At 66.6% G+C, this 55,298-nt stretch carries 54 protein-coding genes and 1 tRNA gene (2 of these 55 only partly in view); 31 read left to right on the top strand and 24 right to left on the bottom strand.

The features are described from left to right. The 3 genes from WDC82_RS10680 to WDC82_RS10670 all read left to right on the top strand — a co-directional run. Positions 1-214, top strand: partial view of a penicillin-binding protein 1A gene (locus WDC82_RS10680; RefSeq protein WP_340117772.1) — the end only. 2,180 nt of this gene lie to the left of the window's left edge; the window shows 214 of its 2,394 coding nt (coding positions 2,181-2,394); its start codon lies off the left edge, out of view; the stop codon is at positions 212-214. Positions 215-354: 140 nt separating this feature from the next. Further along, a protein-coding gene (prfB, locus tag WDC82_RS10675) for a peptide chain release factor 2 (RefSeq protein WP_340117287.1) occupies positions 355-1,480 on the top strand; the annotation gives its coding sequence in 2 pieces (ribosomal slippage) (positions 355-423 and positions 425-1,480; 1,125 coding nt in all). Between the two features lie 57 nt (positions 1,481-1,537). Further along, positions 1,538-2,914 carry a hypothetical protein gene (locus tag WDC82_RS10670; RefSeq protein WP_340117286.1) on the top strand — a complete coding sequence of 459 codons (1,377 nt, stop codon included), beginning with the start codon at positions 1,538-1,540 and terminating at the stop codon, positions 2,912-2,914. Between the two features lie 15 nt (positions 2,915-2,929). Here WDC82_RS10670 and WDC82_RS10665 read toward each other — a convergent pair whose 3' ends face one another. The 4 genes from WDC82_RS10665 to WDC82_RS10650 all read right to left on the bottom strand — a co-directional run bounded on the left by WDC82_RS10665 (position 2,930) and on the right by WDC82_RS10650 (position 8,286). After that, positions 2,930-3,874 (bottom strand): DMT family transporter, encoded by a 945-nt coding sequence (locus WDC82_RS10665; RefSeq protein WP_340117285.1) that lies wholly within the window; start codon positions 3,872-3,874, stop codon positions 2,930-2,932. A 143-nt stretch (positions 3,875-4,017) separates the two neighbouring features. Next, entirely contained in the window at positions 4,018-4,815 is a 798-nt protein-coding gene (locus WDC82_RS10660; protein ID WP_340117284.1) for a ferritin-like domain-containing protein, read from the bottom strand. A gap of 4 nt (positions 4,816-4,819) precedes the next feature. Further along, on the bottom strand, positions 4,820-5,281 hold the full coding sequence (gene bcp / locus WDC82_RS10655; protein WP_340117283.1) for a thioredoxin-dependent thiol peroxidase: 462 nt from the start codon (positions 5,279-5,281) through the stop codon (positions 4,820-4,822). Positions 5,282-5,349: 68 nt separating this feature from the next. Then, positions 5,350-8,286 (bottom strand): bifunctional [glutamine synthetase] adenylyltransferase/[glutamine synthetase]-adenylyl-L-tyrosine phosphorylase, encoded by a 2,937-nt coding sequence (locus WDC82_RS10650; RefSeq protein WP_370661546.1) that lies wholly within the window; start codon positions 8,284-8,286, stop codon positions 5,350-5,352. Between the two features lie 223 nt (positions 8,287-8,509). On the opposite strand from WDC82_RS10650, the gene WDC82_RS10645 reads away from it, so the two are divergent. Then, entirely contained in the window at positions 8,510-11,866 is a 3,357-nt protein-coding gene (locus WDC82_RS10645; RefSeq protein ID WP_340117281.1) for an AsmA-like C-terminal domain-containing protein, read from the top strand. A gap of 307 nt (positions 11,867-12,173) precedes the next feature. Here the strand turns inward: WDC82_RS10645 and tyrS are convergent, their stop codons facing one another. After that, on the bottom strand, positions 12,174-13,424 hold the full coding sequence (gene tyrS / locus WDC82_RS10640) for a tyrosine--tRNA ligase (RefSeq protein WP_340117280.1): 1,251 nt from the start codon (positions 13,422-13,424) through the stop codon (positions 12,174-12,176). 294 nt (positions 13,425-13,718) lie between these two features. Here tyrS and WDC82_RS10635 point away from each other — a divergent pair, with 294 nt between their 5' ends. Continuing rightward, positions 13,719-14,810 (top strand): anhydro-N-acetylmuramic acid kinase, encoded by a 1,092-nt coding sequence (locus WDC82_RS10635; protein WP_340117771.1) that lies wholly within the window; start codon positions 13,719-13,721, stop codon positions 14,808-14,810. Between the two features lie 67 nt (positions 14,811-14,877). On the opposite strand, the gene WDC82_RS10630 is transcribed toward WDC82_RS10635, so the two are convergent. Then, positions 14,878-15,543: an alpha/beta hydrolase gene (locus WDC82_RS10630; protein ID WP_340117279.1), complete on the bottom strand. Its 666-nt coding sequence runs from the start codon at positions 15,541-15,543 to the stop codon at positions 14,878-14,880. Positions 15,544-15,922: 379 nt separating this feature from the next. Here WDC82_RS10630 and cysE point away from each other — a divergent pair, with 379 nt between their 5' ends. The 5 genes from cysE to WDC82_RS10605 are packed head-to-tail and all read left to right on the top strand — an operon-like array spanning position 15,923 to position 19,998. Then, the gene (gene cysE, locus WDC82_RS10625) at positions 15,923-16,699 is read left to right on the top strand and encodes a serine O-acetyltransferase (RefSeq protein ID WP_340117278.1); all 777 of its coding nucleotides are present in this window, start codon (positions 15,923-15,925) and stop codon (positions 16,697-16,699) included. 55 nt (positions 16,700-16,754) lie between these two features. After that, the gene (locus WDC82_RS10620; RefSeq protein ID WP_340117277.1) at positions 16,755-17,270 is read left to right on the top strand and encodes an Rrf2 family transcriptional regulator; all 516 of its coding nucleotides are present in this window, start codon (positions 16,755-16,757) and stop codon (positions 17,268-17,270) included. A gap of 29 nt (positions 17,271-17,299) precedes the next feature. Further along, positions 17,300-18,400, top strand: a complete 1,101-nt coding sequence (locus WDC82_RS10615) for a cysteine desulfurase family protein (protein WP_340117276.1) — start codon at positions 17,300-17,302, stop codon at positions 18,398-18,400. A gap of 24 nt (positions 18,401-18,424) precedes the next feature. After that, on the top strand, positions 18,425-19,624 hold the full coding sequence (locus WDC82_RS10610) for an IscS subfamily cysteine desulfurase (RefSeq protein WP_340117275.1): 1,200 nt from the start codon (positions 18,425-18,427) through the stop codon (positions 19,622-19,624). Between the two features lie 44 nt (positions 19,625-19,668). Further along, on the top strand, positions 19,669-19,998 hold the full coding sequence (locus tag WDC82_RS10605; protein WP_340117274.1) for a ferredoxin family 2Fe-2S iron-sulfur cluster binding protein: 330 nt from the start codon (positions 19,669-19,671) through the stop codon (positions 19,996-19,998). 41 nt (positions 19,999-20,039) lie between these two features. On the opposite strand, the gene WDC82_RS10600 is transcribed toward WDC82_RS10605, so the two are convergent. Next, a complete protein-coding gene (locus tag WDC82_RS10600) occupies positions 20,040-21,506 on the bottom strand; it encodes a HAMP domain-containing sensor histidine kinase (protein ID WP_340117273.1) in 1,467 nt (488 codons plus the stop codon). Further along, entirely contained in the window at positions 21,503-22,264 is a 762-nt protein-coding gene (locus WDC82_RS10595; RefSeq protein ID WP_340117272.1) for a response regulator, read from the bottom strand. Before WDC82_RS10595 ends, WDC82_RS10600 begins: the two co-directional genes overlap by 4 nt. Positions 22,265-22,529: 265 nt before the next feature. Between WDC82_RS10595 and WDC82_RS10590 the strand changes: the two genes are divergently transcribed. Beyond that, positions 22,530-23,384, top strand: coding sequence for a MipA/OmpV family protein (locus WDC82_RS10590; RefSeq protein WP_340117271.1), 855 nt, complete (start codon positions 22,530-22,532; stop codon positions 23,382-23,384). Beyond that, complete coding sequence (locus tag WDC82_RS10585; RefSeq protein WP_340117270.1) at positions 23,384-23,881, top strand: MarR family winged helix-turn-helix transcriptional regulator; 498 nt, start codon at positions 23,384-23,386, stop codon at positions 23,879-23,881. The genes WDC82_RS10590 and WDC82_RS10585 overlap by 1 nt, the downstream gene beginning before the upstream one ends. Before the next feature lie 51 nt (positions 23,882-23,932). Here the strand turns inward: WDC82_RS10585 and WDC82_RS10580 are convergent, their stop codons facing one another. From WDC82_RS10580 to WDC82_RS10565, 4 genes are read right to left on the bottom strand one after another with little or no spacing between them, the layout of a single operon-like run. After that, on the bottom strand, positions 23,933-24,304 hold the full coding sequence (locus WDC82_RS10580) for a DUF1428 domain-containing protein (RefSeq protein ID WP_340117269.1): 372 nt from the start codon (positions 24,302-24,304) through the stop codon (positions 23,933-23,935). 4 nt (positions 24,305-24,308) lie between these two features. Then, positions 24,309-24,824, bottom strand: coding sequence for a VOC family protein (locus WDC82_RS10575; protein WP_340117267.1), 516 nt, complete (start codon positions 24,822-24,824; stop codon positions 24,309-24,311). 11 nt (positions 24,825-24,835) lie between these two features. Next, positions 24,836-25,336, bottom strand: a complete 501-nt coding sequence (locus WDC82_RS10570; RefSeq protein WP_340117266.1) for a VOC family protein — start codon at positions 25,334-25,336, stop codon at positions 24,836-24,838. Then, on the bottom strand, positions 25,333-25,749 hold the full coding sequence (locus WDC82_RS10565) for a VOC family protein (RefSeq protein WP_340117265.1): 417 nt from the start codon (positions 25,747-25,749) through the stop codon (positions 25,333-25,335). The genes WDC82_RS10570 and WDC82_RS10565 overlap by 4 nt, the downstream gene beginning before the upstream one ends. A gap of 132 nt (positions 25,750-25,881) precedes the next feature. On the opposite strand from WDC82_RS10565, the gene WDC82_RS10560 reads away from it, so the two are divergent. Then, complete coding sequence (locus WDC82_RS10560) at positions 25,882-26,334, top strand: MarR family transcriptional regulator (RefSeq protein WP_340117264.1); 453 nt, start codon at positions 25,882-25,884, stop codon at positions 26,332-26,334. Positions 26,335-26,345: 11 nt separating this feature from the next. On the opposite strand, the gene WDC82_RS10555 is transcribed toward WDC82_RS10560, so the two are convergent. Next, positions 26,346-26,843: a DUF302 domain-containing protein gene (locus WDC82_RS10555; RefSeq protein ID WP_340117263.1), complete on the bottom strand. Its 498-nt coding sequence runs from the start codon at positions 26,841-26,843 to the stop codon at positions 26,346-26,348. A 150-nt stretch (positions 26,844-26,993) separates the two neighbouring features. On the opposite strand from WDC82_RS10555, the gene WDC82_RS10550 reads away from it, so the two are divergent. After that, complete coding sequence (locus WDC82_RS10550) at positions 26,994-28,418, top strand: hypothetical protein (RefSeq protein WP_340117262.1); 1,425 nt, start codon at positions 26,994-26,996, stop codon at positions 28,416-28,418. 22 nt (positions 28,419-28,440) lie between these two features. Here the strand turns inward: WDC82_RS10550 and WDC82_RS10545 are convergent, their stop codons facing one another. Next, a complete protein-coding gene (locus WDC82_RS10545; RefSeq protein ID WP_340117261.1) occupies positions 28,441-29,316 on the bottom strand; it encodes a LysR family transcriptional regulator in 876 nt (291 codons plus the stop codon). Positions 29,317-29,451: 135 nt separating this feature from the next. Between WDC82_RS10545 and WDC82_RS10540 the strand changes: the two genes are divergently transcribed. From WDC82_RS10540 to WDC82_RS10530, 3 genes are all read left to right on the top strand, one after another. Continuing rightward, positions 29,452-30,174, top strand: a complete 723-nt coding sequence (locus tag WDC82_RS10540; protein WP_340117260.1) for an SDR family oxidoreductase — start codon at positions 29,452-29,454, stop codon at positions 30,172-30,174. 77 nt (positions 30,175-30,251) lie between these two features. After that, on the top strand, positions 30,252-30,782 hold the full coding sequence (locus WDC82_RS10535) for a nuclear transport factor 2 family protein (protein WP_340117259.1): 531 nt from the start codon (positions 30,252-30,254) through the stop codon (positions 30,780-30,782). A gap of 95 nt (positions 30,783-30,877) precedes the next feature. Further along, complete coding sequence (locus tag WDC82_RS10530; RefSeq protein ID WP_340117258.1) at positions 30,878-31,213, top strand: Atu4866 domain-containing protein; 336 nt, start codon at positions 30,878-30,880, stop codon at positions 31,211-31,213. Here the strand turns inward: WDC82_RS10530 and WDC82_RS10525 are convergent. Continuing rightward, positions 31,207-31,818 (bottom strand): TetR family transcriptional regulator, encoded by a 612-nt coding sequence (locus tag WDC82_RS10525; protein WP_340117257.1) that lies wholly within the window; start codon positions 31,816-31,818, stop codon positions 31,207-31,209. The two genes, WDC82_RS10530 and WDC82_RS10525, sit on opposite strands and share 7 nt — an antisense overlap. A gap of 18 nt (positions 31,819-31,836) precedes the next feature. Next, on the bottom strand, positions 31,837-32,841 hold the full coding sequence (locus WDC82_RS10520) for an aldo/keto reductase (protein WP_340117256.1): 1,005 nt from the start codon (positions 32,839-32,841) through the stop codon (positions 31,837-31,839). Positions 32,842-33,045: 204 nt separating this feature from the next. Here WDC82_RS10520 and mnmA point away from each other — a divergent pair, with 204 nt between their 5' ends. Continuing rightward, positions 33,046-34,170, top strand: coding sequence for a tRNA 2-thiouridine(34) synthase MnmA (gene mnmA, locus WDC82_RS10515; RefSeq protein WP_340117255.1), 1,125 nt, complete (start codon positions 33,046-33,048; stop codon positions 34,168-34,170). A gap of 4 nt (positions 34,171-34,174) precedes the next feature. Here mnmA and WDC82_RS10510 read toward each other — a convergent pair whose 3' ends face one another. Further along, a complete protein-coding gene (locus tag WDC82_RS10510) occupies positions 34,175-35,071 on the bottom strand; it encodes a LysR family transcriptional regulator (protein ID WP_340117254.1) in 897 nt (298 codons plus the stop codon). 146 nt (positions 35,072-35,217) lie between these two features. Here WDC82_RS10510 and WDC82_RS10505 point away from each other — a divergent pair, with 146 nt between their 5' ends. The 3 genes from WDC82_RS10505 (at position 35,218) to WDC82_RS10495 (ending at position 39,099) form a co-directional block, all read left to right on the top strand. Further along, complete coding sequence (locus WDC82_RS10505) at positions 35,218-36,177, top strand: TAXI family TRAP transporter solute-binding subunit (protein ID WP_340117253.1); 960 nt, start codon at positions 35,218-35,220, stop codon at positions 36,175-36,177. Positions 36,178-36,318: 141 nt separating this feature from the next. Beyond that, positions 36,319-38,226 carry a TRAP transporter fused permease subunit gene (locus WDC82_RS10500; protein WP_340117252.1) on the top strand — a complete coding sequence of 636 codons (1,908 nt, stop codon included), beginning with the start codon at positions 36,319-36,321 and terminating at the stop codon, positions 38,224-38,226. A gap of 48 nt (positions 38,227-38,274) precedes the next feature. Next, the gene (locus WDC82_RS10495) at positions 38,275-39,099 is read left to right on the top strand and encodes an alpha/beta hydrolase (protein WP_340117251.1); all 825 of its coding nucleotides are present in this window, start codon (positions 38,275-38,277) and stop codon (positions 39,097-39,099) included. A gap of 68 nt (positions 39,100-39,167) precedes the next feature. On the opposite strand, the gene WDC82_RS10490 is transcribed toward WDC82_RS10495, so the two are convergent. After that, positions 39,168-41,501, bottom strand: a complete 2,334-nt coding sequence (locus tag WDC82_RS10490) for a molybdopterin cofactor-binding domain-containing protein (protein ID WP_340117250.1) — start codon at positions 41,499-41,501, stop codon at positions 39,168-39,170. Between the two features lie 4 nt (positions 41,502-41,505). Next, positions 41,506-41,958 carry a (2Fe-2S)-binding protein gene (locus WDC82_RS10485; protein ID WP_340117249.1) on the bottom strand — a complete coding sequence of 151 codons (453 nt, stop codon included), beginning with the start codon at positions 41,956-41,958 and terminating at the stop codon, positions 41,506-41,508. Positions 41,959-42,331: 373 nt separating this feature from the next. Between WDC82_RS10485 and WDC82_RS10480 the strand changes: the two genes are divergently transcribed. The 4 genes from WDC82_RS10480 to WDC82_RS10465 all read left to right on the top strand — a co-directional run bounded on the left by WDC82_RS10480 (position 42,332) and on the right by WDC82_RS10465 (position 44,648). After that, the gene (locus WDC82_RS10480) at positions 42,332-42,658 is read left to right on the top strand and encodes an SCP2 sterol-binding domain-containing protein (protein ID WP_340117248.1); all 327 of its coding nucleotides are present in this window, start codon (positions 42,332-42,334) and stop codon (positions 42,656-42,658) included. Positions 42,659-42,974: 316 nt separating this feature from the next. Continuing rightward, on the top strand, positions 42,975-43,556 hold the full coding sequence (locus WDC82_RS10475; protein ID WP_340117247.1) for a PAS domain-containing protein: 582 nt from the start codon (positions 42,975-42,977) through the stop codon (positions 43,554-43,556). 108 nt (positions 43,557-43,664) lie between these two features. After that, a tRNA-Met gene (locus tag WDC82_RS10470) sits at positions 43,665-43,741 on the top strand. A gap of 679 nt (positions 43,742-44,420) precedes the next feature. Next, positions 44,421-44,648: a hypothetical protein gene (locus WDC82_RS10465; RefSeq protein WP_340115226.1), complete on the top strand. Its 228-nt coding sequence runs from the start codon at positions 44,421-44,423 to the stop codon at positions 44,646-44,648. 173 nt (positions 44,649-44,821) lie between these two features. Here WDC82_RS10465 and WDC82_RS10460 read toward each other — a convergent pair whose 3' ends face one another. The 3 genes from WDC82_RS10460 to WDC82_RS10450 form a co-directional block, all read right to left on the bottom strand. Next, entirely contained in the window at positions 44,822-45,088 is a 267-nt protein-coding gene (locus WDC82_RS10460; RefSeq protein WP_340117246.1) for a hypothetical protein, read from the bottom strand. A gap of 10 nt (positions 45,089-45,098) precedes the next feature. Next, a complete protein-coding gene (locus WDC82_RS10455) occupies positions 45,099-46,016 on the bottom strand; it encodes an NmrA family NAD(P)-binding protein (protein ID WP_340117245.1) in 918 nt (305 codons plus the stop codon). A gap of 291 nt (positions 46,017-46,307) precedes the next feature. Continuing rightward, complete coding sequence (locus WDC82_RS10450) at positions 46,308-47,261, bottom strand: AraC family transcriptional regulator (RefSeq protein ID WP_340117244.1); 954 nt, start codon at positions 47,259-47,261, stop codon at positions 46,308-46,310. Positions 47,262-47,398: 137 nt separating this feature from the next. Here WDC82_RS10450 and WDC82_RS10445 point away from each other — a divergent pair, with 137 nt between their 5' ends. Together WDC82_RS10445 and WDC82_RS10440 are read left to right on the top strand one after the other, a co-directional pair. Next, positions 47,399-47,866, top strand: a complete 468-nt coding sequence (locus WDC82_RS10445; protein WP_340117243.1) for a hypothetical protein — start codon at positions 47,399-47,401, stop codon at positions 47,864-47,866. Next, complete coding sequence (locus WDC82_RS10440; RefSeq protein WP_340117242.1) at positions 47,866-48,330, top strand: DUF2214 domain-containing protein; 465 nt, start codon at positions 47,866-47,868, stop codon at positions 48,328-48,330. The genes WDC82_RS10445 and WDC82_RS10440 overlap by 1 nt, the downstream gene beginning before the upstream one ends. Positions 48,331-48,664: 334 nt before the next feature. On the opposite strand, the gene WDC82_RS10435 is transcribed toward WDC82_RS10440, so the two are convergent. Continuing rightward, complete coding sequence (locus WDC82_RS10435) at positions 48,665-49,102, bottom strand: DoxX family protein (RefSeq protein WP_340117241.1); 438 nt, start codon at positions 49,100-49,102, stop codon at positions 48,665-48,667. A 164-nt stretch (positions 49,103-49,266) separates the two neighbouring features. Then, a complete protein-coding gene (locus WDC82_RS10430) occupies positions 49,267-49,827 on the bottom strand; it encodes a GNAT family N-acetyltransferase (protein ID WP_340117240.1) in 561 nt (186 codons plus the stop codon). A gap of 1,259 nt (positions 49,828-51,086) precedes the next feature. Between WDC82_RS10430 and WDC82_RS10425 the strand changes: the two genes are divergently transcribed. The 4 genes from WDC82_RS10425 to WDC82_RS10410 all read left to right on the top strand — a co-directional run. Further along, positions 51,087-51,539 (top strand): (2Fe-2S)-binding protein, encoded by a 453-nt coding sequence (locus tag WDC82_RS10425; protein WP_340117239.1) that lies wholly within the window; start codon positions 51,087-51,089, stop codon positions 51,537-51,539. A gap of 3 nt (positions 51,540-51,542) precedes the next feature. Further along, on the top strand, positions 51,543-53,762 hold the full coding sequence (locus WDC82_RS10420; protein ID WP_340117237.1) for a molybdopterin cofactor-binding domain-containing protein: 2,220 nt from the start codon (positions 51,543-51,545) through the stop codon (positions 53,760-53,762). A gap of 435 nt (positions 53,763-54,197) precedes the next feature. Further along, positions 54,198-54,911, top strand: a complete 714-nt coding sequence (locus WDC82_RS10415) for a PEP-CTERM sorting domain-containing protein (RefSeq protein ID WP_340117236.1) — start codon at positions 54,198-54,200, stop codon at positions 54,909-54,911. Between the two features lie 146 nt (positions 54,912-55,057). Then, positions 55,058-55,298 carry the 5' portion of a cation:proton antiporter gene (locus tag WDC82_RS10410; RefSeq protein ID WP_340117235.1) on the top strand. 1,010 nt of this gene lie beyond the right edge of the window, so only the first 241 of its 1,251 coding nucleotides appear in the window; the start codon lies at positions 55,058-55,060; its stop codon lies beyond the right edge, outside the window.

Genomic DNA, 55,298 nt, shown 5'->3' with positions numbered 1-55,298 from the left:
GGAGGACGCCGTGCCGTTCCGTATCCCGCCGGGCATCCGCATGGTGCGGATCAACGCGGAGACCGGCCAGCTCGCCCGCCCGGGCGACAGCAACGTCGTGCTGGAGGCTTTCAAGCCCGGCACCGAGCCGACCGGGCGCGAGGTGGTGATCGACGGCGGCTACAACCCCTCGACCGGCAGCACCGCGGCCAGCGGCACCGGCGGCCTCTACTGACCGCTCCCGCGCGGCCGGCGGCGGCCCGGCGTTTCTAGCTCTGTACGGCTGCCCCCCAAATCCGATACAAAAGCCTGCAGCAACCGGCCGCCTTCGCCTAACGCGGGTGCGCGCCTCAGTCTTTGTCCCAAGGAGTGCCCATGCGCGCCGAAATTCAAGCGGTGGCCGACGAGATTCGTCAGTCGTTGACCCTGCTGAGGAGGCATCTTTGACGTCGATGCCGCCACCCTGCGTCTCGACGAGCTGAACGCCGAAGCCGAGAATCCCGACCTGTGGAACGATACCGAGCGGGCCCAGAAGGTGATGCGCGAGCGCACCCATCTGGAGCATTCGCTGAAGGAGTACCACGGCATCGAGCACGAGCTGGAGGACGCCCTGACGCTGGCCGAGCTCGGCGAGGCCGAGGATGACGAGGCCAGCATCGACGAGGCGCAGAGCCAGCTCGACGCCCTTCAGGCGCGCGTCGCCAAGCGCCAGCTGGAAAGCCTGCTGTCCGGCGAGGCCGACGGCAACGACGCCTACCTGGAAGTGAACGCCGGCGCCGGCGGCACCGAGGCGCAGGACTGGGCGCAGATGCTGCTGCGCATGTACGTGCGCTGGGCCGAGCAGCACGGCTACAAGGTGGAATGGCTGGAAGAGAGCGCGGGCGAGGAAGCCGGCATCAAGTCGGCCTCGGTGAAGGTGATCGGGCCGAACGCCTACGGCTGGCTGAAGACCGAGTCGGGCGTCCACCGCCTGGTGCGCATCTCGCCCTTCGACTCCCAGGCGCGCCGCCACACCTCCTTTGCCTCGGTCTGGGTCTATCCGGTGGTCGACGACACCATCGAGATCGAGGTGCTGGACAAGGACGTGCGCATCGACACCTACCGCGCCTCCGGTGCCGGCGGCCAGCATATCAACAAGACCGATTCCGCGATCCGCATCACCCATATGCCGACCGGCATCGTGGTGCAGTGCCAGAGCGACCGATCGCAGCACAAGAACCGCGCCCAGGCGTGGAACATGCTGCGCGCGCGCCTCTACGAGCACGAGCTGCAGAAGCGCGAGGAAGCGGCGCAGGCCGAGGCGGACTCCAAGACCGACATCGGGTGGGGCCACCAGATCCGCTCCTACGTGCTGCAGCCCTACCAGATGGTCAAGGACCTGCGCACGGCGGTGGAAAAGGGCAATGCCCAGGGCGTGCTGGACGGCGACATCGACGATTTCCTCGAGGCCTCGCTGGCCTCGCGGCTGGATGGGGGCAGCGGCTCGGGCGCCGACGCCTAGAGGAGAGGGGCTGCCGGAGCGGTAACGCGGCGCTGAACCGGCATGGGGGACTGAGACTTGCGCATTCCACGTTCGGGGGTCAGCGGCATCGTCAATCCGGCCTTCCCGGGGCGCATGGCCTCGCTGATGATGTCGCTGCTCTACCAGTTCGACCAGACCCAGTGGCTGACGCCCGACGAGCTGTTCTTCCACCAGGCCCGCCAGCTGCGCCTGCTGTTCCAGCATGCCGCGGCGACGGTGCCGTTCTATCAGCAGCGCTTCGCTGCCGCCGGCGTCGATCCGCAGGCCCCGGTGACGCGCGAGACCCTCGCGCGCCTGCCGGTCCTGCAGCGCACCGAGCTGCAGGGCGCAGGCGATGCGATGAACACCACGGCGCTGCCGCAGTCGCACGGCAAGCGCCATGCGATCGAGACTTCCGGCTCCACCGGCCGTCCGCTGCGCCTCTTCGGAACCGAAGTCACCGGCATCTTCTGGCGCGCCTGCGTGATGCGCGAGCACCTCTGGCAGGAACGCGATTTCAGCCGCAAGCTGGCGGCGATCCGCTGGGTGCGCCAGGGAGCGGCGATGCCGCCGGCCGGCGTCCGCAGCGAGAGTTGGGGGCCCGCCTCGGGCTCGATCTACCCGACCGGGCCGGCGGTGCTGCTCAACATCGGCAGCGAGCCGCGCGAGCAGGTCGCCTGGCTGCAGCGGGAGACCCCGGACTACCTCATCTCCTTCCCGTCGAACCTCGCCGCGCTCGCCAGCTACTGCCTGGCGCACGGCATCGCGCTCTCCAACCTGAAACAGGTGATGACGGTCGGCGAGACGGTGACGGGCAAGGTCCGCAGGATCGTGGACGAGGCCTGGGGCGTGCCGCTGAAGGACTCCTACAGCTGCGAGGAAGCCGGCTATCTCGCCATCCAGTGCCCGCAACACGACGTCTACCACGTGCAGTCGGAAAGCGTCCTGCTGGAGATCGTCGACGAGGCGGGGCGCGCCTGCCAGCCCGGCGAGGTCGGCCGCGTGCTGGTCACCAGCCTGCATAACTTCGCGACGCCGCTGATCCGCTACGAGCTGGGCGACTACGCCGAGGCTGGCGGCGCCTGCGCCTGCGGGCGCGGCCTGCCGGTGGTGACGCGCGTGCCGGGGCGCAAACGCAACCGGCTGATCCTGCCGGACGGCCGATCGGGGTTTCCCGACCCGGGCGCGCAGGCGGACTTTCGCGGCCTCGGCACCAAGGTGCGCGAATACCAGTATATCCAGCGCAGCGTCGCCCTGATCGAGAAGCTGATGGTGGTGTCGCAGCCGCTGACGCCGCAGGAGGAGGCCGCCGAGAAGGCCCTCGTCGCGAAGATCTTCGGCGACATCTTCGAGGTGAAGCTGACCTACCTGGACGCGCTTCCCAAACGCGGTGCGGGCAAGTTCGAGGCGTTCATCTCCGAAGTCGAAGCCTAGCTCGGCTAGAGCGCCTCAGGCGGCTTTGCGCGTCGCCAGGAAGATGCCCGGCAGCACCAGAGCGGCCCCCAGCAGGTGATAGCTGTGCAGTTCCTCGCCCAGCAGCAGGTAGGCCAGCACGCCGTTGTAGACGGGGATCAGGTACATCAGCAGGCTGGTCGGGCCCGCGCCGAGGATGCGCTGCACCAGGGCATAGACCTGGTAGGCGCCGAAGGAGGCGACGACGGCGAGGAAGCCGACGGTGGCGAAGGAGCGGGCGTCCCACAGCGGCAGCGCGCCGGAAAGACCCTCGGCCACGGTGAAGGGCAGCAGGATCAGGATGCCCCCGCCGGCGATGGCAGCGAAGCGCGCCATCATCGGCAGGGCCGAGGGCCGGTGGCGCAGCAGCACGGCGTAGAAGGCCCAGCCCGCCATCGCCGCGACGATCCAGAGATCGCCGGGCGCGAAGCTGAGCGAGAGCAGCACCGCCAGCTCGCCGCGGCAGACGATCGCCACCACACCCGCGAGCGACAGCAGGATGCCGGCGCCCTGCAGCAGGCCCAGGGCTTCGCCGTAGAACACGCGGGCGAGCACGACGATGAGAATCGGCGAGGCGGCGTAGATGAGCCCGATGTTGGTGGCCGAGGTGGTGTCGGCGCCGATGTAGACGAAGGCGCCGCAGACCCCCATGCCCAGCGCCCCCAGCACCAGGACGTCGCGCCATTCCGCAACGATGGCGGCGCGGTAGCGCCACAGGGTGCCGGCGGTGAACGGCAGCAGCAGCACGAAGGTGGCGCTCCAGCGCCAGAAGGCGAGCGCCACCGGTGGGAAGAAGTCGTGGGTGGCGCGCGCCGTCAGCATGTTGGAGGCAAAGAGCGCCGGGGCGACGAACAGCAGGATCAGGGCAAGCCGACGCTCGCTGAGGCCGAACCAGGTCGTCGTCTGCCGCGCCGGGTCGCGGGTGCTGTCTTCTGCCGTCATCGTGGGTTCAGCCTGTAGCGGCTGCCAACCGCGGGGTCAAACGCCGAAGCGGCAGGGGTGCCATGATGGATTGTTGATTTGCCTCCGAGGAAGCCGCTGTCGTCCCGGGCCTTGTTCCCGGGGACGACAGCTGTGTTTCCTGCTCACTCCATCGCCAGCGCGGCGTAGAAGTCTGCCGGCAGGCCGGCCGCTTCGCGGGCGGCTTCGTTGAAGGGCGGCTTCAGCTGGCCGCGGAAGTGGCGGCGCACCAGGGCTTGCCACGTCTGCGTCGTATCAAGGCCGCGGCGCGCACAGAGGTGATCGAACCAGCGCTTGCCGATGGCGACGTGACCGATTTCCTCGTCGTAGATTACCTTGAGGGCGGCGGCGCTCTCCAGGTCCTCGACTTTCTGCAGCTTGCCGATCATCGCCGGCGTCACATCGAGGCCGCGCGCCTCCAGAACCAGGGGCACCACGGCGAGGCGCGCCAGGAGATCGTGCGCGGTCTCTTCGGCAGCCTGCCACAGGCCGTCGTGCGCCGGCAGGTCGCCATAGGCAAATCCCAGGGCGGCGAGGCGGTCGGCCAGCAGCAGGTAGTGCTTGCCCTCCTCGTCGGCGACCGTGAGCCAGTCGTCGTAGAAGGCGCGCGGCAGGTCCTCCGCGGTGAAGCGGGCAAGGATGTCGGCGGCGAGGTCGACGGCGTTCAGTTCGATATGCGCGAGGGCGTGCAGCAGGGCGCCGCGCCCGGCGGTGCCGCGGGTGATCTTGCGCTTGGGAACCTCGGTGGCGCGCTTCAGCTCCGGGCGCGCGGGCCGCGCCGGGCGCGCCGGCGGCGTTGCCGTGCCGACCTCGGCGAGGTCGCCGCCGCGCCAGGCCGCCGCAACCTCACGCGCCAGCGTCGCCTTGGCCGCCGGGTCGGCGGTCTCCAGAATGGCGACGGCCGCCTGCGCCAGGGTGTTCACGAAATCACAGCGCCTTGGCCGCGGCGAGCACCTCGTCGACGTGCCCCTTCACCTTCACCTTGCGCCATTCGCCGCGCAGCACGCCGTTCTCGTCGATCAGGAAGGTGGCGCGGTCGATGCCCATGTACTTGCGCCCGTACATCGACTTTTCGATCCAGGTGCCGTAGGCCTCGCAGACCGTGCCGTCTTCGTCGGAGGCGAGGGTGAAGGGCAGCTCGTACTTGCCCTTGAACTTGTCGTGGCGCGCGACGCTGTCCTTGGAGACGCCGATGATGACGGCGTCGACCTTGGTGAAGTCGGGAAAGGCGTCGCGGAAGCCGCAGGCCTCGGTGGTGCAGCCCGGCGTGTCGTCCTTGGGATAGAAGTAGAGCACGACTTTCTGGCCCTTGAGATCCTTCAGGGCGACGGTGCCGCCGCCGTCGGTCGGCAGCTTGAAGGCCGGCGCCTTCTTTCCGATTTCAACCATCTCCGTCCTCTTGTTCTACGGTGTCAGCTGGACGATGCTTTTAGGGCATCGCGCCGCAGGCGTCGAGATCAAGCGCCCTTGGCCAGCGGCAGGATGCCCCTGGCCGGCGTCTCGCCCACGGCGGGCGCGGGGGCGTCGACCCATTCGACATAGATGCCGTGCACCCAGGTCAGCGTCTCCTCCAGCTGCCTGCGCAGGGTGGCGAAGTCCTCGACGCCGATGCTGGCGGCCAAGGCCGCCTGCAGCGTCGGGGAGAGGGCGTCGGCATCGAAGGCCGGACCGACGGTGAGGCGCAAGGCCTCCTGAACCTGGCGCAGGAAGCGGGTCGCTTCGACCAGCCTTTCCGCCAGTCCGGCCTCCAGGATGCCCCCTGTCGCCAGGTTGGCGAAGGCCTGCTGGGTGGAGATGGCCAGGACCGCCGGGTTGGCGGCGGCATGGCGCAGCTGCAGGTACTGGGCCAGGAAGTCGAGATCGATAAGGCCGCCCTCGGCGTACTTCACGCTCCAGATGGTCGCTGCCGGATGCTCCCGCGCGATGCGCCGTCGCATGTCGGCGACCTCGGCCAGCAGGCGGTCGGGGTCGCGCGGCGCGCTGCGGATCGCCAGCAGTTGCTCCTCGACGCCCGCCCGAATCTCCGGCGGGCCGCCGATGCAACGCGCGCGGGTCAGCGCCAGGTGCTCCCAGGTCCAGGCGTCCTCCTGGTAGTAGCGCTTGAAGGCGGCCAGCGAGGTGGCGATCGGCCCGGCGTTGCCGGAGGGCCGCAGGCGCATGTCGATCTCGTAAAGCGTGCCTTCGGGAGTCTGGGCGGAGAGCGCGTTGATGAGGCGCTGTGCCAGGCGCGCGTAGTAGCGCTGCGGCTCCAGCGGCTTGGCGCCGTCGGACACCACGTCCGCGGCGCCCTCGGCGGGCAAATCGTAGATGAACACGAGGTCGAGGTCGGAGGAGACCGTCATCTCGCGGCTGCCGAGCTTGCCGAGGGCGACGATCGCGAGGCCGGAGCCGGCGAGGTGGCCATGGCTGCGCGCGAGGTCGTCGATGACCGGCTGGACGAGTCCGCGCAGCGCCACCTCGGCGATGTCGCTCAAGGCCCTGCCGCTGTCGTCGACGTCGCTCTTGTGGCGCAGGATGTGGACGCCGACCTGAAAGCGCCGGTCGTTGGCCCAGCGCCGCGTCATGTCGAGCACGTCCTCCAGGTTCTGCGCATCGACCAGCGCCGTCTTCAGTTCTTCCTCCAGCACCTCGGCGGGCGGGATGGGATCGAAGAAGTCGGGCGACAGCACCGCTTCCAGCAGGTGCGGCTTGCGGTCCAGGCGGTCGGCCAGCATCGGCGCGCTGCCCATGATCTCCGCCATCAGCTCCAGCAGGTTGGGATTGTTGTAGAGCATGGAGAACAGCTGCACGCCGGCCGGCAGGCCGGACACGAAGGCATCGAACTTCAGCAGCGCGCGGTGGGGGTCCTGGGTCCTGCCGAAGTTCTGCAGCAGCAGCGGCACCAGTTCGGTGAGCAGTTCGCGGCTGCGCGTCGAGCGCAGCGCCCGGTAGCGCCCGTGGTGCCAGCCGCTGACAACCTGCCAGACCATCTCGCTGTCGCGGAAGCCGAGCCCGGACAGCGTCGCCAGGGTCTCTGGATCGGGCTCGCCGCCGGTGAAGACCAGGTTGCCCGAGCTGGAGAGGCTGGGCGACTCCTCGAAGAGGTGGGCGTAGTGGTCCTCCACGGTGCGCAGGTGACGCAGCAACTCGGCACGGAATTCGGCCGGATCGTCGTAGCCGAGGAAGACGGCGAGGGCGTCGACGCCCTCGTCGTCATCGGGCAGCTTGTGGGTCTGCTGGTCGTCGATCATCTGCAGCCGGTGCTCGACGCGGCGCAGGAAGAAGTATGCGGTGGTCAGTTCCTCGGCGACCTTGGGCGTGATGTGGCCGGTCTCTGCCAGCGCGGCCAGGGCCTCCTTCGTGCGCGGCGTGCGCAGCGAGGGGTCGCGGCCGCCCCAGATGAGCTGCTGCGTCTGCGCGAAGAACTCGATCTCGCGGATGCCGCCGCGCCCCAGCTTCACGTTGTGGCCGTTGATGGCGACCACCGAGCCGCCCTTGTGGGCGTTGATCTGGCGCTTGATCGAATGGACGTCCTGGATGGCCCAGAAGTCGAGGTGCTTGCGCCAGATGAAGGGTCGCAGTTCGTGCAGGAAGGCCTGGCCGAACGCCAGGTCGCCGGCGATCGGCCGCGCCTTGATCATCGCCGCGCGCTCCCAGTTCTGGCCCAGGCTCTCGTAGTAGGTCAGCGCCGAATTGATCGAGATGGCCAGCGGCATGGCCCCGGGGTCGGGGCGCAGGCGCAGGTCGGTGCGGAACACGTAGCCGTCGCCGGTGCGGTCGTCGAGGCAGCGCATGAGGTCGCGGGTGAGCCGCACCATGCCGGCCTGCACGCCGCGCGAATGGCGGTAGTCGACCTTGTCCGGATCGAAGAGCACGATGAGGTCGATGTCGGAGGAATAGTTGAGTTCGTGCGCCCCCAGCTTGCCCATGCCCAGGATGGCGATGCCGCAGTCCCGGGTCGGGGTCTGCGGATCGGCAAGGCCCAGTTCATCGCGCGCGGCGACCTGGCGCAGCGTCGAAGCCAGGGCGGCATCGACCGCTGCGTCGGCGAAGTCGGAGAGGGCGCGGGTCACCGCGACGACGTCCCACAGGCCGCAGATGTCCGCAAAGCCGATGGCGAAGGCGGCGCGGCGGCGGGCGACCCGCAGGCTTTTCATCAAATCCGCTTGAACGGTCAGCCCGGCAGCCCGGTTTTTCAGCTCGTCGTGGACTTTTTCTAGAACCTCGTCGGGTCCCTGCTTTAAAACGTCATGGAGAAGTCCGATATCGGCAATCAAACAGTGGCTCAGGAAGGGCGAATTGGCGAAAATCGCCTGCAGAAGCCGCTGTCCTGCCGGATCTTGCGTCAGATCGGCGGTAAGTTCCGCTATGGCCGGATCAGGGGCCGCCGCCGCGGCGGCACACCAGCGCTCCATCCAGGGCTCGGCCCGGGACGGGTCGAAGGCGCCCGGAAGGGCCGAAGTCTCTGGTAAGTAAGGGAATTTAGTCATCGCACGCCGCTCGGTTCCGGACCACACTGCTGAAGGCGCGCCGGCCGGTCAAGCGCCGGCTGGCGGTACCGCGCCCGGCGATGAGGCATCCAGGCGCCCGCGGCGGCGCCGTTCGCGCACGAGCCGGGCGATCCGTTTCGGGATCGAGGTGACCGGCGGCCTCCTTGCCGCGGCGGTCCTGGTGGTCGCCGTGGCGGCCTGGCGCCTTTCCGAAGGGCCGGTGCGCACCGATTTCCTCACCCCCTACCTGCAGGCGGCGATCAACGAGGCCGGCGGCAACACCGTGGGCATCGGCGGCACCTTCCTGGTGTGGGAGTCGGGCAGCCGCGGCCTGGTCATGCACGCCGCGGACGTGACCGTGCGCGACCCCGGCGGCAAGCTGATCGCCGCCCTGCCCGAGGTCGCCTTCGAGCTGAGCAGCAGCGCCATCCTGGACGGCACCCTGGCGCCAAATCAGATCGAGGTCATCGCGCCGCGCATCCGCCTGCTGCGGGCCAAGGACGGCAGCATCAGTTTCGGCAGCGACGCCACAGAGCCCCAGGCAGAAGAGACCGGCGCGGGCGAGGGGCCCGCCGCAGCGGCAGCCGGGGCCAAGGACGAAAGTCTGGTGCTCGCCCGCATGGTCAGCGAACTGCTGGCGGAGAAGGTGCCCGGCAATCCGCTGTCCTATCTGGACGAGGTGCGCATCCGCGACGGGCAGGTCTTCGTGCGCGACGAGAAGCTGGGGCTGTCCTGGGCCGCTCCGGCGGCTGAAATCTCCCTGCGCCGGGACGTCGCGGGCCTGGCCGGCGACGTCAATCTCGGCTTTGCCGGGCGTGGCGATCCGGCCACCGTGGACATCGCCTTCCTGTTCGACAAGACCGACGGCGTCGTCGACCTCGCCGCCGGATTCTCCGACATCAGCCTTGCCAAGCTCGCGGCGGCCTTTCCGGTGCTGGCCCCGGTCGGCGGCCTGACCGCGCGCATCAGCGGCTCGGTCTATACCTCGCTGTCGCTGGCAGGCGACATCGGGCACACGGGTTTCGACCTGCAGGGCTTTTCCGGTACGCTTGCCATCCCGGGGATCGAGATGGAGCCGGTGCCGGTGCGCGAGCTGACCATGAGCGGGCGCTACGACAGTACGGAAAGCCGGTTCGACCTGGATCAGGCGCACCTCGCCCTCGGCACCGCGGAAGCGCCCGGCCCGCTGTTCGACATCGCTGGTGTGTTCGACCACGATCCGCTGACGCGCGGCTGGCAGATCAATGCGGAGGCGACGCTGGCAGACGTCCATGTGGCGCAGCTGCCGGCCTATTGGCCGTCCTCGCTGGCGTCCGACGCGCGGCCCTGGGTGGTGGAGAACGTGACGCGCGGCGTCGTCGACAAGGCGACCGCGACGCTGCAGGTGACGGTGCCTGGCGGCGACTTCGCGGCGGCGCAGATTTCCGGCTTCGGCGGCACCCTGCAGTACCGCGATGTCGAGGTGCACTACCTGCGCCCGCTGCAACCGGTCCAGGCGCTGGCCGGCACGGCGGCCTTCGATCTCGACTCGCTGCGCTTTGCCGTGGACTCGGGTCACCTCAACGACCTCGCCATCGGGCCGTCGACGGTCGACATCACCGGTTTTACCACCTCCGATTCCGACAAGGGCATCTACGAGCAGCTGACGATCGCCACCCAGGCCGTCGGGCCGGTCTACGATGCCCTGGCGATCGTCGACCACGAGCGGCTCAACCTGTTGTCCAAGGTCGGATTCTCCGCGGCGGGCAGCGACGGCACGGTCAGCGCCGACCTCGGCTTTCAGTTTCCCCTGTCCAAGGACCTTAGTTTCGACGACGTCACCCTGCAGGTCGCGGCGGCGGTGAAGGACGGCACCCTGAAGAACGTCTTCAAGGGCCAGGACATGACAGAGGCGCAGCTGGACGTCAAACTCGACCAGGGCGGCCTGCAGCTGGCCGGGCCGGTCACCCTCGGCGGCGTGCCCCTGACGGTGAACTGGCAGGAGAGCTTCGCCGATGCGCCGAAATACCGCTCCGTCATGGAAGCGGAGATCCCGCGCATCGACGATGCCGAGCGGGCGCGCTTCGGCCTCGACATTGGGGATGCGCTGCAGGGGCCGATGAAGGCTTCGGTGTCCATGGTGCAGGTCCCGAGCGGGCTTACGACCCTGAAGGTGAACGCCGACCTGGCGCAGACGACGGTTTCCCTGCCGGAGATGCATTGGCGCAAGGAGGCCGGCACCCAAGGCAGCCTCAGCCTCACGGTCGAACTGGACAACGAAGGGCCGCTCGCCTACCGCGACATCGTCATGCAGGCCGGCGATCTGGCGCTGCGCGGCAGCGCGATGCCCGGTGCCGGCGGTGAGGGGCTGGGCGAGATCGCCCTGGAACACGTTTCTTTCGGGCGCAGCAACCTGCAGGACGTCGCCGTCACTCTGAACGATGCGGGCATCGTCGTCAGCATCGGCCAGGGCACACTCGACGCGGAGCCCTTCCTTTCCGGCGATGATAATGAGGCGGTCGCCTCCGGCGATGAGCAAGAGACCGTCGCGGAGACCGTTGGCGGCGAGAACGCCGACGTGCCGGAGCCGCGCAGCTTCGAGCCGCTGGAGGTGCTGGCGCCGAACCTGCGCTTGCTTTATTTCGGCGAGGAGCAGCGCCTGGAGCAGGTGAACCTGGAGCTGCGCCGCGGGCGTGCCGGGTGGGAGACGATCCGTCTTTCCGGCAGCATCCCGGAGCAGTACTGGTCACCGCGCCGCGAGGCGGCGGCGGCGGAAAAGCTGTCGCCGGTTTCAGCCGCGGCGGGCGCGGCACAGCCGATTGCCGCCGAGCTGACGCGCCGCTACCTGCAGCTTTCCTTCGCGCCGGACGCCTCCGGCAGCGGCCAGCGCCTGCTGGCGCAGAGCGACGATCTCGGCGCGCTGCTGCGGGCGACCAACATCACCGACACCGTTGTGGGCGGACGCATCCAGGTGACAGGACGCAGCGACGGGCCGACGCCGACCCATCCGATCATCGCCAAGGTAGAGGCGCGCGACTTCGTCATGGTGAAGGCACCGGTGATGGCCAAGCTGCTCACCGTCGCTTCCTTCACCGGCGTGCTCGACCTGCTGCGCGGCGAGGGCATTCCCTTCCAAGGCATGGACGGCGAGTTCGTGCTCGACGACGGCGTGGCGACGACAGAACTCATGCGCATCTACGGCGCCTCGCTGGGGTTCACCGCGAAAGGACAGATCGACTTCGACCGCGACGCCATCGACCTTCAGGGCGTCGTGGTGCCGGCCTACTCGATCAACAACTTCCTCAGCAAGATTCCGCTGCTCGGCACCCTCATGACCGGCGGCGAGGGCGAGGGCCTCTTTGCCGTGGTCTACAATGTGAACGGGCCGGTCGACGACCCGGCAGTGTCGGTCAATCCGCTCTCGGCGCTGACCCCGGGCTTCCTGCGCAACATCTTCACCGCCGGCCAGCCCGGCGACGAGCCGGCCGCAGCCCTGCCGGAACGGCGCGAACGCATCGACAAGTAGCGCGTAGAAAAGGGCCGGGCGCTGCCCGCGTCAGCGCCATTGCCGTCATAAGCACCAATGTCGTTCCGGGGCTTGACCCCGGGACCCAATGCCCTGGCCGATTGATCGATCATGAACAGAGCGTCCCGTGCCTGCGGCTGGCGGTGATGCAACCATCGCACCGTATCGCCACGCGCTGACGTCAATGGGTCCCGGGGTCAAGCCCCGGGACGACAATGGTGTGTGTAGAAACGTTGCGGGTACACCGCGAGAGATGTGTGAATGCAGGCCGGCGAGGGGAGAAGGCAAATCTTCCCCCGCTCGCGCTTCAGCCCGCCAGCTTCACCAGCGCGTGACGCTTCTTGCCGGCGGAGAGCTTCAGGCTGCCTTGCGGGCCGAGATCGTCCAGGCGCACCGTGTGCATCTCGTCGTGGATGGCGACGTCGTTGAGACGCGCGCCGCCGCCCTTGATGAGGCGGCGTGCCTCGCCGTTGCTCTTGGCCAGCCCTGCGCGGCGCATCAGCTCGAAGGCCGGCAGGCCGCCGCTCAGTTCGCTCTCGCTTACCTCGACGGTCGGCAGGCCTTCGGCGGAAACGCCCTCCTCGAAGGTCTGGCGCGCGGTCTCCGCCGCCTGCACGGCGGCCGCCTCGCCGCGGCACAGCTTCGTCGCCTCGAAGGCGAGGATCTTTTTCGCCTCGTTGATCTCGGCGCCTTCCAGGGCTTCCAGCTTCGCGATCTCTTCTTCCGCGAGGTCTGTGAAAAGACGCAGGAAGCGGCCGACGTCGCCGTCCTCGGTATTGCGCCAGAACTGCCAATAGTCGAGGTGGCTGAGGCGGTGCGCGCCGAGCCACACGGCGCCGGCGGCGGTCTTGCCCATCTTGGCGCCCGAAGCGGTGGTGATCAGCGGCGTGGTGAGGCCGTAGAGCGGACGCTGGTCGATGCGCCGCGCCAGCTCGATGCCGTTGACGATGTTGCCCCACTGGTCGGAGCCGCCCATCTGCAGGCAGCAGTCATGGCGCCGGCTGAGCTCCAGGAAGTCGTAGGCCTGGAGGATCATGTAGTTGAACTCCAGGAAGGTCAGCGGCTGCTCGCGGTCGAGGCGCAGCTTCACGCTGTCGAAGGTCAGCATGCGGTTGATGGTGAAATGGCGGCCGACGTCGCGCAGGAAGTCGATGTACTGCAGGCTGTCCAGCCAGTCCGCATTGTTCGCCAGAATGGCGCCGCCTTCACTGAAATCCAGCAGGTTGTCGAAGGTCTCGCGGATGCGGGCGATGTTCGCGTCGATTTGCTCGGTGGTAAGAAGCTGGCGCGACTCGTCCTTGCCGGAGGGATCGCCGACCTTGGTGGTGCCGCCGCCCATGAGGGCAATCGGCCGGTGGCCGGCCTTCTGCGCCCAGCGCAGCATCATGATCTGCACCAGGTGCCCGATGTGCAGGGAGTCCGCCGTGGCGTCGAAGCCGATATAGGCGGTGAGGCGGCTCTCCAGCGCGCGCGCGTCGAGCGCGTCGAGATCGGTGCACTGGTGGATGAATCCGCGGTCCTGGAGGGTCCGCAGGAAGTCGGAGCGGGGCGCTGTCATCTTCCTGAACTGGGTCCTAATCTTGTGCTGCCGGCAAAGGGCTGCCCCCCGATCCTGGGCGGCGATCCTGGGCGCCGATCCGGGGCGGTAGTGGGCGCAGGCATTTAACACAATCCGGCCCGCACCTCAATTTCGGGGACCATAAATTCGCGATCCGGGCCTCCCTTGTCCCGGCGGGCGTCTCTTTTCCTCGCGGGGCGGGGGCGTTAACCTTGTTTGACCGGATGGTAACCTCTGGCCGCTAGAACGGTGGGTCGGAGTACAAGAGGTCGAGAGATGGCTTTGGCAGAAAAGATGAGCACGCAGCCGGAGAGCGCCGGCGACTGGGCGGTGGGCCTGATGAGCGGCACCTCGATGGACGGCATCGACGCCGCGCTGATCCGCAGCGACGGCGCCGGGTCGGTGACCGCCGCGGCCTTCCTCAGCCAGCCCTACGACGCCGGGATGCGCAGCCGGCTGCGCTCTGTGTTGGGCGGCAAGGGGCCGGTCGAGGCGGTGGCGCGCGAGCTCACCCTGCGCCATGCCGAGGCGGTGCGCCTCCTGCTGGCCGAGGCGGGTTTGCCCGCGTCCGCTGTGCGGGCCATCGGCTTCCACGGCCACACCATTCTGCACCGCCCGCAGGAGCATCGCACCTGGCAGATCGGCGACGGCGCCCTGCTGGCCGCGGAGACCGGCATCGACGTGGTGGCCGACCTGCGCAGCAACGACATGGTGCTGGGCGGTGAGGGCGCGCCACTGGTGCCGCTCTACCAGGCCGCCCTGGCGACCGGCCTGGCCCGCCCGCTGGCGGTGGTGAACATCGGCGGCGTCGCCAACGTGACCTGGATCGGTGAAGGCGACGAGGATGTCCTGGCCTTTGACACCGGGCCGGGCAACGCCCTCATCAACGACTGGGTAGAGCGCCATAGCGGCGAGCCGCTGGACCGCGACGGGGCGCTGGCGCGCGCCGGCACGGCGGATGCGGCGGTGCTGGTCCGCCTGCTCGACAATCCCTATTTCGACCGCCGGCCGCCGAAGTCGCTGGACCGCGACGACTTCACCGGGGATGCCGTGGCCGGCCTCACGCTGGAGGACGGCGCGGCGACGCTGACCGCCTTCACCGCGGCCACCATCGCCCGGGCCGCCGAGCACTTTCCAGCACCGGCCACCCGCTGGCTGATTACCGGCGGCGGACGCCACAATCCGACGCTTATGGCCGAACTGGCGGCGCGCCTCGAGGCGCCGGTCGAGCCGGTCGAGGCGGTGGGCTGGCGGGGCGACGCGCTGGAGGCCGAGGCCTTCGCCTACCTCGCCCTGCGCTCCCTGGCGGGGCTGCCGATCACCCTGCCGACGACCACCGGGGTGAGCCGCCCGGCCAGCGGCGGGCAGCTGCACAAGGCTCCCTGAACGCGAAACGGGCCCTTGCCCTAGGAGGGAGAGGGGCCCGTTCGGCATTACGTCGGCCTTTGCCGCCTTAGCCGGCGGCGGTCTTGCTGGTTTCCGCCTTCAGCGCCTTGGCCAGGTAGTCGTCCACGTGGCCGGTCAGCTCTTCCATCTGCTCCTGGAAGAAATGGTCGGCGCCGGGCACGACGCGGTAGTCGATGGAGATGCCGCGCTGGCTGGAAAGCTTGTCGACCAGCTTCTTCACCGAGGGCTCCGGCACCACCTCGTCCTTGGAGCCCTGGACGATCAGGCCGGAGGACGGGCAGGGGGCCAGGAAGGTGAAGTCATGCATGTTGGCCGGCGGGGCCACGGAGATGAAGCCGTTGATCTCCGGGCGGCGCATCAGCAGCTGCATGCCGATCCAGGCACCGAAGGAGAAGCCGGCGATCCAGCAGGATTCGGCGTTCTCGTTGTAGGTCTGCAACCAGTCGAGGGCCGAGGCGGCATCGGACAGTTCGCCCTCGCCGCGGTCGAAGACGCCCTGGGAACGGCCGACGCCGCGGAAGTTGAAACGCAGCACCGAGAAGCCCTGGCGCACGAAAGCATGGAACAGGGTATAGACGACCTTGTTGTTCATGGTGCCGCCGTACTGCGGATGCGGATGCAGCATCAGGGCGATCGGCGCATTGGGCTTCTTGCTGTGCTGGTAGCGTCCTTCAAGACGGCCGTCCGGGCCATTGAAGATCACGTCAGGCATAGACTTATGGTTTCCTTATCGTTCAAGGGCCGCCGCCCCGGGACCGCCCCCTGCGGGGGAGCGATCCGCCACGGGACCGTTAGGGCAGCGCCGTCGCGGCCGTCCGGCCGTAACTCTGCGCGGTTTTTTTGCGGCGGAGTAATCCGCCTCCTGAAATTCTCTCAGCGATTCCGGACCCTTCCGTAAGGAATGTTGTCCGTTCGCCATGTTCTTCTCTGCCCTGCCCCGCAACTGGCCACAAACTTGACCAATTTACTCAGGCTTACTATATCTCCCGTGTTGCAGGTGCTGGCCGCGGGGGCGCATCATCTGCGCGGGAAACCGCCGCCTGCGGTACAACCGCACAGCACCGGCGGCGAAGGGCGGCGATATTAGCACGATGGGCGAAGCGATGTTCAAGTCTCTCAGGGCCGAAATCGATGCCACCATGCAGCGGGACCCCGCGGCGCGCTCGCGTCTAGAGGTAGTCCTTTGCTACCCGGGATTCCAGGCCATTATGCTTTACCGCTTGGCCAATGCGTGCTGGCGGCGCGGCTGGTTCCTGCTCGGCCGCTGGATCTCGGCGGTCGGCCGCACGCTGACCGGCATCGAGATCCATCCCGGCGCCACCATCGGGAAGCGCTTCTTCATCGACCACGGCATGGGCGTGGTGATCGGCGAGACGGCGGAGATCGGCGACGACGTCACCCTGTACCAGGGCGTCACCCTGGGCGGCACCTCGCCCAGCGTCGACAGCGACAGCCAGCGCAATGTGAAACGCCACCCGACCCTGCTGGACAACGTCATCGTCGGCTCCGGCGCGCAGATCCTCGGCCCCTTCACGGTCGGCCGCTGCGCGCGCATCGGCGCCAACGCGGTGGTCACCAAGGAGGTGCCGGATGGCGCCACCATCGTCGGCATCCCGGGCCGCGCGGTGCAGACCACCAAGACCTCGCAGACCGAGGCGGCGCCTTTCGTCGCTTACGGCACGCCGACCGGCAACATTCCCGATCCCATCGCCCGGGCGCTCGACGGCCTGCTCGACGAGGTGCAGAGCCTGCGCGCGCGCCTCAACGAGTTGGAGGCCCGCCGGGGCGAAGAGGGCAACGGCGCCCTGCCGGTGGAAGGCGACGAGCGCGACGCCGGCGAAGGGGAGCAGGCCCCCGGCAAATGCTAGCCCGGCGGCTGCCCGGCAGCTGGCGGCAAGGCCAGAGAGTTAGGAGACCTTTTCAGTGAAGCTGAGTACCAAGGGCCGCTACGCCGTGATGGCGCTCTGCGACCTTGCCGGCCACGCCGAGGGTCGGCCGGTCGCACTGGCCGATATCGCCGAGCGGCAGGAAATCTCGCTCTCTTACCTGGAGCAGCTGTTCGCCAAGCTCAGGCGCGGCGGGCTGGTGCGCTCCGTGCGCGGTCCGGGCGGCGGCTACCTCCTGGCCCATGCCCCGGACGAGACCCGCATTTCCGATATCATCCTGGCGGTCGACGAGCCGATCCGCGCGACCCGCTGTTCGCCCGGCCAGCCGGTCGGCTGCCGCGGCAATCAGAGCCGCTGCCAGACCCATGACCTGTGGGAGGAACTGGGCAACCAGATCTACCTCTATCTCTCATCGGTGACAGTCGGCGACGTCATCGCGCGCCGCGTGCTCGGCACCAGCGGGCTTGGCACCGGCGGGCTCGGCAAGGGCGGCGGCAAGAACGGCGCCGCTGCCGCCGACGGGGGCCCCAACCCCAGCCGCGCCGCCGGCTAGTCCGGCCGCCGGCAGGCCCCACGAGACCTATGACCGTCTACCTCGACTACAACGCCACCGCGCCCCTCCGGCCCGCCGCCCTGGCGGCCATGACTGATGCCCTGGCCACACCGGGCAATGCCTCCTCGGTGCACGGGCCGGGCCGCCGCGCGCGGCGCCTGATCGAGGCGGCCCGCGACCAGGTGGCGGCGTTGGCCGGGGCCGAGCCGGCCTGGATCACTTTCACCTCCGGCGGCACCGAGGCCAACAACATGGCCCTGAAAGGCCTGCCGGCAACGCGTGTGCTGGTGTCCGCCGGCGAGCATGACTCGGTCCTCCAGGTGGTGCCCGAGGCCGAACGCATCCCGCTGACCGCCGACGGCGCCGTCGACCTCGACGCCCTGGCCGCGGCGCTCAAGGAGGCGCCCGCCGGCACCCTGGTTTCGGTCATGCTGGCCAACAACGAGACCGGCGTTCTTCAACCTCTGTCGGAGGTCGTCGCGCTGGCGCGTGGGGCCGGCGCCTGGGTCCATTGCGACGCGGTGCAGGCCGCCGGCAAGATCCCTTTCGACATGGCGGCGCTGGGGGTCGATCTCCTGACCCTCTCGGCGCACAAGCTGGGCGGTCCCCAGGGCACTGGCGCCCTGCTGGCCCGCCCCGAGTTGCCGCTTAACCCTTTGCTTCAAGGCGGCGGCCAGGAGCGTCGGCGCCGTGCCGGCACCGAGAATCTGGCCGGAATAGCGGGTTTCGGCGCCGCGGCTGAGACGGCACGTGAAGAGCACTCCGAAATGCAGAAATTGGTTGAACTGCGCGACCATTTCGAGCGTGAAATCAAAGTGATGGCACCCGATGTTAAGGTTTTTGGTGTGCAGGCGCCGCGGCTGCCCAACACCTCCTGCGTGGCGCTTGCCGGCCTCTCGGCGGAGACCCAGCTGATGGCCCTCGACCTGGCCGGGGTGGCGGTGAGTTCCGGCGCCGCCTGCTCGTCGGGCAAGGTGCAGCCCTCCCACGTGCTGACGGCCATGGGCGCGTCGCCGCAGGAGGCCGGCGCGGCGATCCGCGTCTCCCTCGGCTGGGCCAGCACGCGCGACGACATCGACCGCCTGCTGGCTGCCTGGGGCGATCTCTACCGCCGCAGCCGGGCGGCCTGAGGCGTGGGCATGGACGGAGCGGGCATGGACAAGGACACCTCCCAGAAGGCCAACCGGCGTCCGCCGGGCATCTACCTGGACAACCAGGCGACCACGCCGACCGACCCGCGGGTGGTCGAGGCCATGCTGCCGTTCTTCACCGAGCGTTTCGGCAATCCCCACTCCAGCGCCCACGCCTTCGGCTGGGACGCCGAGGAGGCGGTGGAGCAGGCGCGCGGACAGCTGGCCAGCCTCATCGGCGCGGAGCCCCGCGAGGTGATCTTCACCTCCGGCGCCACCGAGTCCAACAACCTGGCGATCAAGGGCGCGGCGCGCTTCCACCGCCAGCGGCGGCCCCACGTGGTGACCCTGGCCAGCGAGCACAAGTGCGTGCTGGAGAGCGTCCGTGCTTTGGAGCGCGAAGGCCACCGGGTCGACATCCTGCCGGTGCTGCCCGACGGCCTGGTCGATCTGGATGTGCTGGCCGACGCGGTGACCGAGGAGACCGCCGTGGTCTCTGTCATGGCGGTGAATAACGAGATCGGGGTCATCCAGCCGCTGGCCGAGATCGCCGCGATCTGCCGGGAGAAGGGCGCCTACTTCCACTGCGACGCCGCCCAGGCGGTCGGCAAGATCGCCCTCGACGTGGTGGCCCTGGGCATCGACCTCATGAGCATCTCCGGCCACAAGTTCTACGGCCCCAAGGGCATCGGCGCGCTGTATGTGCGGCGCCGGCCGCGGGTGCGCCTGGAGCCGCTGATCGACGGCGGCGGCCAGGAGCGCGGCCTGCGCTCCGGCACCCTGGCGACGCCGCTCTGCGTCGGCTTCGGCCGGGCGGCGGAAATCGCCGGGGCAGAGATGGCGGGGGAAACGGCCCGCATTTCGGCCTTGAAGACCCGGCTGCTTGAGGGCATTACAGGCCGTCTTTCGGGGGTCGCCCTCAACGGCCATGCGGAACGGCGGGTCGCCGGCAACCTCAATCTCGCCTTCGAGGGGATCGACGCGGAGGCCCTGATGCGGGCCCTGCCGCGGCTGGCGGTGTCCTCGGGTTCGGCCTGCACCTCGGCGGCGGTCGAGCCGTCCTACGTGCTGCAGGCCTTGGGCCTGCCGGACGAGCGGGCGCGCGGGTCGATCCGGCTCGCCGTCGGCCGCTTCAACACCGAGGCGGAAATCGACCAGGCGGTCGAGGAGCTGGCGGCCGCGGTCGCCAAGCTGCGCGCGGAAGGCAGCGCGGCGGCTGAGTAGTGGGTTGATGTGCAGTTGAGACGACGTGTGAGGAGCAGGAGTTCATGCCGAAGCTGACGTTCATCGAGAAGGACGGCAACCGCAAGGAAGTGGATGCCCCCGTCGGCCTTTCGGTGATGGAGATCGCCCACCGCTTCGATGTCGATATCGAGGGCGCGTGCGAGGGTTCGCTGGCCTGCGCCACCTGCCACGTCATCGTCGACCCGGACTGGTACGCCAAGCTGGGCGATCCCTCGGAGGACGAGGAGGACATGCTCGACCTCGCCTTCGGCCTGAGGCCGACCTCGCGCCTCGGCTGTCAGATCGTCATGACCGAGGACATGGACGGCCTGGTGGTCGAGCTGCCCAAGGAAGTGAACAACATGCTGGGCTGAGGCCCGGCGCGCTTTTCCCAAGCTTTCTTTACAGCAGCCTGCTACGCGGATTTGCGCAGGGCGGCCTTGCGCAAGGCGGTCTGCGCCGGCCGGGGCAGCCGCACGGTGACGATCAGGCCGACGTCCCGGCCGTTCTGCAGCACGATGTCGCCGCCGTGGCTGCGGATGATGTCGCGGGCGATCGGCAGCCCCAGCCCGGTGCCGCCCGTCTGCCGGTTGCGCGAGGTTTCCAGTCGCTGAAAGGGCATGAAGGCCTTTTCCCGATCCTGTTCCGGGATGCCGGGACCCTGATCCGCGATGCGGATTTCGACGGCCTCGGCGACGACTTCCAGATCCACCGCCACCTGCCCGCCGTACTTGCAGCCGTTGTCGATGAGATTGCTGATGGCGCGGCGCAGGGCGACCGGCCGGCACGACAGGAAGGCATGGTCCGGTCCGCGGTAGCGGGCCGTCCGGCCGGCGTCGCTGACGGTGTCGCAGAGGCTGATGAGCAGGGAGGCGATGTCGACGGAGACCGACGGCTCCTGGCGCGAGTCGTCGCGCGCGAAGGCGAGCGCGCTCTGAATCATCATTTCCATCTCGCCGATATCCGAGAGCACCTGCGCGCGCTGGCGCCGGTCGTCCAGGTCCTCGGCCAGCAGGCGCAGGCGGGTCAGGGGGGTGTTCAGGTCGTGCGAAATGGCCGCCAGCATCTGCGTGCGCTCGTCGATGAAGCGCTTCAGCCGCGTCTGCATGTCGTTGAAGCTGTCGGCGATGGCCTTGTATTCCGGAAGGTCCATCTCCGGAATGGCCGTGACGCTGCGCTCCCGGCCCAGGCGCTCGGCAGCGGCGGAGAGCTGCAGCAGGGGCTTCAGCAGGACCCGCGATGCCTGGAACGAGATGACCAGAATGATGATGACGAGATAGGCCGGTGCTGCGAAATTCCGCACGAGGCGCGGAAAGACGGAGCCGTCGGTGCTTTGCTGCACGGTCAGCCAGGTCCCGTCGGACAGGGCGGCTTGAACTTGCAGATGCGGCGTGATCAGCACCTCGCCCTTGCCGCTGTCTTCCAACTCGTCGATCATCCGGAACGGAATTTCACTCACGACCACCGCAACCGAATCCAGCGAGCGGTCGAAATCGAAGAAGGGCGGTTCCTTGGCGGAGACAAGGATCCGGGTGTCCGCGGGCAGGTGCTGCTGCAGCACCGCTTTCAGCGGTTCTAGCTTCTCGAGGTGATCGTCTGACGCTGCGGCGTTCGGCCGGTCCGACGTGGCGAAATCCAGCATCGTGCTGGAAGGCAGCTTCTCGAGCGCGGCCTTCCGCAAAGGGGCCGGCGTCCGCTCGGCTTCGTCCCAGGCATCGCGAACGGCCGCCCCCAGCCACTCGCGATCCATCAGGATGATGTCGGGCATCGGGATGATCACCTGGGATACCCAGTCCACCAGGACCGTCGTCACCAGGATGAAGACGATCTGTATGGCGAGCCGCGGCGCCAGACCCAGTTTGGGCAAACGGGGCAGCCTCATGCCGGGCTCCGTTCGTTCACCGGGTCGGCGGCCAGCTCGACGCTGGGCGTAAAGAAGTAACCTTCGTTCCGGATGGTCTTGATGATGGTCGGATTGGCCGGATTGGGCTCGATTTTTCGCCTGAGGCGGCTGATATGCACGTCGATGCTGCGGTCGAACTGATGGATGGCGCGGCCGTGCAGGCACTCCAGCAGTTGTTCGCGGCTCATGGTGCGCTGGGGGTGCTCGACGAATACGGCCAGTAGGTCGAACTCGCTGCTTGTCAGGATGACCAGGTGGCCGTCCGGTGACATCAGGGAGCGATGGTTGATATCCAGCTGCCAGCCTGAGAATTGGTGGACCGGCGGTCGCGTGCGCGGCATCCGCGGTGTCGAGGCCATGCCGGAGCGCCGGATCAGGGCGCGGATGCGCGCCAGCAGCTCACGCGGATTGAACGGCTTAGTGACGTAGTCGTCGGCGCCCAGCTCCAGCCCGACGATGCGGTCGGTATCGCCGCTCAGCGCCGTCAGCAGAATGATCGGGATGGTGTTGTCCATCCGCAGGCGGCGGCAGAGCGCCAGGCCGTCGTCACCGGGCATCATGACGTCGAGGACGACGAGATCGATCTGCTTACGGCGCAGCATCGCCGTCATTTCCTGCCCGTTACCCGCTTCGCTGACGTCGAGGCCGTGATCGCTTAGGAATTTTCCGAGCCGCGCCCTTATCTCCGGATCGTCGTCGACGATCAGGATCTGCGGTGTCGATCCTTGCTGCATCATTCGGGGGGCGGTCTCGGGGCAGAAACGGGGGCGCCTCCTTTGCGAGGCCAGCCCGACCCTAGCGCAAAATCGCGGCAAAGCCAGCAGCCAGTTGGCCGTCGAAACATTTCGTAACAAACCGAAAGCTTCCCGACATCGGCAGCCTTCGGCGCTCCCTTAGTGTCCCTCGTCATACGGAAGGCCGGCCCTCCCCACGCCACGGTGAGAGGGGTCGCGGAATCGTAGGAACGCAAATCAAGCCGTTAACCAAGACGAGGAATTATTGATGGTCGCTGCAAGCGTGTCGCGTGCCGTGCTGCTGTGCTCGGCGGTTCTGTTGGTCTGCATGTCGCGGGGAACCGCGGCGAGGGCGGAAGACCCCGTGGCGGCGCCGCAAGGCGAGCCCTCATCCATGGCTGCGGACAGCGGATGGAACGGTTATCTGGCCGCGGGCGCCGTTGCCGTCCCCGAGTACGAGGGCTCCGAGGATTATGAGGCGGCGCCGCTGATCGCCGGAAAGCTCGGCTATGACAACTACTACCTGGAGATCCAGGGACTGGAGCTGCGCGCCAACCTATCGCCGCTTTCGCGATGGGAGTTCGGCCCGATCGTCGGACTGCGGGGCGGCCGGGACGACGTGAAGAACGATCGCGTCGACGCCCTGCGGGATATCGACGATACGGTCGAGGTCGGTGCCTTCATCAAAGTGTCGCTCTACGAGCTGATTCACCCGAGCGACGAGCTGGCCTTCGGGGTGGACGTGAAAACCGGCACCAGCAATGACGCCAAGGGCACCACGGTATCGTTGGGCCCGACCTACAGCTTCTCGCCGCTGGAACGGCTGCGCGTCGGCCTCGGCATTGCCGCGACCTTCGGCGACGGCGACTATGCCGATACCTACTTCGGCATCGACACTGCCGACGCGGCGCGCAGCGGCCTTTCCGCTTACAATCCCGATGGCGGTCTCCAGGATGTCGGCATTTCGCTCGATGTGAGCTATCAGCTGAGCGAGCATTGGGGCGTCATGGGTTTTGCGGGCTACACCCGGCTGGTCGGCGATGCCGCCGACAGTCCCATCGTCGACGACGAGGGAAGCGCCGGGCAAGGCATCGCCGGTCTCGCCGTCGTGTATCAATTCTGATGTTGGGCTCACCCGCCGTTCCGCAGGTGCAGATGGCCTCCAGCCCGCCTGACGACTGGCTGTTCGTCGCGGCCTATGAGGTACGCGACCGTTGCTTCTGCCTGCATCTGCAGGCAGCGGCGCGGGCCGTCGCGGACCGCTTCGACGCGGCGCTGAAGCCCCTCGGCCTGACCAGCGGCGAATATTCGCTGCTGGTCATGCTGAGCCGGCCGCAGCCGCCGCGCGCCGTGGAGTTGGAGCGCCTCCTGGTGATGGAGCCCGACGTTCTGGTCGCGGCGCTGGCGCCGCTGGAGCGCCGCGGCTTGCTGACCGTGGAGTCCGACCCGTTTGAAGAACATGGATACCGCCTGCAGCTGACGACGGCCGGCTTCCTGTTGCTGGCACAGGCCTTGGCGGCCTGGCGCAGCGTTCATGAGTCGCTCAGCCAGCTGCTGGCCGGCAGCGACGCCGGCGCCCTGCGCGGCGACCTGCTCGCCCTTGCCTTCGGAGAGCCGTAGCAGGGCCGCCCAAGGCTGCCGCGATGGCGCCCCGTCAGGTGATCAAGGGGGTCAGGCATCTACCAGCACGTCGAAGCCGCCGAAGATCATCCGCTTGCCGTCGAAGGGAACCTTGCCTTCCCACGCCTTCATGCGCGGGTCGTCCATCATGTTCTTCTTCATGGCGTCGTCGCGCGCCGCCTTCGACGGCCAGGTGATCCAGGCGAAGACGACGGTCTCCTCCGGCTTGCGCAGCACCGCGGTGTGGAAAGAGTTCAGCTTGCCTTCGGGCACGTCGTCGCCCCAGCACTCGACCAGCGACAGGGCGCCGTGTTCCTTGAACAGGACGGCCACGTCCTCCGCCATCCGGCGGTAGGTCTCCTTGTCCGCCGTCGGCACGGGCAGCAGAAATCCGTCGACGTAAGTCCCGTTCTTGTGGCTCATCGCTTCAGCTCCCCGCGCTCATCTCGGCGAAAGCCTTCCGGGCCGCCGCCTGCAATTCCTCGGCGCTGCGCGGCGCGTTCTCGCCCGGCGTCGCGACCGACCACTGGTGACCGAAGGGATCCGCGATCACGCCGTAGCGGTCGCCCCAGAACTGGTCGGCGACAGGCATGACGATCTTGGCGCCGGCGGCGACGGCGCGCGCCGCCACGGCATCGGCGTCGTCGACGATGAGGTGCAGGGTGACCGGCGAGCCGCCGAGGTGCTGCGGCGAGGCCGCGCCGCAGCCGACATTCTCGTCGACCAGCATGACCGACGAGCCGTTGATTCGGAGGCAGGCGTGCATGATCTTGCCGTCGGGGGCGGGGAGGACGATCAGCTCTTCGGCGCCGAGTGCCGTCTTGTAGAAGTCGATCGCCTTTCGGGCGTCGCGGCAGACGAGGTGCGGGCTGAGGGAATGGACACCTTGGGCGGCGGCTGCTTCAGCCGCTTTGTTTGGGGCAGCCTTGTTCTGACTGGTCATCGTCGTCTCCATCATTTGGCGTTGAAGGCCGCTTCCACCGCGGCGATATCGATCTTGCGCATCTGCGTCATGGCCTGGAAGGCGCGCCCGGCGGCGGCCTTGTCGTCGTCGCTGAACAGGACCGGCAAAATCTCCGGCACGATCTGCCAGGAGATGCCGTACTTGTCGGTGAGCCAGGAGCAGTGACCTTCGGCGCCGCCGTCGGCGGTGAGCGCCGCCCACAGCCGGTCGGTCTCGGCCTGGTCCTTGGTCAGCACCGAGATGGAGGCGGCGATGGAAGGCTGGAACTTCGGCCCGCCGTTCAGGATCATGTAAGGCGCGCCGGCCAGGGTGAACTCGACCACCAGCGGCGGCGCGTTCTCGTCCGGCGTGAAGGCGCTCTCGATGAAGCTGCCGGGCAGCAGCGAGATGTAGAACTCGGCCGCCTCGTGACCGTTGCCGTTGAACCCCAGGCAAGTGCGCACTTTCACGTGCTCGGCGTTCGCACCGAATTTCTTTTCCACGATGGTCATGCCGCATCCTCCTTCGCTTTCTCGAAGGCCTCAGCATTCATCCAGAACGGCTCCCAGATGTGGCCGTCGGGATCGGCGAAGGCGTGGCCGTACATGAAGCCGTGGTCCTCGGGCGCGCGCACCGCCGTGCCGCCGTTGGCCAGCGCCGTCGCCACCATGGCGTCGACCGCCTCGCGGCTCTCCAGCTGCAGCGCCGTCAGCACCTCGGTGGTCTTGCCGGCATCGGCGATGGGGCGCGGCGTGAAGGGGGCGAACTTCGCCTTGGTCAGCAGCATGGCCGCGCAGTGCTCGTTGATCTCCATGCCCAGCGCGGTGTCGTCGCTGAAGGCCTCGTTGAAGGAAAAGCCGAGCGCCGCGAAGAAGGCCCGCGAGCGGGCCAGGTCGTCGACTGGTAAGTTGATGTAAACTTTCATGATTCGAGCAACTTCCTGTCTTGATGATGGGGGGGAGGCGTCTTCAGGGGGCGCTCTTTTTCATCGCTTAAGGGGGCTTCAGGGCGCGGACTTTAATTGACAAATATGTTGATATCAACATAAAATATTCTCATGAGAGATGACCTGCCCCTGAGCGTTACGCATGAGGTCCGCGACCGCTGCCTTTGCCTGCATCTGCAGCGCGCGGCGCGCGCCATCGGCCGGCGTTTCGACGAGGCTTTGAAGCCCGCCGGCATTACCAACGGGCAGTACTCCCTTTTGGTTTCCTTGAACCGCCCGAAGCCCCCGCGCATGGGCGAGGTGGCGCGTCTGCTGGCGATGGACCGCACGACGCTGACCGCCGCGCTGAAGCCGCTGGAAAGGCGCGGGCTGCTGACGGTGACCCCCGATCCGGAGGACAAGCGCAGCCGCCGCCTGGCGCTCACCGAGGCCGGCCGCGACGTGCTGGCCCAAGCGGTGCCGATCTGGCGAACCACTCACGACGCGGTCGACAAGCTGCTGCGCGGCGAAAGCCCGGAGGCGCTGCGCCGGGACCTGCTGGCGCTGACTTTCGGGCAGGGGTGAGGAGAGGGGCTCTAGCCGCCCACCGCGTCGGCGGCGATCCTGGCGAAGATGGCGTCCAGCTCCGCCGCCAGGTCCTTCAATGCCTGGCCGCCGTCCGCGTAGGGCGCGAAGACGGTGCTCGGGGTCTTGTAGCTGAGGGTCGCGCTGCCGTCGGCGTTCTCGGTCACGTAGAAGCGGATCGGCGCCTCGATGCCGGCGGCGGTGCTGGCCTCCAGCATGCGCACGGCGAAGTCCGGGCGGTAGACGCCGATCACCGTGTTGCCGGGGATGTCCTTGTCCAGCATCTGCTTGGCGCCGACGGTGGCGCTGGCGCGCGCCACCAGGCCCATCTTGTTGGTCTTGATGGCCTGCTCCAGGCGGGAAACCAGGTCGGCGTAGCCGTGGACCGTCTTCGTGATTTGCCAGCCCTCCAGTGCCGCCGGCATCTCGGCCCGCGCGGTGGAGAAGGGCGCGGAGGTGACCGCGAGCGCGGCAAGCAGGAGAACGGCGGCGAGGAAACGCGGGGTCATCGCGGGGGCTCCTTTGCGGTGCATCTCTCTAGCTGCCAGCCCGGCCGCCGCGGGTAAAATCAAGCCGGGTAAAATCCCTGTGAAATCGCCCGCCAGCGGCTATGCTCCGGCACGATGACTCCGGACGATTCTCCTGCAACCGCGCCTGCCGTGACCCTGCCACCGATGGACGCCGCCGCGCGCCTGCCGGCGCCGCTGCCCTCGCCCATGAAGTGGGGCCCGCTGGGCGCCCTCGTCATGCGGCCGTGGTACGACCGCCTGGCGGTGAAGCTGGTACCGCAGTGGTACTTCCCGCTGTCGCGCGCCTGGGCGGCCGCCCTTGAATGCGGCGGCGACGGCGCGGCTTTCGCCGAAGCCCTCGGCCTGGCGGACTTTCCCGGCGGGCTCTGCGGCCGGCGGCTGCGGCGCGCCTTGGCGGCGACCCGGGAACTGGCGCAGGTCCATGCCGGGGCGGAGGCCCATTGGCGCGATCTCTTTTTCGCCTCAGGGGCGGCTGAGGCGCCGCCGCCGGCGGCGGCCCTGGTGGCGGCGGAGATCGCGCGCCGCAAGGCCTCGCATAACCTGATGGCCGCGCGGCGCTTCTTCCTCTGCATCCGCAAGCGAGTGCCCCGGCTGCGCTGGGAGCTGCCGCGGCCGGAGGACATGCCCAGCCCGCAGGCGCTGCTGGGCGACGGCGGCACCTGCATCCGGCGCGACGGCATGCCGGCGGTGGAGCAGTCGCATCCGGTGCGCTGCGCCTTCGGCTGGCAGAGCTGGATCCGCTTTCCCGCGCCGGGACTGCCCGGCGACACCGCCTGGGCCCAGGTGATCGAGCCGGAGGGGGTCACCAATCCGCCGACGCTGATTTCGCTGCACGGCATCTGCGTGGAAAGCGAACATTGGGGGGCGTCGATGGACAGCATCGACATCACGCCCGCGCTGGCCCTGAAGGGGCTGCGCATCATTCGCCCTGAAGGCCCCTGGCACGGCCGCCGCCGGCTGCCCGGCACCTTCGGCGGCGAGCCGGCCATGGCCCAGGGGCCGCTCGGTTTCCTCAAGCTGTTCGCCGCCTGGGGCGCCGAGATGCCGGTCTATGTCGACTGGGCGCGGCGGCGGAGTGGGGGACAGGGAAGTTCGAAGGTCGCCATCGGCGGCGTCAGCCTGGGTGCCCTGACCAGCCAGCTCTCCGCGGTGGCGGCCCGCGACTGGCCGGCGGCCCTGCGCCCCGACGCGCTGATCCTCATCGCCTGCAGCGAAAGCCTGCACGGCGTCGCCTTCCAGGGCAGCCTCGCCGCCGCCATCGGCCTGCCGGATCGGTTGCGGGAAAAGGGCTGGAGCCTCGACGACATCGACCGCTACCTGCCGCTGATGGAGCCGCGCGGCGAAGCGGTAATGGCGCCGGACAAAATCGTCATGGCCCTGGGCGAGGCCGACGACCTCACACCCTTTGACGGCGGCCTCGCACTGGCGCGCCGCTGGCAGGTGCCGCCGGCCAACCTCTTCCTGCGCAACCAGGGGCATTTCACCGTCGCCTTCGACCTCGCCCGCCGGCCGCAGCCGCTGGACCGCCTGGTGGAGATTCTGAAGGCCGAGTAGCGGGCTTTTTTTAAGCCTCCTATCAGCGCCCCTGCCGCACATGATCGATCAAGGCGCGCAGCTTGGGCGGCATGTTTCGGCGGCTTGGAAAGTAGAGGAAAAAGCCGGGAAACGGCGGCAGGAAGTCCTGCAGCAGCGGGACCAGTTCGCCGGACTCCAAGTAGGGGCGGAACGTCTCTTCCGGTGCGAAGGTAATGCCGCCCCCGCTGACAGCGGCGCGGATCATGAGGCGCAGATCGTTGGTCGTGATCTGAGGCTCGACGGCAATGTCGAAGGGAACGCCGTTCTCTTCGAATTCCCAGCGGTAGGGGGCGACATTCAGGGCCGGTCGCCAACCGATGCATCGGTGATCGAGCAGGTCGCGCGGATGCCGTGGCGCGCCATGCGCCGCGATATAACCGGGGGCCGCAACGGCCACTTCGCGCTGGTCGCCCGTCAGCGGCACCGCAACCATGTCCTGTTCGATCACTTCGCCGAGGCGCACGCCCGCATCGAAGCCGGCGGCGACGATGTCGAACTCATCGTCCGTGACGGTGACGTCGATCGTGACGCCGGGATGCGCCTGTGCGAAGGAAGCGATGAGCGGACCGGAAAGGAACCGCTCGGCGATCGAGGTGGCTGCGATCCGCAGCAGGCCGCGCGGCGCCGCTTCGCCGCTCACGCGCTCGAGCGCTTCGGCAATGTCGGCCATCGGCCGCGACAGAGCATCGCGCAGGCGTTCTCCCGCTTCGCTCAGGTGTACGGAACGCGTCGTACGGCTGACGAGCAGGGTGCCGACAGCATCTTCCAGACGCCGGATGCCCTGGCTGACGGCCGAACGGGTCACGCCCAGGCGGTCGGCCGCGGCACGGAAGTTGTCTTCTTCGGCCACGGTCAGGAACAGCGGCAGAAGGTTCATATCGAGCTTCATTGTCCAGCCATGCTAACCGAATTGTCCAGCAAAGGATAGCTGGTAGCGACGGTAAAGCGCATCCATCTGATGATCCATCTTCCGCGGGACTTGAAGGCGGGACTTTGAAGGATGGAGACCACGATGGACAAAGTTGTTCTGGTTACCGGTGCCTCCAGCGGCATCGGGGCGGGGATCGCCCGCGAGCTCGGATCGGCCGGGGCAAAGCTCCTGCTCGGCGCGCGCCGCACCGACCGCATCGAGGCCCTGGCCGAGGAGATCCGCAGGGCGGGCGGAAACGCCCAGGCCCGCGCGCTCGACGTGACCGATCGCGCATCGATGGCCGCTTTCGCGCAGACCGCCCTCGACACCTGGGGGCGCATCGACGTCCTGGTGAACAACGCCGGCGTGATGCCGCTCTCGCCGCTGTCGGCGGGCAAGCAGGACGAGTGGGAGCGCATGGTGGACGTCAACATCAAGGGCGTGCTGTGGGGGATCGGCGCCGTGCTGCCGGCGATGGAGGCCCAGCGCAGCGGCCAGATCATCAACATCGCCTCCATCGGCGCGCTGTCGGTGGTGCCCACCGCCGCCGTTTATTGCGCGACGAAGTTCGCGGTGCGCGCCATCTCGGATGGGCTGCGGCAGGAGAGCGCCGATATCCGCGTTACCTGCGTCAATCCCGGCGTGGTGGAGAGCGAGCTCGCCTCGACCATCACCCATGAAGAGACCAAGGCCGTGATGGAGGACTATCGCGCCATCGCGCTGCAGCCGGCCGATATCGCCAGAGCCGTCAGGCAGGTGATCGAAGCGCCCGAGGGCGTCGATACGACAGAGATCACGATCCGACCGACGGCGTCGCCGCGGTGAGGCGGCATGGCCCGCTGTTCCGCAAGAAGCATAGCGGGCCCTGTCAGTTCTGAACCCATCAGGAAAGGAACGATCCGATGACACTTTCTCCCCTTGCGGGCCGCTTGGCCGGTCCGGGTCGCGTGCTGCTGGTTGCTTCGGCCTTGGCGGTCGCCTTGGGCTCGGCGCGGGCCGATACGCCGGCCACAGAGGCCGAAATCACCACACGGAATGAAGCCGTCGTGCGCGACGCTTTCGCGGACTGGGCCGGAGGGCGCTATGTCTTCGCCGACCTCCTGGCCGCAGACGTGGTGTGGACGATCCACGGCTCCGGGCCGGTGGCCGGCACCTACAACGGCGTCGACGATTTCATTGAGCGGGCCTCGGGGCCGCTCACCAGCCGCCTGGCGACGCCGGTCGTGCCGGACGTGCACGAGATCTGGGCCGAGGGCGACACGGTGATCATCCGTTTCGACGGCTCGGCCACCACGACCTCGGGCGCTCCTTATGAGAACCAGTTCGTGTGGATCTTCAGGATGGCGGACGGAAAGGTCATCCAGGCGGAAGCCTTCCTGGATCTCGTCGCCTACCAGGAGGTCGTCGACAACAACAAGCCGCGTGAAGACTGATCGCGGCACAGGCATGCGCTCACGGGAGCCGCGGTTTCTGCCGCGGCTCTCCCCCTGCCGGGCCGGCAGGAAGGTGAGCAACAAGGAGGCTGTCCATGCAAAAGCTCTTCGCAATCATCACGACCGTCGCCGTGCTGGCACATCCGGTCCAAGCCGAGAATGGAAAGATGCAAGCCGACCACCCCTATGCAGGCCTATGGGTCACAGAGGATGGCCATGTCCGCCACGAGTTGCTGCCGAACGGCCGCTACGTCGAGGCCCGTGGCAACCGCGAACGCGCCTATGAAGGCCGCTACGAGGTGACCGGCGATCACATCGAGTATTGGGACGACACCGGTTTCACCGCCGACGGCGACTTCATCGACGGCGTTCTCCATCACGGCGGCATGATCCTCTATCGGCGCGAACATCCGCCCGCCCCCGATCACTGATGTGGGCGCGCCTTGGTCTTTCCGGTCGCCCCAAGCCCCGCGGTCACGAGAGCCCACAAGGCATCGAAGTCGCGGTCGATGTTGGGATCGCGCCACTCCGGTGCGTGCATCGGGTTGTGGAAGCGGACGGTCGCCTGGAACAGCGCCTCCGCCGTGCGCCGCGGATCGGCGGCGGCGAATTCGCCGCGCTTTGCGCCGTCGTCGATGATCTCGGTGATTTGCCCGACCAGTTCTTCGACGTGCGCCTCCACCGCGCTGCGGGCGTCCATGATCATGCCGTGATAGGTGGCGAAGAGCTCCGGATCGTCGAGGATCTTTGCCCGCTTGATGGCGAGGAGGGCGTCGAACCAGCGGCGCAGGCGCTCTGGCGCCGGGCCGTCTTCCTCGACGATGGCGCGCAAGGGCTTGGAGACGCGGTGCAGCCAGCGCGCCGCCACCGCGTCGCGCAACGCCGCCTTGCTGGGGAAGTGGCGATAGATCGAACCGTGGCTGACGTCCAGCGCGCGCGCCACGTCGACCACCGTGGTCTTCGCGGGCCCGTAGCGGCGGAGCACCTGCTCCGCCGCGTCGAGGATCTGCTCTGCCGTCAGGACCGACTCGTTCATCTGCTGCCTGTGATCATGCTAGCTGGCGCTTGCCGCCTTTTCGCTGTCGAGCATCGCCATCAGCGGCGCCGGATAGCGCGCGCCCGCCGCCGCGTCCTTGGGCACCGCCCGTTCGATGGCGGCAAGGTCGTCCGCCGTCAACGTCAGGTCAAGCGCTTCCAGCGACTCCTCCAGGCGCCGGCGGTTGCGCGCGCCGATCAGCGGCACGATGTCGCCGCCCTGGGCCAGCACCCAGGCGATGGCCGCCTGCGCCGCGGTGGCGTTCTTTTCCTCGGCCAGGCGGGCGAGGGCGGCCGCCAGTTCCAGGTTGCGCTCCAGGTTGCCGTCCTGGAAGCGCGGGCTGAAGGCGCGGAAGTCCTTCTCGCCGTTGGGGCCCTGCCAGTGGCCGCTCAGAAGGCCGCGCGACAGCACGCCGTAGGCGGTGACCGCGATGCCGAGTTCGCGGCACAGCGGCAGGATTTCCTGCTCGATGCCGCGCGACAGCAGCGAGTACTCGATCTGCAGGTCGACGATCGGGTGCACCGCGGCGGCGCGGCGGATGGTTTCCGGCCCGACCTCGGAGAGGCCGATGTAGCGCACGGTGCCAGCCTCCACCATCTCGGCGATGGCGCCGATGGTGTCCTCGATGGGCACATCGGGATCGAGGCGCGAGGGGCGGTAGATGTCGATGTGGTCGCGGCCCAGGCGCTGCAAGGAGTAGGCGAGGAAGTTCTTCACGGCCGCCGGGCGCCCGTCGTAGCCGGAGAAGCCGCCGGCGGGATCGCGCAGGGCGCCGAACTTCACGCTGACCAGGGCGTTGTCGCCGTCGCGCTGCTTCAGGGCTTCGCCGATCAGCAGCTCGTTGTGGCCCATGCCGTAGAAATCGCCGGTGTCCAGCAGGGTGACGCCGGCCTCGAGGGCGGCGTGGATGGTGGCCAGGCTCTCCTTGCGGTCGGCGGGGCCGTACATGCCGGACATGGCCATGCAGCCGAGACCGGCGCGGGAGACCAGGGGGCCGTGGGTGCCGAGTTTCACGTTTTGCATCTGCTTAGGCTCCAGTCTTGGGGGGAAAGCGCGGATTTCCCGCGTTTTTCGGGAGTGTTCCGGGGGACGCGGCGCCCCGGAGACCCCCATGTGGAGATTGAATAACAAAAATCAATATCTGTCATTTAAAATCCTTCATTGATCCGGAGCGGGCCGGCGGGCGGGCCCTTGCGCGCCCCCGCCGGGGGCCTATATTCCGGCCTCATGAACGCTTTGGGACTTGATAAGCCGGCGGGCGCGACCCGCGTGGTGGTGGCGATGTCGGGCGGGGTGGATTCCTCGGTCACGGCGGCGCTGCTGCACGCTCAGGGCTTCGAGGTGGTGGGCATAACCCTGCAGCTCTACGACCACGGCATGGCGCTGGCCAAGAAGGGTGCCTGCTGCGCCGGCCAGGACATCTACGACGCCCGCCAGGTGGCCGAGCGCCTGGGGATCCCGCACTACGTGCTGGACTACGAGAGCCGTTTCCGCGACGCGGTGATGGAGGACTTCGCCGACAGCTACCTGCGCGGCGAGACACCGATCCCTTGCGTGAACTGCAACCAGACGGTCAAGTTCCGCGACCTGCTGGCGACGGCGCGCGAGCTGGGCGCCGATTGTCTGGCGACCGGCCACTACGTGCAGCGCATGATGGGCCCCGCCGGTGCGGAACTGCACCGTGCCGTCGATCCCAAGCGCGACCAGAGCTATTTCCTTTTCGCGACGACGCCAGAGCAGCTCGGCTTCCTGCGCTTCCCACTGGGCGGCATGGCGAAGGACAGGGTGCGGGCGGAGGCCGAGCGCTTCGGCCTCGTCGTCGCCGACAAGCCCGACAGCCAGGACATCTGCTTCGTGCCGCAGGGCTCCTACGCCCAGGTGGTGCAGAAGCTGCGCCCCGGTGCTGCCGACCCCGGCGAGATCGTGCACCTCGACGGCCGCGTCATGGGCCGTCACAAGGGCATCATCCACTACACCATCGGCCAGCGCCGCGGCCTGGGCGTCGGCGGCGAGGCCGAGCCGCTGTTCGTCGTGCGCCTGGAGCCGGAGACCCAGCGCGTCATCGTCGGCCCCAAGGCGGCGCTGGCGCGCGACCGCGTTATCCTGCGCGACCTCAACTGGCTGGGCGGCGAAGCGCTGGACGCGTCGGGGCGGCGCTGCGAGGTGAAGCTGCGCTCGGCCAGCGCACCGGCGGCGGCGACGCTCTATCCGCTGCCGGGCGGCGGTGCCGAGGTGATGCTCGACGAGGCGCAGTTCGGCATCTCGCCGGGCCAGGCGGCGGTCTGCTACGACGGCACCCGCGTGCTGGGCGGCGGCTGGATCGCCGCCGCCGAAACCCGCCTCGCGGCGTGAAGCCCTAGGGCAGCTTCGCCGCGGCCTTCAGAACCATCGCCTTCAACTGCTCGGCATGGCGCGACAGCGGTGCGCCTGGCCGCTGCATGATGCCGATCTGGCGGTGTACCTTGAGGCCCGCGATCGGCCTGATGGCGACACCCTTCAGGTAGGAGCGGGTGAAGGAGTAGCGCGGCAGGACGGAGATGCCGAGACCGGCCTCCACGAACTCCAGCGCCGAGGAGAGGTTGTCGACCTCGTAGAAGCCGGTGATGCGATGTGCACTGTCGGAGGCGGCGACATCCAGCAGCAACCGGTTGCCGCTATGGCGCGAGATGGTGACGCAGGGATAGCGTGTGATGTCAGCCCAGGTGACGCTGCGTTTCTTCGCCAGGGGGTGCGACTTGGCGCAGCCGATGACGAAGGGGTCCTTGAACAGCGGCAGGAAATCCACCTCGCTCTCGGTGCCGAGGGTAAAATTGATGGCAAACTCGGCATCGCCGCTGCGCACCCGTTCGACCACCTCGCCGTAGCTGCCGTCGAACACCCGCAGGCGCGTGGTCGGGTTCGCGCGGTGGAAGGGCACCAGGATGGGGGCGAGAAAGGTTGCGGCCATCGAAGGAATGCAACCGATGGCGAGGCGCCGGTCGTAGCGGCTGGCGGTGCCGTGCGCCTGCATGAGATAGCTGTCGAGTTCCGCAAGCAACTTGCGCGCGATCGGCAGAAACTCCTGGCCCGCGGAGGTTAGGCGGACCTGGCGCGTGGTGCGCTGGAAAAGCTCATTGCCGAGTTCCTTTTCGATTTTCTGAATGCGTTTGCTGAGCGCCGAGGCCGTAAGGTTGAGACGCTCCGCTGAGGCGCGGAAACTCTTGGTTTCCGCCACGGTCAGGAAACCCTCAAGGTCGGCGAAACTCCAATTCATTCCAAAAATTCCATAATCGTTGCCGAATATTAGTTTGAAGGAACTATGCCTAATGGATTTCTTCTATGCCAGCTTGCTGGGCCGTCCGGGCCCCCGTGCTCGACAACGATCGAGCGCCGAGCGGAACCATAGAATGGGAGGACCCGATGACATTTTTTAAGCGGCTGGCCGTCGGCTGTGCGGGCGTGCTGATGATGGGCACCGCGGCTCAGGCCGAAACCTTGCAGCTCAACCTGGGCGGTTCGACGCCGACCTCGACCTTTTTCCCCTACTACACCGCCATCGCCAACGCGATCAGCGAGTCCAGCGAAAAGGTACGCATATCGGTGCTGTCGACCGGCGGCTTCGCCAAGAACGCGGCACTGATGAAGCAGGGCGACCTGAAGTTCGCCGGCATCTCGCCTGACCTGATCGCCAGCCTGGAAGAGAGCGGCTACAAGGATACCCGCGTCCTGTGGTGGGCGCTGCCCGCGGTGCAGCTGATCACCGCGCGCAAGGATGCCCACATCGAGAATTTCGCCGACTTCAACGGCAAGTGCTTCCACCCTGGCATGAGCGGATCGTCGCAGGAAAAGAACATGATCCTGATCATCCGCAAGATGGGTTTCACGCCGAATCTCTACCTGTCGGATTCCAAGGATGCGGTGAATGCGATCAAGGACGACAAGTGCCTGGGTCGCCAGAAGGCAATCGGCAGTGACCGCCTGGACGCCGAGTCCGAGGAGCTCAACCTGACGACGCCGCTGTGGCCGGTCGGCTGGACCGAAGCGCAGCGCGCCAAGATCAAGCAGCAGATCCCCTGGATGGATTTCGTGGAAATGCCGGCCGGCATCGTCGAGGGTGCGCCGTCGTTCTACACCCATGCCATCTGGATCGGCTTCGTCGCCTCGGCCGACCTGTCAGAAGAGATCGCCTACGAACTCGTCAAGGGCATGGACGAAGGGATCGCCAGCCAAAAGCAGGCGCTGCGTGCCATCCGCGACAAGGATATCTTGCAGCAGACCCTCGCGGTTTCCGCCTACCCGCTGCACGCCGGGGCAGTGCGCTATTACCGGGAAAAGGGCCTGGAGGTGCCGGAGCGCCTGTTGCCGCCGGAAATGCGCTAGGGCGCCTCACCTCTAGGCTTTCCATGAGGGAGGGACGCTGCGCCATAGCGCGGCGTCTCGCTCCCGCCCCCACAATGGACGCCGCGGTTCGGTCGATTTCATCGCCATTCCTACCGCCCCGTCCCGCAGGATCTGAAGTGAATGAACAGCGACGAGACCGTTACCGGGCAAGGTTGGGCAAAAGCCACCTCCCGCGTGCTGGTGGCCCTGCTGCTCGGCTATGTCTGCTGGTCCGTGTTCTTGGGTCAGCTTCCCAATATCCAGCACCGCGCCATCATCCTGGGCGGCTGCCTGATCCTCGCCACGCTGCACTTCGTCGCCAAGCGCCGCAACACTGGCATGGCCCTGGTCGACATCGCGCTGCTGATGGTGGCACTGGGCGCTTGTCTCTACGCCGCCGTCGAGTACTGGGACTACATGCTGACCATGGACGCGGCGTCGGATCTGGCGCTGGCGCTGGGGGTCGGCCTCATCGTGGTGCTGATCGAATTCAGCCGCCGCATGCTGGGACTCGCTTTCGCGATTCTCTTCGTCATCTTCACCCTCTACACCGTTTTCGGTCATCACCTGAGCGGCAAGTTCGGCCACGGCGAGGTGCACTGGTACCTGCTGGTGGAATCGCTGTTCCTGTCCACCGACGGCATTTGGGGCACGCTGATGGACATCTTCGTGTCCATGCTGATCCTCTTCGTCGCCTTCAGCTCCGCGATGCTGTCGACCGGCGCCGCTGAGACCTTCATCACCATGGCCAAGAGCGTCGGCGGACGCTATCGCGGCGGGCCGGCCAAGATCGCCGTCATCGCCTCCGCGGCGATGGGCACCATCACCGGTTCGTCAGTCAGCAACGTGGCGATGACAGGCAACTTCACCATTCCCATGATGAAGCGCCTGGGCTACCGCCCGGAGGTCGCCGCAGGGGTCGAGGCGACCGCATCGTCCGGGGGGCAGATCACGCCGCCGCTGATGGGCGCCGGCCTGTTTCTCATGGCCGAGATGCTGGACGTGCCGATCACCCACATGATGCTGGTGGCGCTGGTGCCGGCGCTGCTGTTCTTCATCGGTGTGTTCTTCAGCATCCACTTCGAATCGGCGCGCCAGGGTATCGGCGCCCTGCCGAAGGAGGAGATTCCGCCGTTCTCCAGCCTCTCGCCGTTTTCGGTCTGGGCGCCGGTCATGCTGCCCTTCCTGACCTTGCTGGGCGCCATCGTCGCCGGCTATTCGGTGGGCCTCTCGGTGCTGGGCGCGCTGGCGCTGCTGGTGGCCCTGCATCTCGTCAAAGCGCGCTCGCTGGGCGATCTGGCGGCGCGGCTGAAATCCCTGGTCGGCATTCTCGACCACATGGCCATGCCGCTGGCGACCCTGGCGGTGCTGGTGGCCGTCGCCGGGCTGCTGGTGGGTACCATCAACATCGTGAACGTCGGCGCTAAGTTCTCCGACGTGGTGCTGGGTCTCGGTGAGGGGTCGCAGTTCCTCTCCATCCTGCTGGCTGCCGCGGTGGTGATGATCATGGGCATGGGTATGCCGACGACAGCCGCCTACGTGCTGGCCGCCTCGGTGATCGCGCTCTCGCTGCAGTCGGTCGGGCTCAGCGAGCTGCAGGCGCATATGTTCATCTTTTACTTCGCGACGCTCTCGGCCATCACGCCGCCGGTCTGCACCGCCGTCTTCGTCGCAGCCGGCATCGCCGAGGCACCTTGGACGAAGGTGGCCCTGCACACCATGCGCATCGCGATCGTGAAGTACATCCTGCCCTTCGCCTTCGTATTCCAGCCGGCCCTGCTGCTGATGGAGGGCACGGAGGCCGCGCTCTATACCTTCGTGATTGCCGCCTTGGGTTGCATTGTCATCAGCGGCGGCTTCTCGGGCTACCTGCTGACGCCGCTGAGCCGCCTGGAGCGCTGGTTGCTCTGCGCGGCGGGTACCGCGGCGATCCTCTGCCCGCCGCTCTTTGCCGTCGCTGCCCTGGCGTTCGCCGCCGCGGTGCAGGGGGGAGCCTGGCTGCGCGGGCGACGAACGGCAACCCTAAAGCCGGGTACCGACTCCCTGTAGTCCCCTTCATTCCGGCACGCTGTTATCGTAAGACAAGGAACCGTTATCATGGTCGTTGACACGATCAAGGGTATCATGGGCGGGCTGAGCTTCCGCCGTGTCGGCGCCGCGGGGGTGTTTCTCACCCCGCGGGCGGAACGCGACCCGCAGCGTCCGCTGCTCCTCTTCGTGCACGGTGCCTTCCACGGTGCCTGGTGTTTTGCTTTCTACCTGGATTACCTGGAACGCCAGGGCATCGCCGCGGGGGCGGTCGATCTGCGCGGCCACGGCGCGCTGGCGGGCGAGGGGTTGGCACCCACCGTCGGCATGCGGGATATGGCCGCCGACGTGGTGGAGATCTGCCGCGCGTTCGAGCGTCCGATCGTCATTGCCGGGCACAGTCTGGGCGCCGGCGTTGCCGGCTTGGCGGCCGGGCTGTACGAGACCCGGGGCACCGTACTGCTGGCGCCGACGCCCCCCAACGGGGTGGGCGAGCATCGCCGGCTGCCGCCCTTCCCCGTGAACGCGCTGGTTTCGCCGCCGGACGCCGTCCAGGGGGCCAGGCGCTTCTTCATCAATCACCAGCCGGACGATGTGGCCGGCCTCTGCGGCCTGCTGAACGCGGAGAGCCCGACCTGGCTGAACGACCGCCGCCTGCGGGAGGTGCCGGTCGACCGCGCCAGCATCTCAGGTCCGGCGCTCTGCATCGCCGCAGGCAAGGACGATCTGGACCTGCATCCGCACGGGCTGGACTACGCCACCGCGCGCTTTTTCGATGCCGAGTATCACTTCCTGCGCCGCTCCGGCCATTGCTTCATGCTGGAGGACGACTGGCAGAAGAGCGCCGACATCGTGCTGGCCTGGTACCGCCGCACCTTCGCCTGGGCGGCATAGGCTTTCACTCGCGGCCCCAAAAGAAAACCCGGCGGGAAGGGCCTCCCGCCGGGTAACAGGCTGTGCGTCTACGCCCGCAGCTGGTCGCCGACTGGCAGGTTGCGGATGCGCTTGCCCGAGGCGTTGAAGATCGCGTTGGTGAGGGCGGGCAGGAAGGGCGGCACGCCCGGCTCGCCGACCCCCGTCGCGTGGACCGCGAAGGGATGCTCGACGATGTGGGTGTGCACCACCTCCGGGAAGGCGCTGGCGCGCGCCATGTCGTAGTCGTGGAAATTGCTCTCCACCACGGCACCGTTCTCCAGCGTGATGCGGCTGTACAGCGCCGCCGTCATGCCGAAGACGCAGGCCCCTTGCATCTGTGAGCGCACCCGCTCCGGGTTCGCGACGAAGCCGCAGTCGATGGCGGCATGAACCTCCGGCACCGTGACGCTGCCGTCACTGCCAACCTTGGCATGCACCACCATGGCGATGTAGCTGACGAAGCTGCGATGCACGGCGATTCCGAGGCCTTCGCCTGGCGGCAGGCTCTTGCCCCAGCCGGCCTTGGCCGCCGCCAGCTCGACCACGTTCCTGAGACGCCCCGTGTCGATGGGGAATTCCTCATAGGGCTCGCCGTTGTTCCAGAACTGCTGCGGCAGTCCGGCGGCCTGCCAGTCGAGCTTGCGCGGCGTCCCGATCATCTCCAGCAGAAAGTCCTTCTCGTCGCGGCCCAGTTCGTGGGCCAGCTCCGCGGTGATCGACTGGATCGCGAAGGCGCGCGGGATGTTGGAGACCGAGCGGTACCAGCCGACGCGGGTGTGCGCGAAGCCCTTGCACTGTTCGGCGCGGACGTTGGCGATCTCGTAAGGCATGTCCTCCAGGCCCATGCCGATCTCGATACTGAGCTGCTTGCCTTCGTCGGGGGCAAAGGTCGAGAGGATCGAGGTCGCCGCGCTGCGGTGGCGCCAGGCGACCGGCTTGTCGTTGGCGTCGAGACCGATGTCGATCTTCTCCACCGAGGTGGTGTGGTAGAAGCAATGCCGGATGTCGTCCTCCCGGGTCCACTGCACGCGCACCGGCGCGCCGACCTCGCGGGAGAGATAGGCCGCCTCCATGACGAAGTCGCACTTCGACTTGCGCCCGAAGCCGCCGCCCAGCAGGGTCACGTGCACGGTGACGTCCTCCTCCTTCATGCCGAGGAAGTCGGCGACGTCGACGCGCGTGCCGTAGGGGCTCTGCACGCAGGCCCAGAGCTCGCACTTGCCGTCCTTCACCGAGGCCAGCGCGACGGGCGGCTCCATCGCCGCGTGGGCCATGTGGGGCTGGTAGTACTCGCGGGTGAAGACCCGGGCGGCCGAGGCGAGTGCCGCTTCGGCGTCGCCCTGGTCGCGCACCGGATCGCCCGGGGCGCCGGCCGAGGCGCGCAGCGCCTTTTCCTGCTCGGCGGTGCTGGCCTTGCCGTGCAGGCCGTCGTCCCACGTGACCGCGAGGGCATCGCGGCCCTGGAGCGCCGCCCAGGTGTTGCGCGCGACCACCGCCACGCCGCCCAGCGGCTTGAACTTGGAGCCGATCCCGTTGCCGGGGATCTCGACGACGTGCAGCACGCCGGGCACCGCCCGCGCGGCGGCGGCGTCGAACGACTTCACTTTGCCGCCGACCACCGGCGGGCGGGCGACCACGGCGGTGAGCATGCCGGGCAAGTTGACGTCGGCGCCGTAGACCGCCTTGCCGGTGGTGATGTCGTGCAGGTCGACGATCTGCACCTGGCCCTTGCCAATGTAGCGGAATTCCTTCTCGTCCTTGAAGCGCAGTTCGGCGCGCGGCGGCACCGGCAGCGCCATGGCCGCTTCGGCCAGTTCGCCGTAGCTCAGGCGGGCGCCGAGCGACTTGTGGATCACCTGGTGCCCGACGGCCTGCACGTCGGCGATATCGGCCTGCCACTGCTGGGCGGCGGCCTGCTCCAGCATGTGGCGCATGGCCGCGCCGATCTCGCGGGCCGGCTGGATGTGGTGGCGCAGGCTGCGCGAGCCGTCGGTATCCTGGTTACCGTACTTTTTCTCGTCGCCTTCCGCCTGGACGATCTTCACGCGCGACCAGTCGGCCTCCATCTCGTCGGCCACCACCATGGGAATGGAGGTGCGCGAGCCGGTGCCCATTTCGGAGCGGTGCGCCACGATGGTGACCGTGCCGTCCCGCGCGATGGAGACGAAGACCAGCGGGTTGTTCACCACGCCGTTGGGCATCTCCAGGCCGCCGTGCTTGTAGCTAACGAAGGCCTCGGCCTCGCCGGGCAGGAACTGGACGGCGAGCGCGAAGGCCGCGCCTCCCTTCAGGAAGCCGCGGCGGCTGACGTTCTGGATGACGGTGCGGGCGGCCTGCATCGGCGCGGCGCCCGCGATCTCTCGCTGGATGTGACTGAGCATGGTTTCATACTCCCGTGGAGGCGCGGCGCACGGCGCCGACGATGCGCTGGTAGCAGCCGCAGCGGCAGATGTTGCCCTGCATCTCGTCCATGATCTGGGCATCGCTCGGATTGGGCGTCGCCGCCAGCAGGGACGCGGCCTGCATGATCTGGCCGGCTTGGCAGAAGCCGCACTGCGGCACGTTGAGTTCGCGCCAGGCGACCTGCACCGGGTGGTTGCCGTCGGGCGACAGCCCCTCGATGGTGGTCACCGCGGCGCCTTCGGCCTCGGCCACCGTGGCGAGGCAGCCGCGCACCGCCTGGCCGTCCAGGTGGATCGTGCAGGCGCCGCACAAGCCGGTGCCGCAGCCGTATTTCGTGCCGTTGAGCCCCAGCTCGTCGCGCAGGTACCAGAGCAGCGGGGTGTTCGGGTCGCCGTCGAAGCTGTGTCCGACGCCGTTGACCGTGAAGCTGACCATGTGATGCCTCCCAATCCTTGTCTTGGAATTGATCCCGGGTCTTGGAATTGATTCCGCTTGTGGAATTGCTTTCGGCGCCCGGGCCGCCGGCCCGGACGCGAAACGACTCTTCTTGGAATGACCTGTGGTAAGCGTGCTCTCAAAAAGAAGCTGATCTTTTTCGCACGCCGGGCAAGGGTCAGGCTCTCATCAATTCGTCTAATGCAAAAGACGCCGGAGGCAGCCGTGACCTGGCCGAGTGTCCCGCAGGAGTGGGCTGGAACGCAGGCCGCCTGGCATCTCGCGGAGACGGGGCGGTTTGTGCTATGAAACCGGCTGCCGGTGGTCCCACACCGCTGCGCACGCCAAGACCGGGTTTCCCGGAGGAGCCGCCATGTCACTCGATACCCTGACCGAACAATTGAAGTCCCAGGCCGCGATGAACCCGCCGCTGGGCTACCGCGTGACGTTCGACCTCGGCGACGACGGCTTCTTGCTGTGGGACGGCACCGTCACCCCGGCGGAGATCGCCGCCGTGCCCGAGGGGGACGGCGGGGATGCCGGGCCGGAGGCCGACACCGTGCTGCGCCTCAGCCTCGACGACTTCGGCAAGCTGCTCTCCGGTACCCTCGACCCGACGCTGGCCTACATGACCGGCAAGCTGAAGATCACCGGCTCCACCGGCGTCGCCATGAAGCTGGCCGCCATGCTGGGGGACTGAGGAGCGCCGCGGGGTCCTCGGACCCTCGCCTTGGGCGCGGAATTGCAATGCGCGCCCCGGGGCTATTCCTCCCGGTTGCCAGTGAAAACAATAGTTTACGCGAGCGCCGGGCGTTTTGTTCCCCTTTCGGGACGGCGTGCAGCGAGCCTTTCCGGACGCCGAGCGCGGGCTGCAGGGTCAGGGTCGTCAGCGCCATCACCACAGATGACCCTGTGGGCCCTAAACACGCATCACGAAAAGGAAAACTTCCCTCTCTGGCATTCTGCGGCTACCGTATTCGTCTGGGTGGAAGACGCGAAGGCGGGGGCCGAGGCCGATGAGTGCCGACTCTCAACCTAACATGATCAGCGTCTTTGAGAGCGGCCGCACCGCCAGGCTGTTTCAGCACTACAAGAGCCTCTGTGGCTCGCGGGACATGCCATCGCGGGCCGAGTTGGACCCGGCCGACTTCAAGCACCACCTGCCTTATGTCTATATCGCGAAGATCGTGGATCGCGGCGCCGGTGATATCGGTTTCCAGATCACCCTCATGGGCACCGAGCTCGTTTACGTCTTCAAGCAGGACTTCACGGGTAAGTTGGTGCGGGACATTGACCTCGGCGGGCTGGAAGGGGTCTGGCGCACCAGTTTGCTGCATGCCTTCGAACACCGCACGCCGATGGTGGCGCTGGACCGGGTCCGCCTGTCCAATGGCACGGAACTGGACCTCGAGCATCTCGCCCTGCCGCTCGCTGACGATCACCGGACCATCGACCGGATGTTCGGGTGCTTTGATTTTCCGCGTCTCAACGACGACTGGCTGAAGCAGAACGCCGCTCAGATCGATTGGTCGAAGAAAGCGAGAGTCAGGGTGCCGAAGCGCCTTCTCATCTCGCGCCTGGATGTCGCGCCGCTCTAGCGCGGTGAGAAACCGGCTTTCCCGCCGTTTTCCGCCGATTTCTGCCCGGCCGGGACCCAAGCCGCTTGACAGGTCCCGGGCCGAGGCCATATATCCGCGTCACCCTATGGCGGGGTAGCTCAGCCGGTTAGAGCAGCGGAATCATAATCCGCGTGTCGGGGGTTCGAGTCCCTCCCCCGCTACCAAAAAAAGGCCCGTTATCTCAATGAGATAGCGGGCCTTTCTTTTTGCGATATAGGTCTTTCATGTTGCAGCGCTTTGCTGAGGATTTCAGCCGATTTCCAGAGAGTGCCGGCAAGTCCGTGCGACATGAGTGCGACATGAAGCAAGGTTCCGGGGTCGATGGTATGGGACGCGTGGAGTTGCAGGAAAATTGGCCGAATTTGGCTGAAAGTTTCAGAATTTGTGCTCCTGGGCTTGACCGGCTTTTCTTCGCATTCTCGGTGCGCCATACCCGCCACTGGTCCAGGCGCCGCGGCTGGCGGTGCCGGGGGCGCCCGGTGTCCAGCTAGGCGGGCTTGGCCAATGCTGTGGGTCGAGTCGCCGGCGATGAAGGTGACGGCCAAGCGGAATGAGGCGGGACAGGGTGAGTCTGGCGGCCGGCAGGCGGCGGCCAATGCAGGCAGAGTGGTAAGGGCCACGGGCCGGGCTGCTTACCCCTGAACTGGCGCGCGCCCCTGACGGGTTCCTGGGAGGCGAGGGCGGTGAGCGCTGGAAGGGCGAGAGATAGACGACACCAAGAGGTCGCTAGGAATGTCCGCGTCTGAGCCGCGAGCGGACGTGGTCTCAGCTATAACGGAGGTCTCAAGGTGACCCAATGCGGACAATCTTGTTAGCAATTATTTGCGAATTTTTGAGGTGGGAATGATCAGCAATAAGGAGTTTGCAGCCAAGGTCTTGGAGGAAACATCAACCTGCTTCGAACGCCTCAACGACCTGCTGTTGGACGCACAAGAGATACTATCCGATCAAGAATTCCGCGAGCTGCGCATTGCCGTTGGAAAGGTGCTTGGCGAAATGTATGTCGAGGTGGAAAGACCGATACATAAAGCGCACCCAAATCTCGAACCGGAAGCCCTGCGTGACGGCTAATGGCACGACACGGACTTTGAGAGGAGGGCAGAGCCTGTCCGCTCTGCTTCTGAAAGCTGATGTTGGCGGCCGAGCCGCTGCGAACGTCACCTTCGGCGCCGTCAGCAGACTTAGAAGAGCGCCACTCGGAAGGCCGGTCGTGACCCTTTGCAGACGCGACGGCAGCCCCGGCGCTAGGCGATCTTGAGAGCGGCCAGGTCACCACTGCTCAAGGATGTCAAATTGGTTTCGATCTTGTCGATCGACCAATCCCACCAGGCAATATCGAGAAGGTCGTTTATCACCTCGGCGGGATAACGCATTCTAATGGCGGCGGCCGGATTACCACCGACCACTGCATAGGGTGGTACATCGCGAGCGACGACCGAGGCTGCCGCCACGATTGCGCCCGCACCAATGCTCACGCCGGGCATGATCGCTGCCTCGTAGCCGATCCACACGTCGTGAATGTTACCCCTGCTGTCTCTCTGCCTTCGATTCTGTCTGGCCGAGAACGGCGGGCACGAGCTTTTCCTCGCACCAATTACGGAAGCTTGTCGGTGTTCCGGTTTCTGCTGTGCGGGATGCGCCGAGGTCGAGGCCCCGATCCTTCGCCCAGGCCATGTCCGTCATGCCTTGCGCCATGGCGTCTGACATGCCGAACCTCAGGAGACGAGCCTTGTAGGCCTCGAGGCTTATTTGCTGGTAGCTCACTCGGGCACCCAGCACATCAGAGATGATCTCCGCCATGTCATTGAAGGAAATGTCTTCCGGCCCCAGCACAGGTACCTCGCCGTGGCCTGTCCACTTGTTGTCGAGTAACCAGCGCGTCGCGACGGCGGCGATATCTTGCGTCGCGACACTTGGAAGCTTTAGGTCGCCGGATATCGGCGAATAGAATTTTCCTTGGTCCCGGATTGCAGCCACCTGTCGCAGGATGTTGTCCATGAATGACGGGCATGCCAGACCGCGGAAGGCGACGCCCGTCCCCAGGAACATGTCGTCCATGGCGAGCGAGCCCGTCACGTAGCCTGCCCGGAGAGCATACGGCGTGCTGCGCCCGAGTGCGGTGATGGACACGACGCGTTTGACGCCGCGCTCCTTGATGGCCATAGCGGCAGGGCGGGTGAAGTCTACATAGGCGGCCATGACGGAGGCGGCCTTCGGGTCGGGCGGTGCGAGCCAGAACACGGCTTCGGCGCCTTTGAACGCTTCATTTACGACGGCGGCATCCCCATGCGAACCGGGGACCACCTCGCAGTTGTCCCGCAGCTCTGTCGTCAGACAGGTTGGATCGCGCGCAATCACGCGAACCGGTGCGCCTGATGTCAAAAGATTCTGGGCAATCAAGCGGCCGATGTTGCCGGTCGGTGTGGTGACGACAATCACGTTATGCCTCCGATTCGGAGCATCTCCGGCGGGTGCCGTAGCCTGACTTCCGTTCAAATGCGAAGATATCGGGTCGAATTCAGACGATCTATGCTGGGAAGTCCGAATAATTTATTAGATCGTCCAGGCGGGTGCGGCTCGCAGCCCGCGGGCACTCCGCGATCGGAGCGGCGGGGGCAGGGAGGTGAGGTGGAGTGCTGCGGCGTTTGCTCGAGCCATATCAATGACTCATGATCGCCCCGATCGCCGGAGGAAAGGTTTCCGCAAGACCCTCCGTTTGGTCTCGACGTCCTAATATCCGGAAAGGCTATCGCTGGTCGCCGCAGCCGAGGTTGGTCTTGGTCTGAGGCCATACTGACGCGGCGCGCAGCCCATGACACGCTTGAACGCCGTACTGAAGGCGCTCTCCGATTCATAACCGAGCGAAGGAGCAATCACCGATATCGGCTCTCCGGTGGTTTCCAGTCTGTTGCCAGCCAGCAGCATGCGCCAACGCGTCAGATAGTCCATAGGCGTCTCTCCGGCGACAGCCTTGAACCTTTGCGAAAATGCGGAGCGAGACATGCCGACATGAGATGCCAGTTCCTGCAGTGTCCAGCGCTTCGCCGGTTCAGCATGCAGGGCGGCGATAGCGGAGCAGATCTGCCGGTCAGCCAGCGCGGCGAACCAGCCGGTCGTGCCGTTCGGCCCCTCGGCAATGTAGAGTCTTAGCGCTTGCACCAGCATCATATGGGCCAGGTGTTGCGCGATCAGGAATCCACCTGGCTGCCCTTCACGCAATTCCTCACGCATTCGTTCAACAGACCAGCGGAGCGCCGCCTGCTCGGTCTCCTTGCCGATATGCACGATGGGCGGCAGCATCCGGAGCAGCATTCCGGCATGGCTGCCGGCAACAGCGAAACGGCTGCCGACCAGAAGTACGCCGCCGCCGCCATTCAGGGTAACCGTTCCCCCGGGCTCGGCAGGGGGGAAGGCCGTACGCGAATCCTGCGGCGTGAGGGCCAGGTCGCTCGCAAGGCGAAAAGGCCGACCGCTCGGAAGAACAAAGCAATCGTCGGCTTCAAGCCGCACGGGGTCATCAATGCCATCGACAGCGAGCCAGCATCCGCCCGACATCACGGCATAGCATTTGATGACATCGCTCCTGAGCGGGAAGTGAAGCGACCAGTCTCCGCCCGCGTCGAAACCGGACGAGACATAACTGCGTGGCTTCAGTAGAGACAATACTTCCGAGAGCGGATCCATGGCAGTTTCTGTACGATAGCGAAGATAACCTGGACCCTAGCGCATGGATCGTATGGGGGCAATGACCTAAACTCTTCAACCAGCACCGAAGCCGTGGACGGCAACCGCCATCTGAGGCAACCCGAAAGGAATTTCGCATGCGGATGTTGGTTGGTCGTATCTGCGCAGCAGTTGTCGCAACGCTCGGTTTCGCAGGGGCGGTGACGGCACATCATGGGGTCACAGGTCAATACGATGCCGCTACGCCGATCGTACTGGCCGGCACCGTGGCCGCCGCGACGTTCGCTCCGCCGCATCCGGTGCTTTCAGTCCGGGTCGATCAGGTCGAGCTGGCGGCCGGCGCGATCGGCCGGCCGGACGAATATTTTGGCGCACCCGTCGTGCGACCGGAAGACGTCGGCGAACTGCGCGAGGTCGAACTGTCGCCGGCCCGCATGTATTATAACCTTGCCGAGCGGTTAAGCGTCGGCGACAGGGTCCTGCTCGTCGCGCTGCGGAACTGCCTTCCACCGCACCAATTGCGCAGCACCTGGCTTCAGCTTGAGGATGGCACGATCCTTTCTTACGAGAGCGACTGGGCGCCTACCGTCGACGGCTGCGATTGATGGCCCTTCTCCAATGGATCGAAGGATTGCATGTCGTTCGTTTGATCGCGACCGTGCCGGCAATTTACCCGACCATCTCGGCCCTTCATATCCTGGGTGTCGGCATCCTCCTCGGCTCCATCGTCCCGGTGGACCTCAGGCTGCTGCGCGCTGCCGATTCGAAGCTTGATGCTGCAATTCCAGCTCTCATCCGACTTTCGTTGGCGGGATTTGTCATCGCCGCAACCGCCGGCATCCTGCTCGCCTCCGTGCGGATAAGCGACTATACGCAGAACCCGGCATTTCTCGCCAAGATGGCCATTGTGTTGACCGCCGGAGCGAATGCGTTCGTCCTGCACCTGTCGGCGCGCCGAGGCAAACTCGTCAGCCTGGCTAACCTGCCGAAAGGCCGCGCCGCCGCCTTTCTGTCGCTCATTCTGTGGCTGGGTGCCCTCTTTGCGGGCAGGTGGATCGCCTTCGTATGATCTCCGTGCAGCAGCCCAAGAGTCCGGGCGGATCGGAGCCCAATTATCAACACAAGGAATCCAGCAGTACCGTCAAATGCACTCGCAAAGAACGGTCTCCCGGGGGGCAAGCCTTTTCTCCTGGCCGGCAAGACGCCTGGAACGCACTCCTCGCAAGGAGGGCCTCTCGGTCATGTCGGGCGCGATGGACCGTTCGGCCGTTCGCTCGCTGCGCTGAACCTCTGATGCCGCCTGCGGCATCCGGCGTGGGAAGGCGCCGGGTCCGCCTTGCCCCGACCCGCTTTGCGGACCGGGCAAGGGGACGGCCGGTACCGATTCGGAAAATGCTTTGGCGTCATGCGGGATGACGGTCTGTTCGGCGCACGAGCAGTCCGTCGACACTCCAAATACCCGGGCCGGCCGCGGCGATGTAAAGGAAAAGGAAACTGTACAGAACAGAGGGTTCGCCATTGTTCAGCACCGGGAAGAAGCTCTCCGAGGCGTGCGCTATGAAATAGGCGAAAGCCATCAGGCCCGAGAGGATGAAGGCTACCGGACGCGTCATCAGCCCCGCCATGAGCAACAAGCCTCCGACGACTTCCATCAAACCGGCAATGTAGATCAAGCCGGACATCTGATACGGGAACAGCGCCGGCCAGGAGAAGATCTTCATCGTTCCGTGCGTAAAGAATGATCCGGCCGCGACAATGCGCAGCAGGCTGAGAAGATGCGGCGCAAAGGCGGCGCCGGGTAGGGACTGATACATGTTTTGATTCCAATCCTTCTTAAGCATGGACGGCAAGATCTTGTCGATGCGAAGGAGTATAGTTCTCAGGTCTGCGCTGGATTTGCCCGACATGTGTCGAAATGTATCATTTTGTAGCCGGTCAAGAGGCAACCGCCGGCCCGAGGGTTCCGGCGCCGCGTCCAAACTTGGCGCCTTTGTGCGGAAGCACCTTACTCGCTGTGGCTTGCCGCGGTGGCTGACTCGAGATGCTTCTTCAGCTCCACCAGTCGCAGGTCGTCACGCAGAGGAGTTCCGACGCTGGGATCGTCATAGGGGAACGGCTCTACGATCCCAGTCCTGACGTAGCCGCCCCGCTCGTACCATTCGATCAGCGCCTCGCGTTGCTGGATTACGGATATCCTTATCGTATGGCCGCCCGCGTCACGGACATAGGCTTCGGCATTTGCCATAATGGCCCGGCCGGCGCCCACTTTCTGCACGGTCGGATCGACCGCGAGCATGGAAAGATACCAAGATGATCCGCTCGAAGCATCTGGCTCGGGCGGACGCAACGCGACACACCCCGAAACCGCCCCGGATATCTCGTCCCGCGTGACCAGCACCAAGGTGCCGCCCTCTTCGGTCATCGAATGCAGGGAGGCTACGTCGACACGGGGACCGGTGAGCAGTGCCGACTCGTTCGTCCAGCCGGGTGTCTTGGAGATACCTCTGTAGGCGTCGTTCACCAGCTGCACGACGCTCTCGAAATCTGCCCTTTCAGCAAGCTGCATAGGCCGTTCTCCTTCTTAAAGATCATCGACGGGTAGGTCTGCGTTGAAAGCGGTCAAGCCCGCAAGGGGCGGAACTGATGGCAAACGTCGGGTGTCCGGTTCTCTAGAGTTCCTCCGCATCGGGAACTTCCCGCACACCGACCCGCCGGCCAGTCTCGACCTTTCCCGTCGAGGCTCTTGGGGACGTTTGCTTCGAATTTCGCCGTGAGTCCGGTCGCCGATCTCGAGAGCAAGCTCCTTCGCGCACCGGCATCACGTCTCACGAAGGGCACGCCAATGGCTCGTGTTCGGCCCCTACACCGCGGCGACGAACCTCTCCTTGCAGCCTTGGTCGTCTGCGGGTGAAGAGCCCGACCGGGATGGGTCGCTCCAGTCGAAAGAATATATGAGCTGGGAGATCCGCGAAAAGCGCACAGTCGGATCGCTCACATCCCAGCAGCATATTCTCCATAAGTCGGGCCAGGGCTTGTTCGTCGCTTTGTCAAAACTTTGGCGGACTTGCGTCGGTCGGGGGAGCGAAGACAACAAGTCCGCCGCCGCCGCGGATTGCCACGGCGACATCCGGAATGCGGGCAGAAAGCCGCCCGCTTGTAGATGTGATGGTGCGTGCGCGGCAGCGAACTCTACGGCGCGCCGCCGCCTTCTGCGATACAGCATGATCGATGTTCTGGCGTTGGCTGTTGTAACGCATTCGAGCCTTTGATTGAGGGAGGCATAAAGAGGACCCGGTTTCCAGAAACCCGTGGCAGGTGGTCCCCGCAGTTCCGACTGTCTTCGACTATGAGCTCTGGTAAGCCCCCGCAAAGATGCGTGCCGGCAGCTGGCGGGTGGCTGTTGGCGCAGACTATTATCATAGTTCGGCAGTTTGAGTGTGACACTCCGATGTCAGAATGTTTCAAAATGTGTCAATGAACGCCTCGACTGTAACGCGACGCAGTTCGCGGCCCCAGCGGCCGTAACTTGAGCGCGGAACGAATGCCAGAACACACAAACACTGCGGTTCCGTTCATCGATGATGTCGGTTTTACCAGTCGCCGCCGGCGTCAAGCCGGCGAGAAGGTAGCTTGCAGGCTTGAGAGGTGACAGGAACCCGGAAAGCGGAGTCGTGGGATTCGTGGACGATCACGAAGAAAACGCGGACTAGGCAGCATAGTGTGTCGGATAGCGGGGCTCTAGTGTGAGGCTATAGGCGGCCGCATTCGAGGGATGCGGCAGATACATCGCTGTTCAGACTCGCGTCAGATGAGGAACCGCTATCCATGACGACATTCACGATAAACGGCCGTGCCGTTACCGTCGAGGCCGCGCCCGACACGCCGCTCCTTTGGGTCATTCGAGAGCACCTCAAACTGACGGGCACGAAGTTTGGCTGCGGCATCGCGCAGTGCGGGGCCTGTACTGTGCACGTCGACGGTGCGCCGACGCGCGCCTGCGTGACCTGGTTGGAGGATGTCGCCAACCGGGAAGTCACGACCATAGAGGGGCTCTCACCGAACGCCGATCACCCGCTGCAGAAGGCCTGGATTGACGAGCAGGTTCCGCAATGCGGGTACTGCCAGTCCGGTCAGATCATGCAGGCCGCCGCGTTGCTGGCGAGCAATCCCGCCCCGACGCGCGAAGAGATCGTCGAGCACATGGACGGCAATATCTGCCGCTGCGGAACGTACGTGCGAATCGTCAGTGCCATCCAACGCGCGGCGCGGGAGGCCTGAGTCATGAGCGAAACAATAACAGGCCGCAGTCACGCGCTGTCTCGGCGCAGCTTTCTCGTAACGGCCGGCAGCCTCGGCATCGTCGTCTCCTTCGGGGGGCTGCCCGACCTTGTCCACGGCGCGGCCTTGGCGCCCGCCGCCGAGGGTAGTTTCCGTCCTAACGTCTGGATCACGATCGCAGCGGACGGCACGATCAGCATCATTGCGCCGGCCGTGGAGATGGGACAAGGCATCACCACGACGTTGCCGCTGCTCGTCGCCGAGGAACTGGATGCGGATTGGAGCCGTGTGCGGGTCGTACAGGCCCCTTCCGACGCGGAGCTCTACGGCAATCCTGGCTTCTACGGGATTCAGCTCACCGGTGGCAGCGAGTCGACACGAGGCTATAACGCGCTGCTGCGCCTGACCGGTGCCCAGACCCGCCTGACCCTTTTGGCTGCTGCGGCGGGCATTATGAACGTGCCCGTGAGCGAACTCACGACCGAGCCCAGCAGAGTGGTGCACGCATCCTCAGGCCGGGCGCTTGACTACGGTGAGATTGCCGCCCGGGCTGTCCTTCCGGATCCGTTGCCGCAGGCGACAGAGGCTGACCTGAAGCCAAGCGACAAGTGGCGCTATATCGGAAGTCGGTCAATCCCGCGGGTTGACGTGCCTTCGAAGACAAACGGAACCGCAGTCTACGGCATCGACGTTCAGCTTCCGGACATGCTGTACGGAGCGGTGCTGCGAGCGCCGGTCCAGGACGAGCGGCCGGAAGCGATCGACGACGCCGAAGCGCGGGTCGTGCCGGGCGTTACACAGATCGTTCCACTGGCCTATGGCGTCGGCATCATCGGTGAGACGGTCGAGGCGACCAGGCGCGCGAAAGAGCTTCTCAAAGTGACCTGGAGCACGACGTCTCGGGTTCGCAACTACACGAGCGAGAGGCTACTCGACGAATACCGCGCCGTTGGCCGCGACCTCACGCAGCAAGGTGTTACCGCGTATACCCATGGGGACGCCGAGGCGGCGATCGCCGGCGCTGCGACGGTGATAGAAGTCGACTACATGAGCGACCACGTTGCCCATGCCACGATGGAGCCGATGAACGCCACCGCGCTCGTGACCGGTGACCGCGTCGAGATTTGGGCGCCGACCCAGGGGCCGACCGGCACGCAGGGCTTCGCCGCGGACATCGTGGGCACCACGCCCGACAAGGTGAAGGTCAACACGACCCTGCTTGGCGGTGGTTTCGGACGCAAGGCAGAGGCTGATTTCATTGTCGATGCGGTGTCTCTGGCCAAGGCGGTGGAGGGGCGGCCGGTCAAGGTCATCTGGAGCCGTGAAGACGACGTCCGGCACGACAAGTTCCGGCCGCTCGAGGCGCAGCATGTGAAGGTCGGGCTTGATGCCGAGGGGAATATCGTCGGCTGGCGTCATCGCGTCGTGGCGGACTCGATCTTTGCACGGACCTTGCCGCCGGTTTTCGAGGAGGCGGGCGGTCATGACGACGTCGTAACCGAGGGTGCGAAGTTCAATTACACCGTGCCGGCCCACCAGATAGAGTACCTGCGTCAGGACAACGGTCTCGACATCGGATTCTGGTTCGCGGTAGGGGTCGGCTATACGCGGTTCGCAATCGAATGTCTTGTCGACGAGATCGCCGCCGCGAGGGGGGTCGATCCCGTGGCATTGCGGCTCGAGCTCCTGAAGGACCAGCCGCGCGCACGAAAGGTGATCGAGACCGTGGCCCGCATGGCGGAATGGGATCGGGCGCGCAACGGCCGGGGGATCGGCATGGCCTACTCGGACGCCTTCGGCTCCCATTGCGCCCAGGTCGCCGAGGTCTCGCTCAACCGCGACACTGGCGAGATCCGCGTGCACAAGGTGTGGTGCGCCATCGATCCCGGTGTGGCGATCCAGCCCCTGCATATCGAGGCCATGATGATTACTGGTATCACCGGCGGCACCGGCCATGCGCTGTTTGAGCAGATCAATGTCGTTGACGGCGAGGTGCAGGAGTCGAATTTCGACACGTACCGGGTCATCCGCATGTCCGAGGCGCCGGAAATCGAGGTCTCCGTGGTCCCGACCCCCGGAAGCCCGTTCGGCGGCATCGGCCAGGCAGGTCTCCCGCCCGTCGGCCCGGCGATTGCCAATGCCGTCGCTCGACTTACCGGCGGCGTTCGGCTGCGGCACTACCCGTTCCTGCCGGATCGGGTGCTGGCGGCCCTCATCAGCTGATCCGGGCCGATAATCCGCGCGTCGGGGGTTCGCGTCCCTCCTCCGATACCAATGATAACAAGGTCTTGGCGTCCTCGCGCCAAGGCCTTGTTTTGCGATGGGAGGCGCTGATGTCAGGCCGAGATCCCCTAATCCAATCGGGAACAGCCCCAGCGCTCGAAGTGGCGAAAGTGGCCCGTTCCGAGCGAGAGCCGGAATTGTGAGGCAGACGGCTCTTCGACACCCGGGCGGAGAAAGCGCCAGCGGATGTACTCCCTCGTCAATGCGCCGGTGTGCTTTGAACATCCCACCGGCCTCGTTATTGGCCGCTGCCTGGCGTTGCCGGGAGGCATGTGAGCGGGCGTGAGCCGAGCGGTCCAAATTTGGCCCTCGTCTCGATGCGCCGCGACAGGGTTCACTGGCGCGTGACCTTGGCCGTGAGAAGGAGGGATGTCGATGCTGCGATCCTTTGCCGGGCTATTGGGAGGCTTTGGTTTTCTTGCCGTGGCAGGCTCGGCGCAGGGGGGCGTGATCACTTACGACGAGGCGGTGGATGGCGATCTCTTGCCATCGCCTTCTGCAAGCTCCCCTGTATTCGCGCTCGGGATCGGCACTAATACCTTCAGCGGCGAAATCACCTTCGCGTTCACCTTGCCCGACGTGGGCGATGATGACTCCTTTGTCTTCAGTGTTCCGGCTGGAGCGCAGCTTTTAAGCATCTCGCTCGATATCACGCTGCTGCCTCAAGGCGCCGGCCGCTTCAATCAGGCGACTTTCGCTCTCCAGGACGACACTTTTCAGGACCTGCGCTTCCAAAACGTCTTTATTCCGTCGAACGATGTGCCGATGTTCGTCGCCAACCTTCCGCTGGGTTCGGGACTGTATGCCATCGACGACCCGGGCAAAGGCGGCGGCGTCGCTTTCGGTCAGTTCAGAACGGCCGCTTACACCTTCTCCCTCGAAGTCGCCCAGGTCATCCCGGAACCCTCGGGCATCATCCTCTTTGGCACTGGGCTGGCAGGGCTGGCGGCCTTGGGCTGGAGACGGCAGAAGGCGTGGCAGGGGCCGATGCGACTCTGCAGGCGGCCAGGCAGAGTCTCGCTGGGGCACTCCCAGCAAGCCCGAGCACTTACGCAGTTAGCTGGGTCCTCGTCCATGAGGTTCGGTTAGCGTCACCGCGCGCCGGGGTCCAGTTCTCGCCCGTTTGTAGGGACGGGCCGGGGGCGATGCTGGCGCTGGCGCCCTCCGCCTGAAGTTTCTTGCCACCATCCTTGGTTCTGCTGCGTTGGCCTCCAAGGGGCATAGTCTGGGCAGACATGGATAACGGCAGCTTCTTCGATTTCTCTCCCTACCACGTGCTGATGGCGACGATCGGTGCGGCGATCTTCGTCGCGCACTGGTTTCCGCGTCTGGCGTTCCCGCGTGCCGCCTCGTCCTCAGCGCTTCTGATGATCGCCGGGCTCGTCACCTACACGGTCGTCCCGGGCATGGATGCGTTGGACCCCGCCAACTCGCCACGCCTGTGGGAGATGTTGAGCGAGGTCGTGGTGATCGTCG

The sequence above is a fragment of the Pelagibius sp. 7325 genome, assembly GCF_037652055.1.
Classification (GTDB): domain Bacteria; phylum Pseudomonadota; class Alphaproteobacteria; order Kiloniellales; family Kiloniellaceae; genus Pelagibius.
Note: the sequence above shows the minus strand (reverse complement) of the source record. Positions and strands in the feature narration are given on the sequence as shown.

Bases quoted from the DNA above. Each gene is read 5' to 3' on its own strand.
- WDC82_RS10615 (WP_340117276.1), top strand. From the start codon at position 17,300: ATGACCGTCTACCTCGACTACAACGCCACCGCGCCCCTCCGGCCCGCC.
- WDC82_RS10475 (WP_340117247.1), top strand. From the start codon at position 42,975: ATGAGTGCCGACTCTCAACCTAACATGATCAGCGTCTTTGAGAGCGGC.
- WDC82_RS10535 (WP_340117259.1), top strand. From the start codon at position 30,252: ATGACACTTTCTCCCCTTGCGGGCCGCTTGGCCGGTCCGGGTCGCGTG.
- WDC82_RS10440 (WP_340117242.1), top strand. From the start codon at position 47,866: ATGGCCCTTCTCCAATGGATCGAAGGATTGCATGTCGTTCGTTTGATC.
- WDC82_RS10490 (WP_340117250.1), bottom strand. From the start codon at position 41,501: ATGCTCAGTCACATCCAGCGAGAGATCGCGGGCGCCGCGCCGATGCAG.
- WDC82_RS10560 (WP_340117264.1), top strand. From the start codon at position 25,882: ATGAGAGATGACCTGCCCCTGAGCGTTACGCATGAGGTCCGCGACCGC.
- WDC82_RS10485 (WP_340117249.1), bottom strand. From the start codon at position 41,958: ATGGTCAGCTTCACGGTCAACGGCGTCGGACACAGCTTCGACGGCGAC.
- WDC82_RS10425 (WP_340117239.1), top strand. From the start codon at position 51,087: ATGACGACATTCACGATAAACGGCCGTGCCGTTACCGTCGAGGCCGCG.
- WDC82_RS10450 (WP_340117244.1), bottom strand. From the start codon at position 47,261: ATGGATCCGCTCTCGGAAGTATTGTCTCTACTGAAGCCACGCAGTTAT.
- WDC82_RS10480 (WP_340117248.1), top strand. From the start codon at position 42,332: ATGTCACTCGATACCCTGACCGAACAATTGAAGTCCCAGGCCGCGATG.
- WDC82_RS10635 (WP_340117771.1), top strand. From the start codon at position 13,719: ATGAGCACGCAGCCGGAGAGCGCCGGCGACTGGGCGGTGGGCCTGATG.
- mnmA (WP_340117255.1), top strand. From the start codon at position 33,046: ATGAACGCTTTGGGACTTGATAAGCCGGCGGGCGCGACCCGCGTGGTG.
- WDC82_RS10555 (WP_340117263.1), bottom strand. From the start codon at position 26,843: ATGACCCCGCGTTTCCTCGCCGCCGTTCTCCTGCTTGCCGCGCTCGCG.
- WDC82_RS10465 (WP_340115226.1), top strand. From the start codon at position 44,421: ATGATCAGCAATAAGGAGTTTGCAGCCAAGGTCTTGGAGGAAACATCA.
- WDC82_RS10500 (WP_340117252.1), top strand. From the start codon at position 36,319: ATGAACAGCGACGAGACCGTTACCGGGCAAGGTTGGGCAAAAGCCACC.
- WDC82_RS10665 (WP_340117285.1), bottom strand. From the start codon at position 3,874: ATGACGGCAGAAGACAGCACCCGCGACCCGGCGCGGCAGACGACGACC.
- WDC82_RS10610 (WP_340117275.1), top strand. From the start codon at position 18,425: ATGGACAAGGACACCTCCCAGAAGGCCAACCGGCGTCCGCCGGGCATC.
- WDC82_RS10545 (WP_340117261.1), bottom strand. From the start codon at position 29,316: ATGAACCTTCTGCCGCTGTTCCTGACCGTGGCCGAAGAAGACAACTTC.
- WDC82_RS10605 (WP_340117274.1), top strand. From the start codon at position 19,669: ATGCCGAAGCTGACGTTCATCGAGAAGGACGGCAACCGCAAGGAAGTG.
- WDC82_RS10595 (WP_340117272.1), bottom strand. From the start codon at position 22,264: ATGATGCAGCAAGGATCGACACCGCAGATCCTGATCGTCGACGACGAT.
- WDC82_RS10540 (WP_340117260.1), top strand. From the start codon at position 29,452: ATGGACAAAGTTGTTCTGGTTACCGGTGCCTCCAGCGGCATCGGGGCG.
- WDC82_RS10650 (WP_370661546.1), bottom strand. From the start codon at position 8,286: ATGGAGCGCTGGTGTGCCGCCGCGGCGGCGGCCCCTGATCCGGCCATA.
- WDC82_RS10590 (WP_340117271.1), top strand. From the start codon at position 22,530: ATGGTCGCTGCAAGCGTGTCGCGTGCCGTGCTGCTGTGCTCGGCGGTT.
- WDC82_RS10565 (WP_340117265.1), bottom strand. From the start codon at position 25,749: ATGAAAGTTTACATCAACTTACCAGTCGACGACCTGGCCCGCTCGCGG.
- tyrS (WP_340117280.1), bottom strand. From the start codon at position 13,424: ATGACAGCGCCCCGCTCCGACTTCCTGCGGACCCTCCAGGACCGCGGA.
- WDC82_RS10530 (WP_340117258.1), top strand. From the start codon at position 30,878: ATGCAAAAGCTCTTCGCAATCATCACGACCGTCGCCGTGCTGGCACAT.
- WDC82_RS10510 (WP_340117254.1), bottom strand. From the start codon at position 35,071: ATGAATTGGAGTTTCGCCGACCTTGAGGGTTTCCTGACCGTGGCGGAA.
- WDC82_RS10575 (WP_340117267.1), bottom strand. From the start codon at position 24,824: ATGACCAGTCAGAACAAGGCTGCCCCAAACAAAGCGGCTGAAGCAGCC.
- WDC82_RS10430 (WP_340117240.1), bottom strand. From the start codon at position 49,827: ATGCAGCTTGCTGAAAGGGCAGATTTCGAGAGCGTCGTGCAGCTGGTG.
- WDC82_RS10495 (WP_340117251.1), top strand. From the start codon at position 38,275: ATGGTCGTTGACACGATCAAGGGTATCATGGGCGGGCTGAGCTTCCGC.
- WDC82_RS10505 (WP_340117253.1), top strand. From the start codon at position 35,218: ATGACATTTTTTAAGCGGCTGGCCGTCGGCTGTGCGGGCGTGCTGATG.
- WDC82_RS10580 (WP_340117269.1), bottom strand. From the start codon at position 24,304: ATGAGCCACAAGAACGGGACTTACGTCGACGGATTTCTGCTGCCCGTG.
- WDC82_RS10630 (WP_340117279.1), bottom strand. From the start codon at position 15,543: ATGCCTGACGTGATCTTCAATGGCCCGGACGGCCGTCTTGAAGGACGC.
- WDC82_RS10570 (WP_340117266.1), bottom strand. From the start codon at position 25,336: ATGACCATCGTGGAAAAGAAATTCGGTGCGAACGCCGAGCACGTGAAA.
- WDC82_RS10585 (WP_340117270.1), top strand. From the start codon at position 23,384: ATGTTGGGCTCACCCGCCGTTCCGCAGGTGCAGATGGCCTCCAGCCCG.
- WDC82_RS10420 (WP_340117237.1), top strand. From the start codon at position 51,543: ATGAGCGAAACAATAACAGGCCGCAGTCACGCGCTGTCTCGGCGCAGC.
- bcp (WP_340117283.1), bottom strand. From the start codon at position 5,281: ATGGTTGAAATCGGAAAGAAGGCGCCGGCCTTCAAGCTGCCGACCGAC.
- WDC82_RS10520 (WP_340117256.1), bottom strand. From the start codon at position 32,841: ATGCAAAACGTGAAACTCGGCACCCACGGCCCCCTGGTCTCCCGCGCC.
- cysE (WP_340117278.1), top strand. From the start codon at position 15,923: ATGGGCGAAGCGATGTTCAAGTCTCTCAGGGCCGAAATCGATGCCACC.
- WDC82_RS10435 (WP_340117241.1), bottom strand. From the start codon at position 49,102: ATGCTTAAGAAGGATTGGAATCAAAACATGTATCAGTCCCTACCCGGC.
- WDC82_RS10415 (WP_340117236.1), top strand. From the start codon at position 54,198: ATGCTGCGATCCTTTGCCGGGCTATTGGGAGGCTTTGGTTTTCTTGCC.
- WDC82_RS10600 (WP_340117273.1), bottom strand. From the start codon at position 21,506: ATGAGGCTGCCCCGTTTGCCCAAACTGGGTCTGGCGCCGCGGCTCGCC.
- WDC82_RS10445 (WP_340117243.1), top strand. From the start codon at position 47,399: ATGCGGATGTTGGTTGGTCGTATCTGCGCAGCAGTTGTCGCAACGCTC.
- WDC82_RS10525 (WP_340117257.1), bottom strand. From the start codon at position 31,818: ATGAACGAGTCGGTCCTGACGGCAGAGCAGATCCTCGACGCGGCGGAG.